At 56.8% G+C, this 57,102-nt stretch carries 57 protein-coding genes, 1 tRNA gene and 2 pseudogenes (1 of these 60 only partly in view); 53 read left to right on the top strand and 7 right to left on the bottom strand.

The features are described 5' to 3' along the window. The 11 genes and pseudogenes from FC75_RS07455 to FC75_RS13230 form a co-directional block, all read left to right on the top strand. Positions 1–509: pseudogene (locus FC75_RS07455) on the top strand (TerC family protein) (it extends 248 nt beyond the left edge of the window). Between the two features lies 1 nt (position 510). Then, positions 511–1,419, top strand: coding sequence for a tRNA pseudouridine(55) synthase TruB (gene truB, locus FC75_RS07450; protein ID WP_056989535.1), 909 nt, complete (start codon positions 511–513; stop codon positions 1,417–1,419). A 19-nt stretch (positions 1,420–1,438) separates the two neighbouring features. Next, complete coding sequence (gene ribF / locus FC75_RS07445; RefSeq protein WP_056989534.1) at positions 1,439–2,386, top strand: riboflavin biosynthesis protein RibF; 948 nt, start codon at positions 1,439–1,441, stop codon at positions 2,384–2,386. Beyond that, positions 2,386–3,531 carry a radical SAM family heme chaperone HemW gene (gene hemW / locus FC75_RS07440; protein WP_056989533.1) on the top strand — a complete coding sequence of 382 codons (1,146 nt, stop codon included), beginning with the start codon at positions 2,386–2,388 and terminating at the stop codon, positions 3,529–3,531. Before ribF ends, hemW begins: the two co-directional genes overlap by 1 nt. 177 nt (positions 3,532–3,708) lie before the next feature. Next, the gene (gene hrcA, locus FC75_RS07435) at positions 3,709–4,764 is read left to right on the top strand and encodes a heat-inducible transcriptional repressor HrcA (RefSeq protein WP_056989532.1); all 1,056 of its coding nucleotides are present in this window, start codon (positions 3,709–3,711) and stop codon (positions 4,762–4,764) included. Between the two features lie 8 nt (positions 4,765–4,772). Further along, a complete protein-coding gene (gene grpE, locus FC75_RS07430) occupies positions 4,773–5,381 on the top strand; it encodes a nucleotide exchange factor GrpE (protein ID WP_056989531.1) in 609 nt (202 codons plus the stop codon). Positions 5,382–5,415: 34 nt separating this feature from the next. Continuing rightward, on the top strand, positions 5,416–7,278 hold the full coding sequence (gene dnaK / locus FC75_RS07425) for a molecular chaperone DnaK (RefSeq protein WP_056989530.1): 1,863 nt from the start codon (positions 5,416–5,418) through the stop codon (positions 7,276–7,278). A 137-nt stretch (positions 7,279–7,415) separates the two neighbouring features. Then, complete coding sequence (gene dnaJ, locus FC75_RS07420) at positions 7,416–8,588, top strand: molecular chaperone DnaJ (RefSeq protein ID WP_056989529.1); 1,173 nt, start codon at positions 7,416–7,418, stop codon at positions 8,586–8,588. A 120-nt stretch (positions 8,589–8,708) separates the two neighbouring features. Continuing rightward, positions 8,709–10,556, top strand: a complete 1,848-nt coding sequence (lepA, locus tag FC75_RS07415; protein WP_420843313.1) for a translation elongation factor 4 — start codon at positions 8,709–8,711, stop codon at positions 10,554–10,556. 131 nt (positions 10,557–10,687) lie between these two features. Next, positions 10,688–11,158 (top strand): hypothetical protein, encoded by a 471-nt coding sequence (locus tag FC75_RS07410; RefSeq protein ID WP_054661436.1) that lies wholly within the window; start codon positions 10,688–10,690, stop codon positions 11,156–11,158. A gap of 455 nt (positions 11,159–11,613) precedes the next feature. Then, positions 11,614–11,679, top strand: coding sequence for a hypothetical protein (locus FC75_RS13230; RefSeq protein WP_156314267.1), 66 nt, complete (start codon positions 11,614–11,616; stop codon positions 11,677–11,679). A gap of 92 nt (positions 11,680–11,771) precedes the next feature. On the opposite strand, the gene FC75_RS07400 is transcribed toward FC75_RS13230, so the two are convergent. Then, complete coding sequence (locus FC75_RS07400; protein WP_056989526.1) at positions 11,772–12,248, bottom strand: ASCH domain-containing protein; 477 nt, start codon at positions 12,246–12,248, stop codon at positions 11,772–11,774. Between the two features lie 56 nt (positions 12,249–12,304). Continuing rightward, entirely contained in the window at positions 12,305–12,670 is a 366-nt protein-coding gene (locus tag FC75_RS07395) for a hypothetical protein (RefSeq protein WP_054661439.1), read from the bottom strand. A 158-nt stretch (positions 12,671–12,828) separates the two neighbouring features. On the opposite strand from FC75_RS07395, the gene recJ reads away from it, so the two are divergent. From recJ to FC75_RS07375, 4 genes are all read left to right on the top strand, one after another. Continuing rightward, a complete protein-coding gene (recJ, locus tag FC75_RS07390; protein ID WP_056989525.1) occupies positions 12,829–15,105 on the top strand; it encodes a single-stranded-DNA-specific exonuclease RecJ in 2,277 nt (758 codons plus the stop codon). Between the two features lie 12 nt (positions 15,106–15,117). Continuing rightward, positions 15,118–15,645 (top strand): adenine phosphoribosyltransferase, encoded by a 528-nt coding sequence (locus FC75_RS07385; RefSeq protein ID WP_054661442.1) that lies wholly within the window; start codon positions 15,118–15,120, stop codon positions 15,643–15,645. Positions 15,646–15,740: 95 nt separating this feature from the next. Further along, the gene (ybaK, locus tag FC75_RS07380) at positions 15,741–16,253 is read left to right on the top strand and encodes a Cys-tRNA(Pro) deacylase (RefSeq protein ID WP_056989524.1); all 513 of its coding nucleotides are present in this window, start codon (positions 15,741–15,743) and stop codon (positions 16,251–16,253) included. Position 16,254: 1 nt separating this feature from the next. Next, positions 16,255–16,569 (top strand): DUF960 domain-containing protein, encoded by a 315-nt coding sequence (locus FC75_RS07375; protein WP_054661448.1) that lies wholly within the window; start codon positions 16,255–16,257, stop codon positions 16,567–16,569. An 80-nt stretch (positions 16,570–16,649) separates the two neighbouring features. On the opposite strand, the gene FC75_RS07370 is transcribed toward FC75_RS07375, so the two are convergent. Continuing rightward, complete coding sequence (locus FC75_RS07370) at positions 16,650–17,060, bottom strand: hypothetical protein (RefSeq protein WP_054661451.1); 411 nt, start codon at positions 17,058–17,060, stop codon at positions 16,650–16,652. A gap of 212 nt (positions 17,061–17,272) precedes the next feature. Here FC75_RS07370 and FC75_RS07365 point away from each other — a divergent pair, with 212 nt between their 5' ends. Next, positions 17,273–17,500, top strand: coding sequence for a hypothetical protein (locus tag FC75_RS07365; RefSeq protein WP_054661454.1), 228 nt, complete (start codon positions 17,273–17,275; stop codon positions 17,498–17,500). A gap of 80 nt (positions 17,501–17,580) precedes the next feature. Here the strand turns inward: FC75_RS07365 and FC75_RS07360 are convergent. Continuing rightward, a tRNA-Ser gene (locus tag FC75_RS07360) sits at positions 17,581–17,668 on the bottom strand. 131 nt (positions 17,669–17,799) lie between these two features. Between FC75_RS07360 and FC75_RS07355 the strand changes: the two genes are divergently transcribed. From FC75_RS07355 to FC75_RS07310, 11 genes and pseudogenes are all read left to right on the top strand, one after another. After that, the gene (locus FC75_RS07355) at positions 17,800–18,171 is read left to right on the top strand and encodes a hypothetical protein (RefSeq protein WP_054661457.1); all 372 of its coding nucleotides are present in this window, start codon (positions 17,800–17,802) and stop codon (positions 18,169–18,171) included. 5 nt (positions 18,172–18,176) lie between these two features. Continuing rightward, positions 18,177–18,350 carry a hypothetical protein gene (locus FC75_RS12665; RefSeq protein ID WP_156403592.1) on the top strand — a complete coding sequence of 58 codons (174 nt, stop codon included), beginning with the start codon at positions 18,177–18,179 and terminating at the stop codon, positions 18,348–18,350. After that, positions 18,347–18,733, top strand: a complete 387-nt coding sequence (locus FC75_RS07350) for a DUF1093 domain-containing protein (protein ID WP_056989523.1) — start codon at positions 18,347–18,349, stop codon at positions 18,731–18,733. Before FC75_RS12665 ends, FC75_RS07350 begins: the two co-directional genes overlap by 4 nt. A gap of 100 nt (positions 18,734–18,833) precedes the next feature. Then, the gene (locus FC75_RS07345; RefSeq protein ID WP_056989522.1) at positions 18,834–19,442 is read left to right on the top strand and encodes a DNA-3-methyladenine glycosylase; all 609 of its coding nucleotides are present in this window, start codon (positions 18,834–18,836) and stop codon (positions 19,440–19,442) included. Further along, a complete protein-coding gene (locus FC75_RS07340) occupies positions 19,433–19,936 on the top strand; it encodes a DUF3013 family protein (protein WP_156314263.1) in 504 nt (167 codons plus the stop codon). The genes FC75_RS07345 and FC75_RS07340 overlap by 10 nt, the downstream gene beginning before the upstream one ends. Positions 19,937–19,945: 9 nt before the next feature. Then, a complete protein-coding gene (prmA, locus tag FC75_RS07335) occupies positions 19,946–20,902 on the top strand; it encodes a 50S ribosomal protein L11 methyltransferase (RefSeq protein ID WP_056989521.1) in 957 nt (318 codons plus the stop codon). After that, positions 20,899–21,633 (top strand): RsmE family RNA methyltransferase, encoded by a 735-nt coding sequence (locus tag FC75_RS07330; RefSeq protein ID WP_054661463.1) that lies wholly within the window; start codon positions 20,899–20,901, stop codon positions 21,631–21,633. Before prmA ends, FC75_RS07330 begins: the two co-directional genes overlap by 4 nt. 1 nt (position 21,634) lies before the next feature. Next, a complete protein-coding gene (locus FC75_RS07325; RefSeq protein ID WP_225350608.1) occupies positions 21,635–21,958 on the top strand; it encodes a hypothetical protein in 324 nt (107 codons plus the stop codon). A gap of 127 nt (positions 21,959–22,085) precedes the next feature. Then, a pseudogene (locus FC75_RS07320) lies at positions 22,086–24,311 on the top strand (RelA/SpoT family protein). Positions 24,312–24,358: 47 nt separating this feature from the next. Then, positions 24,359–24,814, top strand: coding sequence for a D-aminoacyl-tRNA deacylase (gene dtd / locus FC75_RS07315; RefSeq protein ID WP_056989520.1), 456 nt, complete (start codon positions 24,359–24,361; stop codon positions 24,812–24,814). Beyond that, on the top strand, positions 24,804–25,442 hold the full coding sequence (locus FC75_RS07310) for an HAD family hydrolase (RefSeq protein ID WP_054661466.1): 639 nt from the start codon (positions 24,804–24,806) through the stop codon (positions 25,440–25,442). Before dtd ends, FC75_RS07310 begins: the two co-directional genes overlap by 11 nt. A 77-nt stretch (positions 25,443–25,519) precedes the next feature. Here the strand turns inward: FC75_RS07310 and FC75_RS07305 are convergent, their stop codons facing one another. Next, positions 25,520–26,845, bottom strand: coding sequence for an N-acetylmuramoyl-L-alanine amidase family protein (locus FC75_RS07305; protein WP_056989519.1), 1,326 nt, complete (start codon positions 26,843–26,845; stop codon positions 25,520–25,522). Positions 26,846–27,184: 339 nt separating this feature from the next. Between FC75_RS07305 and hisS the strand changes: the two genes are divergently transcribed. From hisS to FC75_RS07275, 6 genes are all read left to right on the top strand, one after another. Further along, positions 27,185–28,471 carry a histidine--tRNA ligase gene (gene hisS, locus FC75_RS07300; RefSeq protein ID WP_056989518.1) on the top strand — a complete coding sequence of 429 codons (1,287 nt, stop codon included), beginning with the start codon at positions 27,185–27,187 and terminating at the stop codon, positions 28,469–28,471. Continuing rightward, the gene (aspS, locus tag FC75_RS07295; protein WP_056989517.1) at positions 28,464–30,269 is read left to right on the top strand and encodes an aspartate--tRNA ligase; all 1,806 of its coding nucleotides are present in this window, start codon (positions 28,464–28,466) and stop codon (positions 30,267–30,269) included. Before hisS ends, aspS begins: the two co-directional genes overlap by 8 nt. Before the next feature lie 123 nt (positions 30,270–30,392). Next, the gene (gene msrB, locus FC75_RS07290; RefSeq protein WP_056989516.1) at positions 30,393–30,830 is read left to right on the top strand and encodes a peptide-methionine (R)-S-oxide reductase MsrB; all 438 of its coding nucleotides are present in this window, start codon (positions 30,393–30,395) and stop codon (positions 30,828–30,830) included. Then, a complete protein-coding gene (gene msrA / locus FC75_RS07285) occupies positions 30,831–31,352 on the top strand; it encodes a peptide-methionine (S)-S-oxide reductase MsrA (RefSeq protein ID WP_054661469.1) in 522 nt (173 codons plus the stop codon). Between the two features lie 120 nt (positions 31,353–31,472). Further along, positions 31,473–32,393 (top strand): YitT family protein, encoded by a 921-nt coding sequence (locus tag FC75_RS07280; protein ID WP_054661472.1) that lies wholly within the window; start codon positions 31,473–31,475, stop codon positions 32,391–32,393. A gap of 41 nt (positions 32,394–32,434) precedes the next feature. Continuing rightward, entirely contained in the window at positions 32,435–33,337 is a 903-nt protein-coding gene (locus FC75_RS07275) for a deoxyribonuclease IV (RefSeq protein ID WP_054661475.1), read from the top strand. Positions 33,338–33,404: 67 nt separating this feature from the next. Here FC75_RS07275 and FC75_RS07270 read toward each other — a convergent pair whose 3' ends face one another. Further along, a complete protein-coding gene (locus FC75_RS07270) occupies positions 33,405–34,238 on the bottom strand; it encodes a pyruvate, water dikinase regulatory protein (protein WP_056989515.1) in 834 nt (277 codons plus the stop codon). A 210-nt stretch (positions 34,239–34,448) separates the two neighbouring features. Between FC75_RS07270 and rpsU the strand changes: the two genes are divergently transcribed. From rpsU to FC75_RS07210, 12 genes are all read left to right on the top strand, one after another. Beyond that, a complete protein-coding gene (gene rpsU / locus FC75_RS07265) occupies positions 34,449–34,625 on the top strand; it encodes a 30S ribosomal protein S21 (RefSeq protein ID WP_054661478.1) in 177 nt (58 codons plus the stop codon). A 64-nt stretch (positions 34,626–34,689) separates the two neighbouring features. Further along, complete coding sequence (locus FC75_RS07260) at positions 34,690–35,133, top strand: GatB/YqeY domain-containing protein (protein ID WP_054661481.1); 444 nt, start codon at positions 34,690–34,692, stop codon at positions 35,131–35,133. 88 nt (positions 35,134–35,221) lie between these two features. Continuing rightward, a complete protein-coding gene (locus tag FC75_RS07255) occupies positions 35,222–36,190 on the top strand; it encodes a PhoH family protein (RefSeq protein ID WP_056989514.1) in 969 nt (322 codons plus the stop codon). A gap of 12 nt (positions 36,191–36,202) precedes the next feature. Further along, positions 36,203–38,353, top strand: a complete 2,151-nt coding sequence (locus FC75_RS07250; protein WP_056989513.1) for an HD family phosphohydrolase — start codon at positions 36,203–36,205, stop codon at positions 38,351–38,353. Next, complete coding sequence (ybeY, locus tag FC75_RS07245; RefSeq protein ID WP_054661490.1) at positions 38,353–38,814, top strand: rRNA maturation RNase YbeY; 462 nt, start codon at positions 38,353–38,355, stop codon at positions 38,812–38,814. The genes FC75_RS07250 and ybeY overlap by 1 nt, the downstream gene beginning before the upstream one ends. A 46-nt stretch (positions 38,815–38,860) precedes the next feature. After that, complete coding sequence (locus FC75_RS07240; RefSeq protein ID WP_235808711.1) at positions 38,861–39,199, top strand: diacylglycerol kinase family protein; 339 nt, start codon at positions 38,861–38,863, stop codon at positions 39,197–39,199. Between the two features lie 13 nt (positions 39,200–39,212). Beyond that, positions 39,213–39,602, top strand: coding sequence for a cytidine deaminase (locus FC75_RS07235; protein ID WP_056989512.1), 390 nt, complete (start codon positions 39,213–39,215; stop codon positions 39,600–39,602). Further along, a complete protein-coding gene (era, locus tag FC75_RS07230; protein ID WP_056989511.1) occupies positions 39,599–40,498 on the top strand; it encodes a GTPase Era in 900 nt (299 codons plus the stop codon). Before FC75_RS07235 ends, era begins: the two co-directional genes overlap by 4 nt. Further along, a complete protein-coding gene (recO, locus tag FC75_RS07225; protein WP_054661496.1) occupies positions 40,498–41,292 on the top strand; it encodes a DNA repair protein RecO in 795 nt (264 codons plus the stop codon). Before era ends, recO begins: the two co-directional genes overlap by 1 nt. An 87-nt stretch (positions 41,293–41,379) precedes the next feature. After that, the gene (locus FC75_RS07220; RefSeq protein ID WP_054661499.1) at positions 41,380–42,384 is read left to right on the top strand and encodes a glycosyltransferase family 2 protein; all 1,005 of its coding nucleotides are present in this window, start codon (positions 41,380–41,382) and stop codon (positions 42,382–42,384) included. Next, positions 42,384–43,193, top strand: coding sequence for an HAD-IIB family hydrolase (locus FC75_RS07215; RefSeq protein WP_054661502.1), 810 nt, complete (start codon positions 42,384–42,386; stop codon positions 43,191–43,193). Before FC75_RS07220 ends, FC75_RS07215 begins: the two co-directional genes overlap by 1 nt. A gap of 2 nt (positions 43,194–43,195) precedes the next feature. Continuing rightward, positions 43,196–44,017, top strand: a complete 822-nt coding sequence (locus FC75_RS07210; RefSeq protein ID WP_056989510.1) for an HAD-IIB family hydrolase — start codon at positions 43,196–43,198, stop codon at positions 44,015–44,017. A 43-nt stretch (positions 44,018–44,060) separates the two neighbouring features. Here the strand turns inward: FC75_RS07210 and FC75_RS07205 are convergent, their stop codons facing one another. Further along, the gene (locus tag FC75_RS07205; protein ID WP_082397646.1) at positions 44,061–44,681 is read right to left on the bottom strand and encodes a TetR/AcrR family transcriptional regulator; all 621 of its coding nucleotides are present in this window, start codon (positions 44,679–44,681) and stop codon (positions 44,061–44,063) included. Positions 44,682–44,810: 129 nt separating this feature from the next. Between FC75_RS07205 and FC75_RS07200 the strand changes: the two genes are divergently transcribed. The 8 genes from FC75_RS07200 (at position 44,811) to FC75_RS07165 (ending at position 56,887) form a co-directional block, all read left to right on the top strand. Continuing rightward, a complete protein-coding gene (locus FC75_RS07200) occupies positions 44,811–48,143 on the top strand; it encodes an MMPL family transporter (protein ID WP_082623124.1) in 3,333 nt (1,110 codons plus the stop codon). A gap of 66 nt (positions 48,144–48,209) precedes the next feature. After that, the gene (locus FC75_RS07195) at positions 48,210–48,788 is read left to right on the top strand and encodes an LOG family protein (protein WP_056989509.1); all 579 of its coding nucleotides are present in this window, start codon (positions 48,210–48,212) and stop codon (positions 48,786–48,788) included. A gap of 249 nt (positions 48,789–49,037) precedes the next feature. Continuing rightward, complete coding sequence (glyQ, locus tag FC75_RS07190) at positions 49,038–49,937, top strand: glycine--tRNA ligase subunit alpha (protein ID WP_056989508.1); 900 nt, start codon at positions 49,038–49,040, stop codon at positions 49,935–49,937. Then, positions 49,937–52,003, top strand: coding sequence for a glycine--tRNA ligase subunit beta (gene glyS / locus FC75_RS07185; RefSeq protein ID WP_056989507.1), 2,067 nt, complete (start codon positions 49,937–49,939; stop codon positions 52,001–52,003). The genes glyQ and glyS overlap by 1 nt, the downstream gene beginning before the upstream one ends. Before the next feature lie 129 nt (positions 52,004–52,132). Further along, on the top strand, positions 52,133–53,950 hold the full coding sequence (dnaG, locus tag FC75_RS07180; RefSeq protein ID WP_054665902.1) for a DNA primase: 1,818 nt from the start codon (positions 52,133–52,135) through the stop codon (positions 53,948–53,950). A 19-nt stretch (positions 53,951–53,969) separates the two neighbouring features. After that, positions 53,970–55,274 (top strand): RNA polymerase sigma factor RpoD, encoded by a 1,305-nt coding sequence (gene rpoD / locus FC75_RS07175; RefSeq protein WP_082623123.1) that lies wholly within the window; start codon positions 53,970–53,972, stop codon positions 55,272–55,274. A gap of 127 nt (positions 55,275–55,401) precedes the next feature. Further along, positions 55,402–56,109, top strand: a complete 708-nt coding sequence (locus tag FC75_RS07170; RefSeq protein ID WP_054665896.1) for a tRNA (adenine(22)-N(1))-methyltransferase — start codon at positions 55,402–55,404, stop codon at positions 56,107–56,109. Then, complete coding sequence (locus tag FC75_RS07165) at positions 56,093–56,887, top strand: Nif3-like dinuclear metal center hexameric protein (protein ID WP_054665900.1); 795 nt, start codon at positions 56,093–56,095, stop codon at positions 56,885–56,887. The genes FC75_RS07170 and FC75_RS07165 overlap by 17 nt, the downstream gene beginning before the upstream one ends. The last annotated feature ends 215 nt before the right edge of the window (positions 56,888–57,102 follow it).

Raw genomic sequence — 57,102 nt, 5'->3', positions numbered from 1 at the left:
GGACGTACCTCATGAACTTTTGGGGCATTAAAGCCTTAGGCGCGGCCTACCTCGTCTGGATGTCGCTGCATTTCTTTTACGAGCAGCGTCACCCCAAGGATGGGCCCAAACCGCAAACCGTCGCCAAGCCTAAACAAACCCATTTCTGGCGCACCGTGGCCTCAATTGAAGCGCTCGACATCGTGTTTTCCGTTGATTCGATCCTGGCGGCGCTCGCGGTTGATAATAACCCTGTGATCGTGCTGATTGGCGGCTGTCTCGGCATTCTGGCGATGCGCTTTGTCGCCCAGGTCATTACTGATTTCATCACGAAGGTCCCAGAGCTGGAGGTCATGGCCTACGCCTTGATCTTCATCATTGCGGTCAAGCTGGCGCTCAGCCTGCCGCAGATTGGCATTGAGGTGCCGAACTGGGCCTTCTCGGTGATTGTGGCGCTGGCTTTCCTGATCACGTGGCTGATCCACCAGCGGCGTGCCACCCGCAACCAACAGCAGAAGCGAGGAATTTGACATGGATGGAATTTTACCAGTTTATAAGCCGACCGGCATGACGTCGGCGGATGTGGTCAGTAAGCTCCGCTACCTGTTGCAAATGAAAAAAGTCGGCCACTCGGGCACGCTTGATCCCAGTGTTGATGGGGTCTTACCGATTGCCCTGGGCGCGGCCACCAAGGCGGTGCCGGCGCTGATGGCGCTCGGCAAAACGTACATTGGTAAAGCCACGCTGGGGTTTGCGACGGAAACCGAGGACCTCGATGGGGCAGAGGTGGCGCGCGTGAAGCTGACGGCGCCATTTACTGATGAGCAGATCGATCAGGCATTGGTGACACTGACTGGGGACATTACCCAAACGCCGCCGATGTACTCGGCGGTGAAGGTCAACGGCCGCAAGCTTTACCAATACGCGCGCAACGGCCAGACCGTCGAGCGCCCGACGCGCCAGGTGCACGTTTACGCCTTCAAGCGGACCGGGCCGAGCAGGTTCGACGCCGTCACCGGGACGCAAGACTTTCCCTTTGAGGCACAGGTTTCAAAAGGCACATACATTCGGACGCTTGCCGTGGACGTAGGGCGCGCATTGGGCGTCCCAGCGGTCATGGCGCAGTTGACTCGGATCCAAAGCGGGGGGTTCAAACTTGAAGACACGCTGGACTTGCGTGAGCTGACGCGGGAGACCGCACCGGCAGCCGCGCAGGCCCACCTGCGACCAATCGAGTTTGCCTTTCCGCACTTGCCGCTGGTGGCCCTTTCTGCTAGCCAGTGGGACGGGGTCAGAAACGGGCGGGGACTGCCGCTCAGTGTGGCCGTGGCTGATGAGATCGGTCTGACCTACGAAGGCGTCTTCAAGGCCCTTTACCAGAAGGAGGCCGCCGAGTATCGGCCGGCCCTGATGTTCTTAGCCAATGAAGGTATTGGCTGATGTTGATGAGGAGATAATTATGCAAGTGATCGATATTCACCCGCCGCTTGCGGCGGACCAGGTGCCCAGCCAGCCAATCGTGCTGGCTTTGGGCTTTTTTGACGGCGTGCATCGCGGCCATCAGGCGGTGATTGTCGCGGCGCGTGCGGAAGCCGACAAGCGGGGGCTCCCGCTGGCAGTGATGACATTTGACGTTCACCCGGCCATTATTTACCGTGGGGTTCCGGCCAGCTCAGTGAAGTATCTGTCGCCGCGGCCGCGCAAAATCGAACTGATGGCCCACTTTGGCGTTGACCTGCTTTACTTCATTCACTTCACGCCGGCATTTTCCAAACTGCCTCCGCAGGCGTTTGTCGACCAGTATCTGGTCGGCATGAATGCAGTCGTGGTGGTTGCGGGATTTGACTACACGTATGGCAAACGCGACGTCGCGAACATGGTGACACTGCCCGAGTACGCCAAGGGGCGGTTTGAGATGATCACCGTCCCCAAGACAGTTGACGCCGGCCAAAAAGTCTCTTCCACGCGAATTCGCAAGGCTTTGGACGAAGGGGATGTTGATCTGGCCAATCACCTGCTGGGTTATCCCTACCAAACCAGCGGGACGGTGGTGCACGGCGAAGCGCGCGGCCGCACCATCGGCTACCCGACGGCCAACGTCCAGGCACCAGCAGGAGAGCGCATCCCCGGCATTGCGGTGTACACAGTGCGGCTGAAGGTGGATGGTCAGTGGTATCCGGGCATGGCGTCAGTCGGCCGTAACATCACGTTTGGCCCAGGGCGGCCGGTGACGGTGGAGGTCAACTTGTTTGATTTTCACCAAGATATTTACGACGCTCCGGTGCGGGTGTCGTGGCTTCACCGCCTGCGTGGCGACATGATGTTTGATTCCGCGGCGGGTCTGGTGGCTCAGCTTGCGCAAGATGAAAAGGATTCAAAAGTGTTCTTGAAAGGGTTGACGGATTGATGGCTGGGGCGTATGTCCACATTCCCTTCTGCTCTCATATTTGTTACTACTGCAACTTTAACAAGGTGTTTATCGAGGGCCAACCGGTCGATGATTACGTCGACATGCTTATTCGCGAGATGCACCTGGTGATGGCCAGCCACCCCGAGGAAAAAATCGAGACGGTGTATGTAGGCGGCGGTACGCCGACCACACTGACGCCTGACCAGCTTGACCGCCTCATTGGCGGCATTCGCCGTGAGCTGCACTTTGAGCAGGGCGAGTTCACTTTTGAGGCCAACCCCAACGATCTGCTCGAAAAGGACAAGCTGCTGGCGCTGTACGAAAACGGCGTGAACCGCCTATCAATCGGCGTACAGTCCTTTAATGACGAGATTCTCAAGGCCATTGGTCGGACCCATCGAGTCGCCGATGTGTATCAGGCGATTGCCAATGCGCGTGCAGTGGGTTTTGATAACATTTCCATCGACCTGATTTTCCGCCTCCCGAAACAGACGCGTGAGGACTTTTTGGCCAGCCTGCACAAGGCGCTGGCGCTGGACCTGCCGCATTACTCGACCTACTCGCTGATTCTGGAAAAGAAAACGATCTTTTACAACCTGATGCGGTCCGGTCGGCTGCAGCTGCCAAACCAAGACGCCGAAGCCGATATGTACCAGGATGCGATTGATTTAATGGAAAGCACCGGCCGGCATCAGTACGAGATCTCGAATTTTGCCAAACCTGGGTATCAGTGCCAGCACAACCTGCTGTACTGGCGCAACGACCATTACTTCGGCTTTGGGGCCGGGGCCTTTGGTTACATCGGGCGCGATCGCTACCACAATTTTGGCCCGATCAAGCAGTACCTAGATCCGCTCCATGACCATAAGGTGCCGGTGATCGAGCATCATCTGGTGCCGCTGGAGGAGCAGATCGAAGAGGAGATGTTCCTGGGGCTGCGCACCCGCGAAGGTGTGTCCCAAAAGCGCTTTGCCGAACGCTACCACATGACGATCAGTGACGTGTACGGCGATTTGCTGACCAAACTAAGCGACCAACAGCTGGTCACCGTGGCCGGCGATGCGGTGCGCCTGACGAACCAAGGGCAATTTTTGGGCAACGAGGTCTTCCAGCAGTTTTTGCTTGACGATCCGCTGGTTTGAACCGGCCCATCTGGTTCGCATTTTCAGAAAAACGCTTGTCGGCTTCAGTCTTGAGGCCGATTTTTTCGTGAAAACAGCAAAATTAGCAGACCGAGGTTGACTTTGCTAACCGCCATTGGTATATTAAGTATTGTACTTAGCACTCAAATGGTTTTAGTGCTAAAAGAAGGTGGGATTATGTTGACGAAACGCCAACTACTCGTCTTGAAACAGATCATTCGCTCCTATACGGAAACCGGCCAGCCGGTTGGTTCTAAAGCCTTAATGGCGCAGCTGCCGGTTCATGTCAGTTCAGCCACGATTCGCAATGACATGGCGGCACTGGAAGACGAAGGTCTGATCAGAAAGACGCACAGTAGTTCTGGCCGCGTCCCATCGACTAAGGGTTACCGTTACTACTTGGACAACCTCGTCGAGCCGGCCGCGGTCACGCCCAACGAGATTGCTGCGATTCAGCAAGGCTTCGGGGGGCATTTTTACAAGATCGATGAAATTGTCGCCCAAAGCGCGCGCATTTTGTCGAACCTCACAAACTACACCGCGATCACACTGGGGCCTGAGGTCACCAACCTGAAACTCACGGGATTTCGGTTGGTGCCGTTGGGTAATCACCAAGTGATGGCGATCCTGGTCACGAGCAATGGCAACGTTGAAAGTCAGTTGTTTACGCTGCCTCCGGAAGTCGGCTCTGACGAGGTGGAAAAGGCCATTCGCATCATCAATGATGAGTTGGTCGGGTTATCGCTGGGTGAGGTTGCGCAGAAGCTGCAGTCGGAAGTGCCAGGTTTGTTGTTCAAGTACATGACTAGTCCGGACGGGTTTCTCGACCTCTTCGGTAATGTCTTACGCAAGGCCGCTGAGGAGCGCTTCTACGTTGGCGGGCGGCTCAATCTCATGGATTACCTTGGTGATTCCGATGTGGATCAGCTCAAACGTCTGCTGGCGATGATGGATGATGATCAGGGCACCGAGCGTCAGGCGTTCAACACCTTGCTCGGGCCGCTTCATGATTCCCATATCAAGGTCAAGCTCGGCTCGGAGCTTACGCCAGATGTGCTTGAAAATCTGAGCTTGTTGACCGCGAACTACTCAGTCGGTGAGCACGGAACTGGGATGATTGCCCTGATTGGGCCGACCCAGATGCCGTACTCGAAGATGATCGGTTTGCTCGATGCCTTCCGCGAAGAACTCGCAAAACGGCTGACCGATTACTACAATCATTTTGATCAGTGACAGGAGGCATGAATTTGACAGAAAAGCAAACCAAGAAAGAGCAGAAAGCAGCCAAGGCTGAAGCAAAGCCCGAGGCAAAGGCAAAAGCGGCCAAGAAGGAACCCAGCCTGCGCGACGAAATCGCGGCGGAGATGCAAGACGACCTCAAGGAAGAGGTCGAAGATTCCGGCGTGGACGTCGAGGCCCTGAAGAAAGAGCGCGACGAGCTGGAGGACAAATACCTGCGCGCCGCGGCCGAAATCAATAACATGAACAAGCGCTTCAATAAGGAGCGCGAGGACATGGCCAAGTACGATGGGCAGAAGCTGGCGACAGCCGTGCTGCCGGTCTTGGATAATCTTGAGCGGGCCTTGGCGACTGAGGTCAAGGATGACGGTGCGCAATCGCTGAAGAAGGGGGTCGAGATGGTTTACAGCCACCTTGACAATGCCCTCAAGGAGAATGGGGTCACCGAAATTGAGGCGACCGGGAAGTTCGATCCGAACTTGCAGCAAGCGGTGCAAACCGTTCCCGCAGACAAGGACCACGCGAAGGATACGGTGGTCCAGGTTCTGCAAAAGGGTTACAAGCTCAAGGATCGGGTCCTTCGGCCAGCGATGGTCGTCGTTGCAAATTAGCTAAATAAAAACTGTTAAAAGAAGGGATTTTACAATGAGTAAAGTTATTGGGATTGACTTAGGGACCACGAACTCTGCGGTCGCTGTGCTTGAAGGTGGCCAGCCGAAGATCATCACCAACCCAGAAGGCAACCGCACCACGCCTTCTGTCGTGGCGTTTAAAGACGGCGAAATTCAGGTCGGCGAAGTCGCCAAGCGGCAAGCCATCACGAACCCGGACACCATCACTTCAATCAAGCGTCACATGGGTGAGGCCGGCTACAAGGTCAAGGTCGGCGACAAGGAGTACACGCCTCAGGAAATTTCTGCGATGATCCTGCAATACATCAAGAAGTTCTCTGAAGACTACTTGGGTGAAGAGGTTACTGACGCGGTCATCACCGTGCCTGCTTACTTTAACGACTCACAGCGTCAAGCGACCAAGGATGCCGGCAAGATCGCCGGCCTGAATGTTTCCCGAATCGTCAATGAACCAACCGCTTCTGCCTTGGCTTATGGCTTGGACAAAGGTGACAAGGACGAAAAGGTGCTGGTTTACGACCTTGGCGGTGGGACCTTTGATGTTTCTATCCTGCAACTCGGCGATGGCGTCTTTGAAGTGCTTTCCACCAATGGTGATACCCACTTGGGCGGCGATGACTTTGATAACAAGATCATCGACTGGCTGGTCAGTGAGTTCAAGAAGGACAACAACATCGACTTGTCTAAGGACAAGATGGCGATGCAGCGCCTGAAGGATGCCGCTGAAAAGGCCAAGAAGGATCTCTCGGGCGTTTCTCAGACCCAGATTTCCTTGCCATTTATTTCCGCTGGCGCCAACGGCCCGCTGCACTTGGAACGGACACTGACTCGCGCGCAGTTTGACCAAATGACTGCTGACCTGGTTGCCAAGACTAAGGTCCCAGTCGATAATGCGATGAAGGATGCCGGTCTGTCCAACTCGGACATCGACAAGGTCATCCTCAACGGTGGGTCCACGCGGATCCCGGCCGTTCAGGAAGCGGTTAAGGAGTGGACCGGCAAGGAACCGGACCACAGCATTAACCCTGACGAAGCCGTTGCGCTTGGCGCTGCCATTCAGGGTGGGGTCATTTCCGGCGATGTCAAAGACGTTGTGCTGCTCGATGTTACGCCACTTTCTCTGGGCATTGAAACCATGGGCGGCGTGTTCACTAAGCTGATTGACCGCAACACGACGATCCCGACTTCCAAGAGCCAGGTCTTCTCAACGGCTGCTGATAACCAGCCAGCTGTTGACATTCATGTCCTTCAAGGCGAGCGGCCAATGGCTGCGGACAACAAGACGCTGGGTCGCTTCCAGCTGACTGACATTCCGGCGGCGCCGCGTGGTGTTCCTCAGATCGAAGTTAAGTTTGACATTGATAAGAACGGCATTGTGCAAGTCTCCGCTAAGGATCTTGGCACTGGCAAGTCCCAGAACATCACGATCAAGAGTTCGTCAGGTCTGTCCGACGAAGAAATCGATCGCATGATGAAGGAAGCCAAGGAAAACGAGGAAGCCGACAAGAAGCGCAAGGAAGAAGTCGACCTCAAGAACGACGTTGACCAGCTGATTTTCCAGACCGACAAGACCTTAAAGGATCTCAAGGGCAAGGTCTCCGATGACGAAATCAAGAAGGCGCAAGACGCCGAGGATGCCTTGAAGAAGGCTCAGCAAGAAAACAATATCGAAGACATGAAGACCAAGCGCGATGACCTCAACAAGATCGTGCAGGATCTGACGGTCAAGCTCTACGAACAAGCCCAGAAGGAACAGCAGGCAAAGGGCGCCGCACAAGGTAGCGCGGCCTCTGGTAGTACTGGCGCTGCCGACAAGGGCGACGACGGTAAGACCTTCGATGGCGAATACAAGGACGTCAACGACGACAAGAAGTAACCGTCTGTCCGTGAGAAAAGCCAAGGCCAGCTGGCTTTGGCTTTTTGTTTGGTGAGGCAGTTTTGCGTGCTTCACTGATAATATGGTATCCTGAATAAGCTTTTTTGGGCGCAAGTACCCAATTCAAGGAGGCAACAATGGCAGACAAGGATTATTACGAAACACTCGGTGTCGCCCGGGATGCCAGCGATGACGAGATCAGGAAGGCCTTTCGACAGCTTTCTAAAAAATATCACCCGGACATCAACCATGCCCCGGGGGCCGAGCAAAAATTTAAGGAAATCAATGAAGCCTATCAGGTCCTTTCCGACCCGCAAAAGCGTGCGGCTTATGATCAGTACGGTTCGGCCGATGGCGCTCAAGGCGGCTTTGGTGGCCAAGGCGGGTTCGGCGGTCAGGGCTTCTCCAACTTTGGCGGTGGCAGTGCCCAAGGTTTCGGCGGGTTCGATGACATTTTCAGTCAGTTCTTCGGCGGCGGCCAAGGGGGCGGCGCTCGCAGCGCGACTTCACCGCAGCAAGGCGCCGACCTGCAGTATCGCATGGATCTGACGTTTGAAGAAGCGGTGTTCGGGAAGGACACCAAGATCTCGTATGACCGCGAAGCCGTGTGCCACACCTGCAATGGTTCGGGCGCCAAGCCTGGGACTAGTCCAGTCACTTGCTCCAAGTGCCACGGCTCGGGCTACATTCAGGTGCAGCGCAACACGCCGCTTGGCGCGATGATGACGCGCGAAGTCTGCGACGTGTGCCACGGCACTGGCAAGGAGATCAAGGAGAAGTGCCCGACTTGCCACGGCACTGGTCACGAGAAGCAGCGTCACACCATTGATGTGACAGTTCCCGGCGGTGTTGAAGACGGCCAGCAGATTCGGCTGCATGGCGCCGGCGAAGCTGGTCAAAACAACGGCCCTTACGGGGACTTGTTCATCGTTTTCCGGGTGGCGTCAAGCAGCAAGTACGACCGCGACGGCACGACCATTTACTACAAACTGCCGATCAGCTTTGCGCAGGCCGCCCTTGGTGACAACATTAAGGTCGACACGGTGCACGGTCCGGTCGAGTTGAAGATCCCAGCCGGTACGCAAACCGAAAGCAAGTTCCGGTTGCGCGGCAAGGGGGCTCCGAACCCGAACAGGCCAAATGCGGGTTACGGTGATCAAATTGTCACCGTGACAGTTAAGACGCCGAAGAGCCTGAATTCGAAGCAAAAGGATGCCCTGATGGCCTTTGCGGCTGCGAGCGGCGAGGATGTGACGCCGCACGAAGGCTCGCTTTTCGACCGCGTCAAGGACGCATTCAAAAACAAGTAGCCACTTTGAAACCGCTCGTGATGGGCGGTTTCTTTTTGGCTTGGGGCGGCAGCTGGTTTGAGTCGAACGTTGCCGCTTGCTATAATAGATTGACAAGCAATTTACAGAAAGTGGGCACTTATGGCTGACATCGATATTCAGGCGTTGCGTGAACGCCAGAAGCACATTCGCAATTTTTCTATCGTGGCGCACATTGACCACGGCAAGTCGACCCTGGCCGATCGTATCTTGGAGCTGACGGATACGATCGCTAAGCGCGACATGCAGGCGCAAGTCCTCGATGACATGCCGCTGGAGCGGGAACGCGGCATCACCATCAAGCTGAACGCCGTCGAATTGCACTACAAGGCCAAGGACGGCGAGACCTACATCTTCCATCTGATCGATACGCCGGGCCACGTGGACTTTTCATACGAGGTCAGCCGCAGTTTGGCCGCCTGCGAAGGGGCACTGCTGCTGGTGGATGCCGCCCAAGGCGTTGAGGCCCAGACGCTGGCCAACGTTTACCTGGCGCTCGATGACGACCTGGAGATCGTGCCAATCATCAATAAGGTCGACTTGCCTAGTGCGCAGCCAGAAGTGGTCAAGGAAGAAATTGAGGAAATGATCGGCCTTGACGCTTCGGACGCAATTTTGACCTCGGCCAAAACCGGGCTTGGCGTACCTGAGGTCCTCGAGCGGATCGTGTCTGACATCCCGGCCCCGAGTGGCGACCTTGACAAGCCGCTGAAGGCGCTGATTTTTGACTCGGTCTACGATTCGTACCGCGGCGTGGTGCTGGCAGTCCGAATCGAGGATGGCATTGTGCAGGTCGGCGATACCATCGAACTGATGAGCAACAAGAAGCGCTACGAGGTCACCGAGGTCGGCGTGATGTCGCCCAAGGCCGTGCAAAAGGACTACCTGATGGTCGGCGACGTGGGTTACATTACGGCGGCCATCAAGACCATCCAAGACACGCGCGTCGGGGATACCGTCACGCTTGCGGATAATCCGGCAGATAAGCCGCTCGATGGGTTCCGGCAGATCACCCCAATGGTTTATTCGGGGCTGTTCCCGGTTGACAATGCCAAGTTCAACGACTTGCGCGAGGCCCTGGAAAAGCTGCAACTAAATGATGCGGCGCTGGAGTTTGAGCCTGAAACGTCGCAGGCGCTCGGATTTGGGTTCCGCGTTGGGTTCCTGGGACTGCTGCACATGGACGTGGTGCAGGAGCGGCTGGAACGCGACTTTGACTTGGATCTGATCATGACGGCGCCGAGTGTGGACTATCAGGTCGACAAAACGGATGGGACGACGATCACCATTGATAACCCGGCGGAATTGCCGGATTCCAGTGAGGTCAAGGAAATCCGCGAGCCATACGTCAAGGCCAGCATCATGGTGCCGAACGATTACGTTGGCCCCGTCATGGAAATTGCCCAGCGCAAGCGTGGCGAGTTTGTCACGATGGATTACCTTGATAAGTACCGCGTCAACGTGATTTACAACCTGCCGCTGTCGGAAATCATCTACGACTTTTTCGACCAGCTGAAGTCCTCGACTAAGGGGTACGCGAGTCTGGATTACGAGGTCACCGGCTACCGGGCGTCGGACCTGGTCAAAATGGACATCCTGCTCAACGGCGATCCGGTCGACGCGCTTTCCAGCATCGTGCACAAGGACTTTGCCTACGACCGCGGCCGGGCCATCGTGGCTAAGCTGAAGGAGACCATTCCGCGGCAGCAATTCGAGGTGCCGATTCAGGCGGCAATCGGGACCAAAATCATCGCGCGCAGCACGGTCAAGGCATACCGCAAGAACGTTCTGGCAAAGTGCTACGGCGGCGACATCACCCGTAAGCGTAAGCTGCTGGAAAAGCAGAAGGCTGGCAAGAAGCGCATGAAGGCGGTAGGCTCGGTCGAAGTCCCGCAGAAAGCGTTCATGAGCATTCTCAAAATGAACGAGGACGACAGCAAGGGCAAGTAGCCTTGTGGCCGCATCAAGTATCCAGGTCCCGGTGGCTTGGGTGCTTTTTTTGGTGGTCCAAGATTTTGAGCCGGCCCTGCTCGGCCAGCAGTTCAGGGTAAACGGGACTAAAGCGAAATGCGGCGATAGAGATGAACAGTAACGTACGCGTCGCAGATATGTTGGTGCGGTTAATGGCAGGTGAACCGCTCGGCCTTTCCGTCGATGATGGCGTCTTTGTACGCACCTTTCAACGGGATCTGGCGACGATACGCCCGGCACTGGCGGCGCGGTCGGCCGGGAAACTGGTCGAAACCAAAGCGCATCATTGGCGCCTTGTGCTGCAAGGAGAAAGGGAAAACCTTCCTTTGATCAGTGGCATTTCCTCAATTTTGCTGGGTTCGCGGTCTTTGACTACCGCGGAAATGACCGAGGCCTTGACGTTTGTTCAGGCGCGGCTGAGCCCTGATGAATCTCATACTGTCAACACTTGGCTCACGCAGGAAAAAGAGGACTATCGGCCGATTGCGCAGGCTCAACCGTTGATTGCCAAGCTGGATGAAGCAATCGCGAGTCGCCAGCGGTTGACGTTCACCTACCAAAGTCCGGGTCAATCTGATTAAACGGTGTTCGCCGGTCGGCTTGTGACCATGTATTTTGAACGTTTCTACTTTTATGTGGCCATGTTTGTACGGGAGCAGAATCGTGATCAGTTGTTTCGACTGGATCGAATCCATTAGATTTTGACCGAAGAGAATGGGGAAAGTTGGTTCATGCGCGGCAATTTTCACTGCAGGAACACGACGACGCGGGCTGCAATTCAGCATCCTGAGGCTGGTGTCAGCACGGCCAGCCACCGCTCAGGCAGGACTATGATACGCTGAGTCAGGCTCAGAAGGCGGCTACTGAGACCCAGGAGGCGCAGGTCACCGCTGCCAAACTCGTTCGGGATGAGAGCTATAATGCCGCGCTCGCTCAAGTCGGCCGGCCTCAGTACCACCGCAGCTGCCAAGCGATCCGCTGGCCAGGCCAGCCTGCCAAAGACCGGTGAGGCGCCTCGACCACTGGGTTACTTGTAATGCTCGGTGCGACCATCATCGCGTTGCTTGGCACGATCACGATGCGCAAGCGGCGTCGGGCGTAGCTGATTCTCGGCTGCTTCGCGTTTTCGCAGAATAAAAAAGGGACCTGGTTCAGCAAAGGCAGATTTGCTGGACCGGGTCCTATTTGATTGGGCTAAGCCTTGCCGCGTAACGGCGGGAAGATCACATGAAATGACTCGAGCACGACCATTGCTGTGGCCGGATCAAACACTAACCCTGAAGCATGGTAGTCTTTTGCAAAGAAAGTCTCGTGAACCCGGCGCCAGTAGCGCAAAGTCCGATCGCCTTCGCCCTCACGATAGGCGTGGGCGTCGTCCACCGCCGAAAATGAGCGAATCTCGACGCGATCCGTGTAAGTCAACGCCACCGGCTCACCATGACCATTAAGTACGATGTCAAAGCTGCCCTGTTGGGGCAGCGGGTCGCCCGCCTTGGCGTAGAGTTCAAAGCCGCTGCTGGTGGCCGTTTTTTTGCCCGCCAGCACCAATGCGGCCAGTTCGTCTTGTTCCTGCGGGGTACTGCCCATTGCGTAGGCGCTGTTTAGCTGCGTGTCGGCCGGAATGGCGCCGGCTTCAAGGGCTTGCTGAAAAAAGTGGGCAATTTTATCCATCATCGACTCCTAAAAAAAGCGCCTGCCAAGGCTGGCAAGCGCGAATCAGTTTTGCGTTAGAACGTTTCCTTGTCGGCTTTCGACAGCGTTTCGGTTGGCATGGTCAAACCCATGTGATCGGCCAGGGTGCGCTTGGCATCGTCCCGGGTCTTGATCTTGTCCATGTTCCAGACGATGTTTCCAATTTCACCGCCAGCAAAATCGAACTCTTCACTGTAGATGTAGCCTTCCTCAGACTTGCCTTCGCGGGCTTTCGTCAGAGCAGCAGCCAGGGAACGCGAGTAGTCGATGTTCGTCAACTTTGGGAGTTCCTTCGGGGTGACAAACCCCTGATCGTTCATCGCTTTTTCGGCGGTTGCAACATCCTCGTCTGGGATGTCGACAACGATCTTGGTTGCCTTTTTAACTGTGTTTTCTGCCATAATATTTCTCTCCATTTCGTTTCAGTCGCTGATCGAAGTTGGGCTGAGATTCTTATAACACTTTGATTATACCACGCTTTCATGACTGGCTTCCATAATCCTCAGGGCAGGGACCGCGAAAGTCTGATATACTATTGCGGTTAGAAAGGAAGACGACGATGGCACATTACCTTTGGCAAGAGGCCGCACAACCAAGCGCAGAAGAGACCAAGCAGGTGGCGGAGACACTATCAGTGCCGCCATTTTTGGCGCGGCTGCTGATTCAGCGCGGGATCACCGATCAGGCAGCCTACGATGCGTTCTGCACGCCGGACCTGAGTCGGTTGAACGATCCGTTTGCGTTGCATGACATGCAAAAGGCGGTCGACCGCATCAAGCAGGCCATCACCCAGCAGGAAAAAATTACGATTTACGGTGATTATGACGTCGACGGGTTGACTGCCACGTCAATTATGAAGGACACGCTGGTGAATTCGCTTGGTGCCGACAACGTTGAGACGTTCATCCCGGATCGATTCACGGACGGCTACGGCCCCAACGCCGAGGTCTACGACTATTTGCGGAAAAACGGGACCCAGCTGGTGATCACCGTCGACAATGGGGTGGGTGGCGCAAGCGTCATCGATCAGGCCATGGCGGCGGGGATGGACGTGGTCGTCACCGATCACCACGAGCTACCGCAGGTCCTGCCAAAAGCTGTCGCGGTGGTCCATCCGCGGCATCCTGACGGCCATTATCCATTCAACGATTTGTCCGGCGCCGGGGTTGCCTTCAAGGTGGCCAGCGCGTTGTTGGGCGAGCCGGCGACGGATTGCTTGGATCTGGCCGCCTTGGGGACGGTTGCCGACATTGTCAGCATGACCGGAGAAAATCGACTGATCGTCCAGATGGGCCTGCAGATGATCCATCAGCAGCAGCGCCCAGGGATCAACGCGCTGATCAAGGTCGCGGATCTTGACCCGGAGAAGGTGGATGAAACCTCGATTGGATTCGGAATCGGTCCGCGGCTGAACGCACTGGGCCGACTGGGTGATGCAAATCCTGGGGTCACCCTGCTGACGACGTTTGACGACGACGAGGCCGATAAACTGGCCGCTAACGTCAATGAACTGAATCAGAAGCGGCAAGCCCTGGTGGCCAAAATCTCGCAAGAGGCGCTGACCATTGCGCAAAGTCCTGAGAACCAGGCGAAGAAGACCCTGATTGTCGCCCATGCCGGCTGGCATGAAGGGGTGCTGGGCATTGTGGCCTCACACCTGGTCGAAGCAACCGGCAAGCCGACCCTGGTCCTCAACATTGCGAAGGACGGGCAAACCGCGAAAGGGTCAGGGCGGTCAGTCCCGGCATACAACCTGTTCAAGGCACTGGATGCCGCGCGCGACCAGATGACCCATTTTGGCGGGCACGCGATGGCGGCCGGCCTGACCGTTCCAGTGGCCAACATTCCGGCGCTGCACGCGGCGATGGAGCAGGCCGCAGCAGTGGCCCTCAAGGATGCGCCGAAGCCGACCCTGGCCATCAGCGGCCGGCTGGAAGCCAGCGACATCAGCCTGGACAACTATCACCTGATGCGTAAGCTCGCGCCGTTTGGCCCAGGCAATGAGGAGCCGACGTTCGTTTACGTGCCTAAGCAGGTGACGGACGTCCAGCAAATGGGCAAAACCAAAGCGCACCTGCGTTTTTCGGCTGACGGGCAAAAGGTCGTCGCGTTCAACCGCGGCGGGGATGCCCCGTCACTGACGGCGGCCAGCCAAGTCAAGCTGGCACTGCGCATGGATGAGAACACCTGGCAGAACCGGACCAGCCTGCAGCTGCGCCTCGTGGACTGGGAGCTGAAACAACCCAGCGTGATCGACATGCGGCTGCCAGTGGCCAGTGCCGAGCAGTTTCGCGGCGCGTATAATTACGTGTTCTTTGACCCCAAGCGCAAGCAGGCCATGACTGCGACCTTTATGTTTGGGGGCCCGGTGATGATGGCGCAGGCCGTGACGACGCCGCTCGCCAATGCGGTGTTGGTTGATCTGCCGCCTGATGAGGCCACCTTAAACACGTTGATGACGCACGTTCAGCTGCCGGTGCGAGTCGTCTTTACGGCTCAGGCTGCAGAGCTGGTCGCCGTGCCGAATCGGCAAGAGTGTGGCAGTGTGCTGCATTTTCTGGCGGCCAACCCCGGGTTTGACAAGCATCACCTGCCAGCGGCGGCCAAACAGGTGCATTTGACGATTCGTCAAGTGATTTTAGCCGTACAGGTGTTTTTTGAGTTGGGATTTGTTAAAATAGACGGGTCCCAAATTACCGTCACTGCGCATCCAGCTAAGAGAGCCTTGCAGGAAAGTGTCGCCTACCAGCGGCAGACGGCGTTTTTGAAGCTGGCACACTGGTTGCAAACCGCGAGTCGCCCCGCACTTGAGGCATGGCTGACGGCAAAGAAATGAGGAATTGGATCAATGACGATCAATTATAAAGATTACATCGCAAGTGTCCCGGACTTCCCTGAGCCTGGGATCATCTATCGCGACATTTCGCCTCTAATGGCAGACGGCAAGGCATACGCCGCAGCAACGGACGAACTGGTCGCTTACGCCAAAGATAAGCAGGTTGAAATGGTCGTTGGCCCCGAGGCCCGCGGCTTCATCGTCGGGTGCCCGGTGGCCTACAAGCTCGGGGTCGGTTTCGCACCGGCTCGGAAAAAGGGCAAACTGCCGCGACCGACTGTGAGCGCCTCTTACAACTTGGAGTACGGCAGTGAAACGCTGTACCTGCATAAGGATGCCGTCAAACCTGGCCAGCGCGTGCTGGTAGTCGATGACCTTCTGGCCACTGGGGGTACCATCTCGGCGACAATTTCACTGGTTGAAAAACTGGGTGGCATTGTCGTGGGAACGGCTTTCATCGTCGAGCTGGAGGACCTGCACGGCCGCGATAAGCTGAAGGGTTACGATATGATGACCCTGACGACTTATAAAGGGGCTTAACAAGCGGGAGGGTGCGAGCAGTCGCGCTCTTTTTTTGCAGCCGGTTTGCTTTTATTGCTCGGTCGGAATCGTTACAATGAAACCGGAGGCACGCCATGAGTAAGAAGAAAAAAGAGGACAAGACGCTGGTCGAGAAAATGCTCGACAAGCAAAATGTCGCCTATAAACAATACGAATTTCCCACGCATGAGGCCGGGGACGTGGCGCAGTTGAGTGTGGACCATCTGGCAGTGCCGGAGCATCTGATCTACAAGACCCTGGCGCTGACCGGCAATAAAACTGGCCCGCTGATTGCGGTCGTGCCGCTGGATATGCACGTCGACTACAAGAAACTGGCCAAGGCTTCAGGCAACAAGAAGGTCGGCATGGTGCCACTGAAAGACCTGGTCAAAACGACAGGCTACGAGCACGGCGCCAACACCCCGATCGGCATCCACGCGCGGCACCGCTACCCGATCTTCATTGGGGAAGAAGCCCTGAAGCAGCCGGAGATCATTGTCAGTTCAGGAAAAATCGGCCGCTCTGTGGGCATCGCCCCTAAGGCCCTAGCCAAAGTGGTCTCAGCGACGTTTGCCGCGATCACCAGCCCCGAGGAACAGGAGGAATAACATGTTTTCAGCCAATCACAGTCGCTTCGCCACTTATGGTGTTATTGCCAAGCTGCCAGGTGAGATCATTGATTCAATTTGGATGATCATCGATCAGGACCTCACCGGCGTGGTCCCACTAGGTAATATACTGCGGTTTGATCTGCTCAACACGAAAGGGAAGCTGACCGTGGCCTTTTCGGAAAAGGGCGGCGACACGCAACTGGCCATTGACCTGCCGTTTGATTATGATGCGAGTTTTCTCGACACGGTCATGGCGTACGACGACGGTGAGAATCAAACGATCCTCCTGCCCGAGGAAGGGCATCAGCAGTAGTCGGCGAAGACCGAAAAAGCGTCCAGAAGCCTCTGGACGCTTTTTGTCACTCGCGGGTGCCGCTGGGCCACACCTGCGAGTTAGAATGCTGGCACGTTGATCTGCTCAAATGCAGTATTGATTTGCTCACGGGCGGATTGCTGCTGCTGCAGTGCCGTCGCAAACTGATGGTGATCCACGTGATCCGGCTGTATCGCTTCCAGCATGTCGATCACGGCTTCACGAATGCCTTTCAGCCCGTTGACCAACAGCTGGTTGAAGCGTTCATACCCTGAAGGGGCAGGCACCGCGGCGCACTGATCCACGAAACGATCGAACCGAATAATGTTTTTAGTGAAGTACAAGTGAATGCGCTCGAAGTTCTCGCTGGCGAGGCAGTTGCCTTTTTCGATGTTACTGCAGGTGTGCGCGTATTCCTTGAATACGGTTTCAAAAACCAATAAACGTTCGAGTTCTTGATTGACGCACTGAACATAATCCTGTGTTTGCATAGTGATGCCCCCTTAGCTTGTTAATTAACCTACAATCCGATGGTATCACTCAAAAAACTAATAATCAACATAATTGTGTACCTATAATTAAAAAATCAACGTTATTAATTGAATTAGTCAACTATCTGTTTCGAAAATTGGTAAACTAACAGCAGCACGCCGGCGATGGGGCTTTGAAACAGCCAGTCAGCGTGATCCTAGGAGGTAGCTTGATGGAAGAGAAACAATTGCGTGCCTTGATCGCAGATGCGGCTGATTCGGTGGTCGCGAATGAGTTCACCGAAACTCAGATTCAGTCTCGGGCGGCAGAGTGGCAAAAGGCGGTACCGAACGCGACCTTAGCTGAAGCGACGACCTATGTGCTGGCGGAAAACCGGGCGTTCACGGAAGCACTGTTGGCGCAGGTGCTGGCCAAGATGACCAAGTCCGCACAGGATTGATGCGCCCATCACGTTGAATCGTGTTTGGGCAAAAAAAACGCCACAACCCCAGAAAAGGCGTTGCGACGGACTTTTGATTAAGGAGAGTACAGGATTTGAACCTGCGCGCCGGTGTGAACCGGTTCGCCGGATTTCGAGTCCGGTGCATTACCACTCTGCCAACTCTCCATGTGGTAAACTATTTGCAGAACGTTATTTAGTATAGCAAATGTTTAGTTTTTTGCAAATAGCCTGAGCAAGTTTTGTGATTAAAGTTGAAGCTCGTATACTGAATGTATTCTTACTAAGGATTGGTCAAGATGAAACCTTCTGTCATTAAACTGATTGGCTTGTACAGCTTGCTGTATGCCGTTTTTACCGTCGTGGTGCTGCTGTGGGCGAGTTTGACCGCCCTGCGCTCCGGCTTTAGCTTTCCGGCAGTGGGGCGCCTGATGATGCTGTGGGAGCCGCGGTGGTGGCTGAGTGTGATCGGGATCGCCTTGCATGTGCTGGCCTACCTGAAGGCTCTGAGGCGGCCCCGGCTTCTGCTCGGCAACCTTCTTTGCATCTGGGCGTTTGTCGCCTACGCGCTGGTGCCAAATTACAGCTTGTACCTGGCAATCATGCAGCTGGCTGGCGTGTTTATCATCATGACCTATCACCGGCCAGAACCGGCTGCAGTCGAGGAGTGAACAGTATGAGTTTATTTAAGAAAAAACAGCCCGACACGCCGCAGCTGCCGCAGTCATACGACTTTGCTAAAATGGTCAAGAACGCTCGGGAACAAGATCCGAGCCGCTTCGCCAAGCTTCAGGCCACGTTTGGACACCTGAAAAAAACGCCACATCATCATCAGGAGGGAGAACGATGAAAAAAGTTTTCGGCGGGATCGCCGCAGTCCTTGTCGTGATTATCGGCTTTTGGGGCTACAATTACTGGCGCACGACCTATCAAACCACGACCGCATACGCCAAAGTGACCACGGTCACCAAGAAAAAAGCGGTCGAAAACGGTAAGGACTACAAGGTCAACGGTCAGCAGTATTATTATTACGACTACGACCTGACCTGGGTCACGGCCAGTGGGGACACTCGCGATTTGGGCTACGAGACCAAGCAGGCCCCTGATGGGCCAATGCCGTATGCCCAGGGCCAATACCTGACCGCCAAGATCTCGCAAAAGCGCGTCGTGGCAGGGCCAAGTTTGATCGATGCCGCCAAGCTGCCTGCCAGCGTGAAGGCCAAACTGAATTAGTCAAAATGCCGATCCGGCCATCGGCATTTTTCTTTGACTTCGACGTCTTCTGGCCGGGACACTTTTCCTTGTCGCGGTAGTAGTTTAAGATATACGAGTAATGAAAGATAAACTAATTAATTGGCTCACGCAGAGCACTACGGTTATGGCTGCCCGGGGGCTGCTGGGCGCGGTGCTGAAAGTTGGCGACTGTGCGGGGCTGGTGGTTGAAACCGAGGCTTACTTAGGCGTATCTGACCGTGCCGCGCACGCGTTTGGCGGGCGGCGCACGAAAACCAACGAGGCGTTGTACGGGCCGGCCGGGACGGTTTACGTCTACCAGATGCGGCAGTACTGCCTACTCAATGTGGTCACGCAACCAGCGACGATTCCGCAGTGTGTGTTGATTCGGGCGGTTGAACCCATTGCCGGTGTGGCCGCAATGGCGATGCGGCGAGGGCGCAGCGGACCGGCAATGACGTCCGGCCCTGGCAAGCTGTGTCAAGCGTTTGGCATCACCCTGGCGGACAACAATCGGGCCGTGAATCAGGGGCGGGTCCAGCTCATCTGGCCGGGGCGCACGCCGGCCTTGATCAGGGCGACGCCGCGGATTGGGGTTCCGAACAAGGGAACAGCGACAACGGCCGCGTTGCGCTTTTTCGTTGCTGGCAACGCGAATGTCTCAGATATGAAGAAAAGGGCAATTGACCCTAACGGAGGATGGCAATGAAGCAGACCGAGAACATGCTGGACTATATCGGCGATAAGATCGACGCGATGGATTTCGATGGGGACCTGGACCTGAACTGGGACAAGGAAGCACGCGTTTTTGAAGTGGAGCTGACCATGACGGTCGAAGCGGCAAAGGGTTATGAGGTCGAGGACCAGGACGGCCAAACCATCGACGACGGTGAGATCGACTATTCCGATGCCATTTTGTTTTACGATGCAACGCGCCTAAATGGTGACGACTACAAGGACAACTATCTGGCCGTGTTTGGGTTCCAAGGTAAGCAAGGCATCGCGAAGGCCACCGTCGATGCTGTGTTTGCTTACCTGCAGGACCTGCTTGATGATGGCCAATCCGACCTCATGGACTTTGTTGACGGCACTTCGGACGCGGACACTTTTGAGCTTCACTTTGATGACGCGAAGTATCAAACCGCCTATGCGAAGCAGCCGGAAGCGGCGCGGCACCAATTACTGCCGTACCCCCAGTATTAGGAGGTCTGCATGGATCAGTGGGTTGAATTCGCGATCGAAACCAGCAGTGAGGCAGTGGATGCCGTTGCCAATTTTTTAATGGCCGAAGGGGCTGACGGCGTTCAAATTGAGGACGCGGCAGACTTTCAAGGCGGCCAAACGACCAATGCGCGCGGGGGGTGGTTTGATCCCGTCAGCATCCCTCATCGGCAAAGCGGCGCGAAGGTCAGTGGTTATTTTGATGGGCGCCGCCACCCGGCGGAGTTGGTCGCCACGCTCCAGGCGCGGGTGGCTCAGCTGCCTAGTTTTGGGCTGGCGGAGGGCCCGGGCACGGTCACGGCGCACGCGCTGGCACAAGAAAGCTGGGCGAACGAGTGGAAAAAGTACTACCACCCGCTGCGCATCACCCGCTTTTTGACCATCGTGCCCGCCTGGCTGGATTATCAACCGCAGCAGTCTGGGGAACTGGTGATGCGGCTAGACCCGGACATGGCCTTTGGGACTGGCAGTCACCCGACGACCGCACTGATGCTGCGGCTGCTTGAAAGTCAGATTCGCGGCGGCGAAACCATGATCGATGTGGGTACTGGCTCCGGCATCCTGGCTTTGGGCGCGCGCATGCTGGGTGCCAAGCACGTGTTAGCGACAGATGTTGACGAGGCGGCAGTTGCCAATGCCAAGGCGAACTTGGCCCTTAACGACATTGATGGCATTGAGGTCGTGGCCAATGATTTACTCAAGGGAATCGAGACGCGCGTTGACATGGTCGCCGCTAACATTCTGGCCGACGTGCTGACGCCTTTGATCCCGCAAGTGCCGTCTGTCCTCAAGCCTCATGGCCGGTTGCTGTTATCTGGGGTTTATCACGACAAGGTGGCGGCGATTGACCAGACGCTTAACGAGAACGGCCTGCGCGTGTTGGCGCAGGCCCGGCTGGGCGACTGGGTCGCGCTTGTGGCCGGCCTGGCAGCGGAGGCGGACGAATGAACCGGTTTTTCACCGCGCGCGCGTTGCACGCAGACACTGTGATCGACCTTGAGCCAGCCATTCAAAAGCACGCGATCCAGGTCCTACGGCTGAGTGAGGGCGACCAGCTTGAGTTGGTCGGGCCCGAAGCCCTGCCGCACCTGGCCACGATTCTTACCGCTGCACCGCTGCGAGTGCAAGTGGGCGCAGCGCTGACTCGGCGCACTGAGCTGCCGGTCGCTGTGCACCTGATCTGCGGCATTCCCAAGGGCGAAAAAGCTGAGCTGATTGTTCAAAAAGCGACGGAGCTGGGGGCCGCAGCAATTAGTTTTTTCAATAGTCAATGGGCCACGGCCAAGTGGGCGCCAAACCGCGTGGTGAAAAAGCTTGAACGCTTTCAAGCCATCGCGCAGGGTGCCGCCGAGCAGTCACACCGGAGTGTTGTCCCAAGCATTGATGTGGTAACATTGAACGAAATGACAAAGCTTCACGCCGATGCGAGACTGATCGCGTACGAGGAAAGTGCCAAAGCGGGGGAAACCGCCGCACTGGTTGCGGCGATGGCCCGGCGGCCGCAGTCGCTGATCGCCGTGTTTGGCCCGGAAGGCGGCCTGAGTCCGGTGGAGGTCAGCACGTTGCAAAGCGCTGGCTACGTTCCGGTCGGCCTGGGTCCGCGGATCCTGCGAACCGAAACTGCGCCATTATATCTGCTCAGCGCGGTATCTGTGCTCAGCGAATTGCAGGGAGATTAGAATGAGTAAAGTCAAAGCCTGGTTGAAGACGCCTTCAGCCATGATTATTTTGCTAAGTGTGATCGCGACAATGGTCCTGCCATGGGGCTTCACTTTGCTGCACGTTCATGTGGCCGTGCGCGTCCTGATCCTGTGGATCATCATTAACATGGGGCTGTGCCTCTGGTTTGGCCGCCTTATGAGCAAGCACCACCTGCAGTGGTGGCTGACGTTGGTCCTGCCGGCGCTGTTTGCGCTGATGGTGTTTATTCGCTTTGCCAACTATGGCTACTGGTTTGTGCCGGTATACTGGCTGTTGACCATGCTGGCTTGGACGCGCGACTAGTTTTTTTCTGCAAAGTCGGTATAATCAATCATAAGAAACTCTGCAAAAGCACGTTTCAGACGTGCTTTTTTGGTCACTACGGGCGGCTGCTGACACGCTCCGGCTGCGCGCGAGAAAGGGGACTATCATGGCAGAAGAACCAGAACTGACGCAAGAGCAAGTGATGGCGCTGTGCGCGAAGTACATGAATGACGAGCACCTGGCCTTTGTGAAGAAGGCTTACGATTTTGCCGCGTATGTGCATAAGGACCAAAAGCGAAAGTCGGGTGAGCCGTACATCATTCACCCCATTCAGGTGGCAGGCATTCTCGCCAACCTGAAGATGGATCCGATTACGGTCGCGTCCGGCTACCTGCACGATGTTGTGGAGGATACCAACATCACCCTCGGCGACATTCAGGAGATGTTTGGCAAGGAAACGGCTGTCATTGTCGACGGGCTGACCAAGCTAAGCAAGGTCACCTACGTCGCCCACAAGGACGAACTGGCGGAAAATCACCGCAAAATGCTACTGGCGATGGCCAAGGACATGCGGGTCATTCTCGTCAAGCTCGCCGACCGCCTGCACAACATGCGGACCCTGATGCACCTGCGGCCGGACAAGCAGCGCCGCATCGCCAACGAAACGCTGGAAATTTACGCGCCGCTGGCCGACCGGCTGGGCATTAGCACTATCAAGTGGGAGCTTGAGGACCTGTCTTTGCGCTACCTCAACCCGCAGCAGTACTACCGGATCGCCCAACTGATGAAGTCCAAACGCACCGAGCGCGAGGAGTACATTGCCAAGGCCATTGTCGACATCAAAAAGGCCCTGGCCGACCTCAACATCCATTACGAGATCTACGGCCGGCCGAAGCACATCTACTCCATTTACAAAAAGATGCGTGACAAGCACAAGCAGTTCGACGAGTTGTACGATTTGCTGGCCGTGCGCGTGATCACGCAAAACATCAAGGATTGCTACGCGGTGCTCGGCGTCATTCACACGCAGTGGAAGCCGATGCCAGGACGGTTCAAGGACTACATCGCAATGCCCAAGGCCAACGGTTACCAAAGTCTGCACACGACTGTGATCGGGCCGATGGGCAAGCCGCTGGAGGTCCAGATCCGCACCGAGGAAATGCACCACGTCGCAGAATTCGGGGTCGCCGCCCACTGGGCGTACAAGGAAGGGCAGACTAGCGAGGTCCAGTACGACAAGGCCGGCAAGCAGATCGACATGTTCCGCGAGATCCTGGAGATCCAGGACGAGACCAACGATGCGCACGACTTCATGGACAGCGTCAAAGGCGACATTTTCACCGACCGCGTTTACGTGTTCACGCCGCAAGGGGATGTTTACGAACTACCCAAGGGTTCCGTACCGCTTGATTTTGCCTACATGGTCCACACCGAAGTCGGCAATCACAGTGTCGGCGCCAAGGTCAACGGCAAAATCGTGCCGCTGAATTATCAGCTCAAAAACGGGGATATTGTCGAGATGCTGACCAACAGCAGCTCGAAGCCGAGCCGCGACTGGGTCAACATCGCCTTCACTTCGCGGGCCCGCAACAAGATCCGGCGCTACTTCAAGCAGGCCGACAAAGGCTAAAACTCCGAAAAAGGCCGCGAGGAACTTGAGCGGACCCTGACCGAAATGGGTTATGCCCCGAAGGACTTCATGGGCCAAAAGCGGGACATGGGCGACTTGCTCAAGCGGCTGAACTTTGCGACCGAAGCGGAGCTACTCTCTGCGATCGGTTATGGTGAATACTCCGCCAAGGTCATCGCCAATCGCTTAACTGAGCGGGTCCGCCGCGAGAAGGCCGACGCCGACAAGAAGGCCAAGGAAGACGCGATCCTGGCGAATAACCAGAAGGTCACGACCATGTCCAAGGAGAAAAAGCCGGTTTCCCGCACCGAGGAAGGCGTCGTCATCGAAGGCGTCGACAACCTGCTGGTGCACCTGGCTAAGTGCTGCAGTCCGGTCCCAGGCGATCCAATCATCGGGTACGTCACCAAGGGCCGCGGGGTCACCATTCACCGCGCCGACTGCCCTAACGTTGACAGCTCGCCGGCCATGGCCGGGCGCCTGATCGATGTCCGCTGGCAGAACCTGAACGACCAAAGTCAATTGTTTGACACAGAGCTGGAGATTTACGGCTATAACCGCAACGGCCTGCTGAACGAGGTCCTGCAAACGCTGAATTCGCAGACGAAGAACCTGACCAACGTCAACGGCCGGGTCGATCATGACAAAATGGCGGACATTCACGTGACCGTCGGCATTCCGAACCTGGGTGCCCTGGAGCACATGATGGATTCCATCAAGAACATTCCAGATATTTACGAAGTCAAGCGCGCTCAAGGCTGAGCGCGGTGGCAGGCGGCAAACGCCTGCTTTTTTTCAGGAGGAAATCAATGAGAGCAGTGGTCCAGCGCGTGAGCCGCGCGAGTGTCAGCATTGAGGGTCAGGTGACCGGGGAGGTTGGCCAAGGCTTTTTGATCTTACTCGGCGTCGGGCCCAACGACTCGGCAGCGGATGTCGACTATCTGGTTAATAAGATCAGTAAGTTGCGCGTATTCAGCGACGATCAGGGTAAAATGAACCGCGCGCTGGCTGCGGTGGGCGGTTCGGTGTTAGTCGTTTCGCAGTTCACGCTGTATGCCGACACGCGCAAGGGCAACCGGCCCAGCTTTACCGGGGCGGCCGCGCCGGAACTTGGGGAGCGCCTCTATGAGGCCTTTCTGACCAAGTTTGCGCAGACCGGCGCCCGGGTCGCCCACGGCGAGTTTGGCGCAGATATGCAGGTGAGCCTGACCAATGACGGTCCGGTCACCATTATTTTTGATACGGAGGAACAACATGCTGGTTAATGCGATTTGGGATCTTGATGGAACACTGTTTGACACGTACCCGGAAATGCTTGCGGCGCTGGTCAAGACGTTGCACTACTACGGCCAAGTGACCGTTGATGAGGGGGCGCTGCTTAAAACGGTTAAACGGGGCTCCATCACCGCTACCCTGACGCAATTGGCGCCGCAGCTTGACACGACGCCCGAGCGGATACTCAGTCATTTTCATACGCTGGAGCGGCAGCAGGTGATGATCGCGCAACCTTACCCTGAGGTGCCCGGCGTGCTTCACGCCATTCACGACGCCGGCGGGTTGAACTTGCTGATGACGCACCGAGACCATTCCGCCTGGGCGCTGCTGCGTCAGGCGGGGTTGAAGGACCTGTTTTTGGATGGGGTGACCTCGGATCTGGGTCTGCCACGTAAACCCGCGCCAGATGCAGTGCTGCATCTCGTGGCCGCACACCAGTTGAATCCCGAACGGACGGCGATGATCGGTGATCGCAAGCTCGACGTGATCGCCGGGCAAAATGCCGGGGTCAAAGGGGTGTACTTCAACGTCGACGGGCTCAATGATGCGCCAATGGCCGATGTTCAAGTCGATCACTTGACCGAGTTGCTGCCGCTGTTCAACGCTCACGAAGGCTGACTCTGCCAAGCAAACTAAATGAGCGTGTGGCTTAACTCAAAGCCGCACGCTCATTTAGTTTTACTCTAATCGTTTATTTATTGATGATTACCGGCCTTGAAGTAGGCGGTCAATCCTTTGACGACATCGCCTGCGACTTGTTGCTGGTAAGCGCCAGACGCGATGTGGGCGAAGTCTTTGTCGTTGTTGATGTAGCCCATTTCCAGCAGGACCGCCGGCTGGGTGTTGTTGCGAATGACCTCGAAGTTGCCGAACTGGACGCCGCGATTGGTCATTTTCAGATTTGAATCAAACGCGCTGTTCAGCGACTTGGCCAGTTGCATGTCTTTCTTGGCGTTGTAGTAGTAGGTGGTGAATCCGGAGGCCTCGTTGGCATTGGCGCTGGAATCAAAGTGGACGGAGATGAAGGCATCGGCGTGCGCTTTTTCCCCGACGACCGGCCGGGGGGCAAGGTCGACGAACTTATCGCTGGAGCGGGTATAGATCACGTTGGCGCCTTGCGCCTTCAGCGCAGCGCCAATGGCTTCGGCGGTTTGCAGCGTGTACGTTTTTTCAAACCGCCCGCTGGTCGATTCGGCGCCTGAGTCACTGCCGCCGTGCCCAGGATCAAGGACGATGGTGGCCTCGGCGAGGTTGGTCGCCGCCTTGGCGGACTTGGTACCCGGTGTCGTTACCGTCCAAGAGGCCAGGTAGCCGGTTTTGCCGCTGGCCGTTTGCACTTTGTACCACTCGCTGGATTGGTCCAGGACCGTCAGCGTCGTGTTCTTGGGCAGTTGCGTCATGACCGGCGCGTTGAGGCCGGCGGCGGAGCGCAGATTCACGGCGAGGTTGGTCGTCACCTTGATGGCGCTGACCGTCTGGGCGGGCTGCTTACTTTGCGGCTGCGTCTGCTCAGGCGAGGCAAGGGTGACGGTTTTGCCGGTCAAGTCAACGGTGCTGGTGCTGACCCAGGCCGCGGTGTTCTTGTACGCGATTTGGGTCCAGCTGCCCTCCTGGTAAATCACGTCCAGGGTGTCGCCGGCCGCGGCCGTGCCCAGCACCTTGGCACTGGTGGAAGCGTATTGGCGAATATTGGCGCCAGTTTTGACCGTCGCGGTTCGCGCGCTGGTGGTCGTGGCTTCGTCTTGGTCGACGAGCCACGAGGCGACCCAGCCGATCTTATTGCCAGCCAGGCGCACCTGATCCCAGGAATTTTCCTGTTTGATGATCGTCAGCTTGGTGCCGCGCTGCACTTGGCCCATGAGGCCATATGACAGGCCCGGGCCGAGTCGCACGTTCAGCACGCTGGCCCGCACCGTGAGCGAGTTACTTTCGGCCAGGACGGTGGTGGTCGCGACCGACACGCCGGTCAGGAGCACAAACGCAATGATCAGCGGCCATCGTTTTAGCTGTTTGATTTTCACATCTTCATCCCCTACGCAAATTGCTGCTAGGGTGATTATACCAAATCTAATCGGTTAAAACCCGACCCTGGTGTTTTTCCGCCTGAACCGTTGACAATTTACTGAAAACAACGTACGCTAAACTCAAATACAAGCGCCGATGAGGAAGCAGGATAGGTCAATTTCACGCAGCGACCCGGAGATGGTGAAAGCCGGGACCGACCGAAAAGACACTTCTGAGGCTGACGAGCTCCGGTTGCCACCGTTATGGCTGAGTAAAACACAAGGTGGTACCGTGTCCGCACCCTTCGTCTATGACGAGGGGTGTTTTTTGTTGGCTAAGCGTTTAAGGAGGAAAATATGAGTTATCAACGACCAAAAGGAACGGCAGATATTCTGCCGGGCCAAAGTGAGCTGTGGCAGCGTGTCGAAACGATCGCCAAAACCGTGATGGAAAATTACCGTTACCGCGAGATCCGCACGCCGCTGTTTGAAAGCTACGACGTGTTCGCCCGTTCCAGTGGTGAAACCTCTGATGTCGTGTCCAAGGAAATGTACACTTTTGAAGACAAGGGCGGCCGGCAAATGGCGCTGCGGCCAGAAGGCACTGCCGGCGTTGTCCGCGCCTATGTGGAAAACAAGCTGTATGGGCCTGATCACCAAAAGCCGTACAAGGTCTACTACATGGGCCCAATGTACCGTTACGAGCGGCCGCAAAGTGGGCGGCAGCGCGAGTTCCATCAAATCGGGGTGGAGGCGTTTGGCGTTGATAGTCCGGCCCTTGACGCCGAGGTGATCGCTTTGGCGAAGGACCTGCTAGAAGCGCTGGGGGCCAAGCAGCTCAAGTTCGCCATCAACACGCTGGGCGATCCCGAGTCGCGCGCGGCCTATCATCAGGCACTGGTCGCCTTCCTGACTCCGTTCAAGGATCAGCTGTCAGAGGATTCCAAGATTCGGCTGGAAAAGAACCCGCTGCGCATCCTCGACAGCAAGGACAAGGGCGATCAGGCCATCGTGGCAGACGCGCCGAAGATCCTGGATTACCTGACGCCGGCGGCCACCGCTCACTTCGAGGCCGTGCAAGGCTTTTTGAAAGACTTGGGGATCGATTTTGAAATCGACGCCGATATGGTGCGCGGGCTGGATTACTATAACCACACCATTTTTGAGGTTATGAGCAACGACGCGGTATTCGGTGGCGGCTACACGACCGTGCTCGCCGGCGGCCGCTACAACGGCCTGGTCGAGGAACTGGGCGGCCCGGAGACTCCAGGCGTCGGCTTTGCCATGGGCGTTGAGCGCGCGATGCTACTCCTGTCAGGCCAGAAAGTTCAGGAAAGCCTGCCGGTTTACATCGTTGCCATCGATTCGGCTGCGCAAGGGCCGGCCCTGCGGCTGGCGCACGCGCTGCGGCTGCAAGGCGTTGAGGTCGACATGGACTTCCAAGGCCGCAAACCCAAGGCGCAGTTCAAGTCGGCAAACAAGGACAACGCGCAGCTGGTCATGACGTTAGGGGAAAGTGAGCTTCAGGCCGGCACGATTCAGGTCAAAAATATGCAAAGCGGTGTGCAAAAAGAATTTAAGCAGGCCGAGGTCGAAGCAGACCTCAGCAAGCTCGCCGCACAATTGGAGGCAGATCATGAGTAAACGCACAATGTATGCCGGGGACGTCACCAAGGCGAACCTGGGCGAAACCGTCACCCTTAAGGGCTGGGTGCAAAAACGCCGCAGCCTGGGCAACCTGATTTTTATCGATTTGCGCGACCGCGCAGGCATCGTTCAGTTGGTGTTCTCACAAGAATTCAGTGAAGACGCACTGGCCGTGGCCAATGAGGCCCGTTCCGAGTACGTGCTTGAAGTCACTGGCAAAGTGGCCGCGCGCAAACCGGAAGCCATTAACAAGGACATGAAAACCGGCGAGATCGAAGTTGAGATTGCCAAGGCGATTGTTCTGAACAAGGCTAAGACCCCACCGTTTGACATTGCCGATGGGGTCAACGCGACCGAGGAAACCAAGCTGAAGTATCGCTACCTCGACCTGCGCCGGCCGGAGATGCAAGAAGCCATCATCACCCGCAGCAAGGTGATGTCAGCCGTGCACCACTACTTCGATGAAAACGGGTTTCTCGACATTGAGACCCCGACACTGACGGCTTCCACGCCTGAAGGGGCCCGCGACTACTTGGTGCCATCCCGGGTTTACCCAGGCAGCTTTTACGCGCTGCCGCAGTCCCCGCAGCTGTTCAAGCAGCTGCTGATGGGGGCGGGCTTTGACCGCTACTACCAGATTGCCCGCTGCTACCGCGACGAGGACCTGCGCGGCGACCGCCAGCCCGAGTTTACCCAGATCGACATGGAAACCAGCTTCTTGAACCAGCAGGAGATCCAGGACCTGACCGAGGGCCTGATCGCCCGAGTGATGAAGGAAGTGAAGGGCGTGGACGTTAAGCGCCCGTTTCCGCGGATCCAGTGGCAGGACGCCATGGACCTTTACGGTTCCGACCGGCCGGACCTGCGCTTCGACATGAAGATTCAGGACGTTTCTGACCTGGTCAAGGACTCCGACTTCAAAGTTTTCAGCGGCGCCGTGGCCAATGGTGGTCAAGTCCGGGCAATCGTTTTGCCAGGGGGCGCAGCCAAGTACTCGCGCAAGAAAATCGACGAGCAGCAGGACTACATTAAGCGCTTTGGGGCGAAGGGTCTGGCCTGGCTTAAGGTCACCGATGACGGCATTTCCGGCCCGATCAGCAAGTTCTTCGGGGACGGCCAAGCGTTGACCCAGCCGCTGGGCGCCAAAGCCGGCGACCTCGTTCTGTTTGTTGCCGATGAAGCCAGTGTGGTGGCAGCCAGTCTCGGTTACCTGCGCACGCACTTCGGCCATGACCTGGGTCTGGTCGACGAATCCCAGTACAATTTCTGCTGGGTCGTCAACTGGCCGCTGTTTGAATTCGATGAAGGCATTCAGCGCTGGGTCCCAGCGCACCACCCGTTCACCATGCCGAACGAGGAAGACGTGCACCTGCTGGACACCGATCCGCACAGCGCCCACGCGCAGTCTTACGACATCATTATGAACGGGGACGAACTGGGCGGCGGCTCGATTCGTATCCACAGCCGCGAGATCCAAGAGAAAATGCTCAAGGCGCTGGGCTTTACGCCGGAACGCGCCCAGAAGTCGTTCGGCTTCCTGCTTGACGCGCTGACTTACGGCTTCCCGCCGCATGGTGGGCTGGCCATTGGGCTCGACCGTTTCGTGATGCTGTTGCTGAACCGCGACAACATCCGCGACGTGATCGCCTTCCCGAAGAACTCGAAGGCCTCCGAACCGATGACGAACGCCCCGACCCCGGTTGCCGATGTGCAGCTTGAGGATCTCGGCATTCAGGTGCGCGCAAACGTTGATCCGAACGCGGCGCACCAAGGCGACGAGAATTTAACTGAATAATGAGCACTGAGTCGTCGCCTGATCGCGGCGACTTTTTTTGCAGACGAAAAAGTTAGAACATCTGCAACTAGATTGCTGGCAATCTATCGGCAAAACTCGTATACTGAGCGCGAGGTGATAAGCATGGAAAAAGACTTAAATGAACTGCGCAAGAAGCTGACGCCGGAGCAGTTCGACGTGACGCAGAAGGCGGGGACAGAGCGGCCGTTCAGCAGTGCGTACGACGACTTTTACGAGCCCGGGATATACGTCGACGTGGTGTCGGGCGAGCCGCTGTTTTCCTCACAGGACAAGTACGACGCCGGGTGCGGCTGGCCGTCCTTCACCAAGCCACTCGCCAAGCTGACGGAAAAGCGGGACAGTCGCTTTTTCATGGAACGCGTGGAAGTGCGCAGCAAGGATGCCGATTCGCACTTAGGCCATGTCTTCAATGACGGCCCGCAGGACAAGGGTGGGCTGCGCTACTGCATCAACGGGGCGGCACTGCGCTTTGTGCCACTAGCCGACCTTGATGCCCAGGGTTACGGGCAGTACAAGCAAATGTTTGAGGAGGGAAAGTAAATGGCAGAAGAAACGGCAATTTTTGCCGGTGGGTGTTTCTGGTGCATGGTCCAGCCGTTTGATACTCAGCCTGGGATCAACGCGGTGATTTCCGGTTACACTGGCGGCCATGTCGCCAATCCCACTTACGAGCAGGTCGCCAGTCACACGACGGGCCACACGGAGGCCGTGGAGATCAAGTTTGATCCGGCCGTGATTTCCTACGCCCAGCTGGTTGAAATCTACTGGCAGCAAACCGATCCGACTGACGCGATGGGCCAGTTCCAGGACCGCGGCGATTCCTATCGCCCGGTGATCTTCTACAACTCACCAGAGCAAAAGGCGATTGCCGAAGCGTCAAAGGCCAAGCTGGCGGCCAGCGGCAAGTTTAAGGACCCCATTGTGACCAGCATCGAGCCGGCCAAGCCGTTTTACCCGGCCGAGGACTACCATCAGGACTTCTACAAGAAGAATCCGCTGCGCTTTGAGATGGAAGAGCGCGGCGGCCGTGAGCAGTTTAAATCCAAGCACTGGCAGCACTAAAATGACCGACTCTAGGCAATTTCTGGAGTCGGTTAATTTTTTCTGAAAGCCGTTAGGGCGCGAAGCAGTGCGGTTTGCTGTGGTATACTGGCAATACCAAGCTTTCAGAAAGGGATCGTTATGCAGGAAATTGACCGATTGATCCGCCGTCATCAAAATTGGAGCCGGCTGACCGCCGCGTTTTTCTATAGTATTTGCGTGGCGCTGGCGTTAAACATGTTCTGGGAACCAGGGGGCGTGTTTGCCAGTGGCGTCACCGGGGCCGCCCAGCTGCTGGCCACCGTCGTCCGCAAGTGGTTCAATGTCTCCTTTGGCACCCCGTTTGGCCCGATGGCGACCACTGACCTGTTTTCCACTGGGACGCTGCTGTTCCTGCTGAACGTGCCGCTGTTTGTGGTGGCGTGGAAGCAGATCGGCCACCGCTTCACTTTCTTTACGTTTCTGGCAGTTATTTTCTCGACCATCATGATCCGGCTGCTGGGCGTTGTGAAGCCCTTGACCTCTGATCCAATCGTGTGCGCGATTTTCGGGGCCGTGATCAACGGCCTCGGCACGGGCTTCGCGCTGCGCAATAACATCTCCACCGGGGGCCTCGACATTGTCGGGATCGTCTGGCGGAAAAAGACTGGGGCCACAATTGGCTCGGTCAACATCGCCATCAACATCGTGATCATCTTCTTGGCGGGGTTTGTCAACGACTGGCCGCATGCGTTGTATTCCGCCTTGGCAATTTTCATTAACGGTCGCGTGATGGACGCGATGTACACGAGGCAGCAGCGCCTGCAGGTTATGATCGTCACCGACCAGCAAAAGGCGGTGGTCAACGAGATCCAAAACACCCTGCGGCGGGGAATCACTATCGTGCACGATGCGGAAGGCGCGTTTCATCACGAGGAGAAAACGATCCTGTTCACGATCATCACGCGGGCGGAGATTTACGACCTCGAGGACGCGATGCGGCGAAGCGACCCGTATGCTTTTGTCTCGATCACCCAATCGGTGAAAATCATGGGGCACTTTTACGAACCGAAAACTGACTAAACTGGGGCCGCGGTGACGCGGCCTTTTGAGGAGGAAAAACGATGCTGATCGGAGCCAATGTGTCGATGAAGGGTAAAGGGATGTTCGTGGGTGCGGTGGCGGAGGCTGCCAGCTACGGTGCCACCACACTGCAATTTTACACCGGCGCGCCGCAGAATACGCGGCGCAAGGACGTGTCGCAAATGCGCATTCCGGAGGGCCTTGCTGACATGAAAAGTGCGGGACTGTCCCATTTGGTCATTCACGCGCCGTACATTGTCAATTTGGGTAACACCATCAAGCCGGAAAATTATCCGTTCGCGGTTCAGTTCATGAAGGAAGAGGTTGCCCGCGCCGACGCACTGCACGCCTACGCGATGCCGTTTCACCCAGGGGCTCATGTCGGCGCTGGCGCAGGCGCCGCCATTGCGCAGATTGCCAAGGGCCTTAACCAAATCATTTCACCAGACCAACACGTGCTGATTGCCTTGGAAACTATGGCGGGCAAGGGCACGGAGGTCGGGCGCACCTTTGAGCAGCTCGCGGCGATCATCGATCGAGTCGAGCAGCCGGACAAAATTGCGGTCACCATGGATACCTGCCATATGAGTGATGCCGGCTACGCCGTCAAGAACGATTTTGATGGCGTGCTGAATGAATTTGATCACGTGATCGGCCTGAACAAGCTGGCGGTCATCCACGTCAACGATTCTAAAAACCCCCAGGGGGCGCACAAGGACCGCCATCAGAACATTGGGTTTGGCACTTTAGGGTTTGACTGCTTGAATGCCATTGTCCACCATCCGCAGCTCACGGCCATTCCCAAGATCCTCGAAACCCCATACGTCGGCCCGGACAAGGCGCACATGGTCCCACCATACGGCATTGAGATCAGCTGGCTGAAAAGTCAGCAGTTCCTGCCCGAACAGCTGGTGGCGCTGGGGGCAACGCCGCTTGCTGATTAGTCAAACGCAGGCGTGCAAATTAAAGCGGCCGCTCGTTTGAGAAGACGGGCGGCCGCTGCCGGTTGATTTACTGTTTGGTGGGATCGTCGACCTCGTCAAGGCCCATGTGCTCGAGGATCAGCATCGCGGTTTCCTCGATGGAGCGGTGGGCGGTGTTGATGACCATGCAGCCGATTTTTTTGTACAGGTCATCGGCGTACTGAAGCTCCTCGTTCACCTGATCGCGTGCAGAGTAGGCAGTGTCCGGATCCAGTCCGTAGGCGATCATGCGCTGGCGCCGAAACTCCATCAGTACCGAAGCATCAGTGGTCAGACCGACAATTTTCTTCGGATCGACCTTCCAGATTTCTTCGGGAATGTGCGCGTTCGGGACTAGCGGCAGATTAGCGACTTTCAGGTTGCGGTTGGCCAAGAATAGGGACAGCGGCGTTTTGCTGGTTCGCGAGACGCCGAGCAGCACAATGTCGGCCTCTAGGAAACCTTTCGGGTCCTTGCCGTCGTCGTACATGACCGCAAATTCCATGGCGGAGATGCGATCGAAGTACTTTTCGTCTAGGTTGTGCACAGCACCGGCCACGCCGCTTGGCTGATCGCCGGTTTCAGTGACCACGGCCTTCAGGATCGGCGTCATCACGTCAATGAAGGGCAGGGCGATCTGCTTGGCATACGTGCGCCCGGCCTGCGCGAGCCCCGGCGTGACCAGCGTGGCGATTACGACGGCGCGCGAATCGGCCTTGGCAGCATCTAGCGTTTCCAGCAGCTTCTTTTGCTCGTGAACGAAAGGAAACCGCAGATAGTGCGCACTTTGACCGCTAAATTGGGCCGCGACCGCTTGGGCCAGTTTTAAGCCAGTTTCCCCGATTGAATCCGAAATAATGTAATAATTCGTCTCTTCACCCATAATGCTCCCATCCTTCACTTGGTTGATACCGTTATCATAGCATAATCGGGGTGCGCGCACGCGCCGGCGTCTAATCATGATTTTTTTGCCAAATATCTTGCAGAATTCGCGATTGCCGTATTGACGCGTTTTTTGATGTCCGCTATAATAGTTGAGAACTAGTGATGCAACAATCAATGGTTACGTAAGTGTCGGAGGGAGGGATATCATATGGCAAAGACAGTCGTTAAGAAAAACGAATCTCTCGATGATGCTCTTCGGCGCTTCAAGCGCACCGTATCCAAGTCAGGTACATTAGCCGAATACCGCAAGCGGGAATTCTACGAAAAGCCAAGCGTTAAGCGGAAGTTAAAGTCCGAAGCTGCACGCAAGCGCAAGAAGTTCTAACGATTTACGGACGCGCGCCGATTGGTGCGCGTTTTTTGTTGCAAGTGAAGAAAGGGAGTTCACCATGGCAGTATTGGATCAATTGAACGAACAGATGAAAACGGCAATGAAGGCGAAGGACAAGGCCACACTGAGCACCGTCCGGATGCTGAAGGCCGCCTTGCAAAACAAACAAATCGAAGCCGGTCATGACTTGACCGATGCTGAGGAACAGGCGGTCCTGTCGACCGAGCTGAAACAGCGCAAGGAAAGCATGGCCGAGTTTGAAAAAGCCGGCCGTGAGGACTTGGTGACGCCGCTGAAGGCGGAGATCAAGATTGTTGAATCATATCTGCCGGCCCAGCTGGACGAGGCGCAAGTGACTAAGTTGGTCGATGAGACCATCAAGGAAACGGGTGCGACCGGCAAGGCTGATTTTGGCAAGGTGATGAAGACCCTGATGCCGAAGGTCAAAGGCCAGGCTGACGGTGCACTGGTCAACAAACTGGTCAAGGCCAAGCTCCAATAAGCCACGCATGTGTTTCATGCCGCGTCACGTCGCTGTGACGCGGCTTTTTTATGGTAAAATGAAGGAAACTCAATGAGGAGGCGGCTTCTTGGCAGAAGAATCCGTAGAAAAGTCCCTGTCTCTGGCCAGCACTGATCAGGCCATTGCGCTTGCTGGCATTAATGATGAGAATTTTACCCTGATCGAAGAGGCACTCGATGTGCTGATCGCCCCGTTTGGCGATACGCTTAAAATCAGTGGCACGCCCAAGGCGACCAGCTTGGCTTACCAGCTGATCCAGCAGCTGCTGACGCTGCTGAGCCGCGGCATTGCCATTGCGCCGCAGGACGTCGTGTCAGGCATCAACATGGCCCAGCGCGGCACCCTGGAGTACTTTGCCGACATGTACTCGGAAACGCTGATTCGCGATGCCAAGGGCGCACCGATCCGCGTCAAGAACTTCGGCCAGCGCCAGTACGTGCAGTCCATCAAGCACAACGACATCACCTTCGGCATCGGTCCAGCCGGGACTGGTAAGACTTATTTAGCGGTCGTCATGGCCGTCGCCGCGCTGAAAGCCGGCGAGGTCGAAAAGCTGATTTTGACCCGGCCAGCGGTCGAAGCGGGTGAAAACCTTGGCTTCCTGCCTGGCGATTTAAAGGAAAAAGTCGATCCGTACCTGCGGCCGATTTACGATGCCTTGTACGCCGTGCTGGGGACAGAACACACGAACCGGCTGATGGACCGCGGCGTGATCGAGATCGCGCCGCTGGCTTACATGCGCGGCCGAACGCTTGATAACGCCTTTGCCATTTTGGATGAGGCGCAAAACACGACGCAGGCGCAAATGAAAATGTTCCTGACCCGGCTGGGCTTCTCGTCCAAAATGATCGTCAATGGCGACATCACTCAAATCGACCTGCCGAATCACCAAAGCAGCGGGCTGATCCAGGCGCAGCATATCTTGAAGGAGATTGATCACATCGGGTTTGCCAGTTTTTCGGCCAGTGACGTCGTGCGGCACCCGGTCGTGGCGAAAATTATTGAGGCGTACGCGCAAGCTGACCAACCACAGTAGTCAGGAGGGCCCATGCAAAACTCAGTCAAGTGGCGCAAAAGTGCAGTGCTCGTTGTGATCCTTTTTACGGCGGTGCTGATCGCCGCGGTGGCGTGGATCACGTTGCCCAATCCCGTGGCGGTGAAAGTCAACACGCCGGCGGCAGAGACCATCATCGCCACCCAAACGGTTCAGGATCAGCCGGCCACCGCACAGGCACGCAAGGCTGCGGCCAATGCCGTCACCCCGGTTTACAGCTATGACGCGTCCATCAGTTCGAAACAGCAGGACCAGCTGGTTCGGCTGCAAAAGGCCCTGACGACCACAGAGAATCAGGAGACTTCAGCGGCGCAGAAGAAGTACCAGGCCGCGTCGGCCAAGGACGCCAACGCCGTGTACGTCAAGCCCACGCCGGCGAAAATGACGACCGCTTTCCGCAGTGCCTACGCCAAGGGTGACTACCCGTACTTCTATCAATTTAGCGACAGCTTCTACAAGTCCGCCTTTGCCGTGACGGCCAAGGACCGCGACGCCGTGTTTGCCACGGTAGCGCCCGCGGTCGAGAGGCAGTTGCAGGAGCGCCTGACCAATTCTAATTTGGCGGCAGCGAAAAAAACGGCCACCGCGGAGCTGTCGACGAGTGATCTGACCACTGCCCAGCGGCGGCTGGGCACGACCCTGATCGCGCAAACCATCATCCCCAATCAGCTCATCAACGAGACCAAGACCCAAGCCAAGCAGGCCCAAGCCCGCCTTCAGGTCGACCCAGTTGAGATCGTGCAGGGTCAGGTGATTGTGCAGCAAGGGCAAATCGTGGACAACACGGTGATCCATCAGTTAGGGGTCCTGGGGCTGACGAAACGGCGTGCGCCTTGGGCGTTGTTTGGCCTGCTGGTGCTCGTCGTGGTGCAGGCGATTGCGCTGCTGGCGCTGCTGAGGCAGTATCCGGCGGCCAGCCAGCGCAAAAATGCGCTGCTATACAGCGGCCTGATGGGACTTGCAGTGCTCGTGATGCTGGGCCTGCGGTTTCTGGCCAAAACCGGCGGCGGCAACTTGGCGATGCTGCTTCCTGCGGCGTTTGTGCCGCTGCTCCTGCGGACCTTTATCGGCCGTCGGTTCGCGCTGCTCGCGGCGCTCATGCAGACGTTCTTGGCGTTTTTTGTTTTCTACTCGACGACCGGGACGCTGTTCACCGCCGCAACGGCCATCAGCTATCTGACCTCCGGGGTGCTGGCCGTGATGGTCCAGCGTAAGCGGCTGAACGACGAGGCCAAACTGGTGGCCTTCTGGGTCCTCGGCATCAACCTGTTTTTGACTTTGAGCACACTGCTACTGCAAGGCGCCCGGTTCACCGCGCTGACCACCTGGCAGTCACTGGGGTTTGTGGTGGTCGGCCAGGTGCTGGGCTATGTCCTGGCGCTGGGCGCCACGCCGTACCTCGAGATGATCTGGCAGGACGATTCGGTGTTCAAGCTCAACAAGCTGAGTGACCCGAATGATCCGCTGCTGCGGGAGCTGATGGAAAAAGCCCCAGGGACTTATCACCACAGCATGATGGTTGCCAGCCTCGCGTCCAACGCAGTGGCGGCAATCGGTGGGCGCACGATGCTCACCCGCGTGGCCTGTTACTACCACGACGTCGGCAAGCTGAAGAAGCCGCTATACTTTACCGAGAACCAGCCGGCCGGGTTCGACTCGCCGCACAATCATTTGACGGCTTCGGAATCGGTGCAAATCATTTTCGCTCATGTCACAGACGGGGTGGCGATGCTCAAGGCGCGGCACATGCCGCAATTCATCATTGACATCTGTCAGCAGCACCACGGCACTACCTTGATGAAGTATTTTTACCACGAGGCCAAAGAAGCCGACCCGAGCACTAAAGAAAGCGATTACCGGTATGACGGGCCGAAGCCGCAGACCATTGAGGCCGCGGTCGTCAACATCGCAGACACCTGCGAGGCGGCGGTGCGCTCGATGAAACACCCGACGCAGGCCTCGATTCAGACATTTGTTCACAATATTACCAACGAACGGCTGCTGGATGGCCAGTTTGACGAGGCGCCGATTACCGTCGAGCAGCTGCGACAAGTGGAAGCGTCCCTGGTCGGCGGTTTGACCAGCACGTTCTACACTAGGATTGAATACCCCAAAGACGATGCACCAGCTAAAGGAGAAGCATAATGGATCTGGAATTTTATGATGACGACCACCGCTTGGATGACGCACACACAAAACTGGCCAAGGAACTGGTCGAGTTTGCCGGCAAGGAATTGAACAAGGCCGAAGACACCGAAATGTCGATCACAATTGTGTCCGATGAGGAAATTCACCGCATCAATAAAAAGTATCGGGATACGGATCGCGTCACTGACGTCATTTCCTTTGCAATCGAGGACGGCGATGATGAACAGCTGATCGGGTTTCCTGACATGCCGGAAAACATCGGTGATCTCTTCATCGACCCCGATCAGGTGGCGCGCCAGGCGAAGGATTACGGCCACTCGTTCGAGCGTGAGTTAGGCTACACGGTCGTGCACGGCTTTTTGCACCTGAACGGCTACGATCACATTAAACCGGAAGACGAAGCGGTCATGATCCCGCTGCAGGAAAAGATCCTAGATGCCTATGGCCTCCCCAGATAAGCAAATTAGCAAAAATCACCACTTCGGCCAGTCGCTGAAGCACGCCATGGCCGGCTTATTTGGCGTTTACTTGCGAGAGGGCAACTTCCGGCGGGAAAGTCTGATGGCGCTCTTCGTGTTCTTCTGTGCCTGGTGGTTCAAGGTGGGCCGGTTTCAGTGGTTTATCCTGCTGCTGGCCGTGATGTTGGTGTTTTTGATGGAGCTGTGGAACACCATCATTGAAAATGTGGTCGACCTGGTCGTCGGGCAGCACTTCGACGTGCGAGCCAAACGCATCAAGGACATGAGTGCCGGGGCGGTGCTGGTGGCCAGCGCGATTGCGGTGGTGTGCGGCCTTTATGTGTTCTTCCCGCCGCTGTGGCAGCTGGTGACGAAATGGATTTAGGAGGACGAAAGCGATGAACGAATTGATCGAGGCGGCAAAGCAGGCGCGCGAGAAGGCGTACGTGCCGTATTCTCACTTCAAAGTTGGCGCGGCCGTGCGCGCCGGTGACGTGATTTTCACCGGTTGCAACATCGAAAATGCCAGTTACGGGTTAGCGATGTGTGCCGAGCGGACGGCCATTTTCAAGGCGGTGTCGGCGGGCCACTTACGCTTGGACGCGATTGCGATCATCGGTGACACGACCGGGCCCATTTCGCCGTGCGGGGCGTGTCGGCAAGTGATGGCTGAGTTTTTTGCCCCGGAGGCGCCGGTGACTTTGACTAACCTGACCGGCGCGCAGACTGACACCACCGTGGCGGCACTGCTGCCAGGGGCGTTTACTAAAGGAGATATGCAGAAATGACTCATCATTCAGGTTTTGTTGCCATTATTGGTCGGCCCAACGTCGGCAAATCCACGTTCATGAACCGCATCCTTGGCGAAAAAATCGCCATTATGTCGCCCAAGGCACAGACCACCCGCAACAAAATCAACGGGATCTACACCACGGATGACGTGCAGATCGTGTTTGTCGACACACCGGGGATCCACAAGCCGAAGAACCAGCTTGATGACTACATGGACACGGCGGCACTGTCGACGCTCAACCAGGTCGATGCCGTTTTGTTCATGGTGGCTGCCGACGAGAAAATGGGGCCCGGGGATCAGTACATCATCAACCAGCTCAAGCCGGTGAAGACGCCTGTCTACCTTGTGATCAACAAAATCGACCTGGTTCACCCCGATGATTTGCTGCCGCGCATCAAGCAGTACCAAACCGCGCGTGACTTCACCGGCGTCTTTCCGATTTCCGCGACAATGGGCAATAATGTGGATGAACTGCTGGCAGAGCTGACTAAGGCGCTGCCTGAAGGGCCGCAGTACTACCCGGCAGACCAGCTGAGCGACCACCCCGAGTACTTTGTGGTCGGCGAGCTGATCCGCGAGAAGATCCTCGAGTTGACGCGCGACGAGGTGCCGCACTCCGTCGCCGTTGAAGTTGAGCGCATGAAGGACCGTATCAACGGCAAGCTGCAGATCGAGGCCTACATCATCGTGGAGCGCGATTCGCAAAAAGGCATCATCATTGGTCGCGGCGGCGCCATGCTGAAGCAGATCGGCATTCGCTCACGGCGTGACATCGAGGCGCTGCTGGGTGAGTCGGTCAACTTGAAGCTGTGGGTCCGCGTGCAGAAGAACTGGCGGGACAACAACCAGTACCTGCGCAGCCTTGGCTACAACATCAAGGATCTGCACTGATGGCTCGCCGCGATGTGACCTTCGCCGGCCTGGTGCTGTCGCGGCAGAGTTACCGCGAGTCGGACATGCTGGTCAAATTCGCGACGGATCAGTTCGGCAAGCGGATGTTTTTGCTGCACCGCGCCAGAAAACCCGGTTTTCCATTGGCGGCCGGGATTCTCCCCTTCACGCAGGGCGAGTATGTTGGCACAATCAACGAAAAGGGGCTGTCGTACCTCAGCGCCGTCAAGCAAGCCACGCAGTTTCAGCGGATCGCCGCAGACATTTCACTCAATGCCTATGCGACTTACGTTCTCGGCTTGATCGACCTGGCGTTTCCCGATGGTGAGGCGCTGGGCGGGTGGTATGATTTTGCCACCACGAGTCTGAACCTGATTGATGCCGGGTTTGACCCGGCGATCGTGGCGAACATCGCCGAGGTCCAGCTGCTGGGGGCCTTCGGTGTGGCCCCAAATTGGCGGGCCTGTGTCCTAGACGGGCGAACGGACCTGCCGCTTGACTTCTCCGAAAAATACGGGGGCTTGCTGTGTCAGGACCACTGGGCGCTTGATGACTACCGGTTCCACGTGCAGCCCAAGGCGCTATACCTGCTTCGGCGGTTCTCCGCGATCAATTTACACCAGCTGCACTCGATCACCGTCAGCCCCGCGACCAAACGGGAGCTGCGCCGGGTGCTGGATCGGATCTATCAGGATATGGTCGGGACGGTGCCAAAAGCCAAACGGTTCTTAGATCAGATGCAGAATTGGCAAGATAAATTGCCGCCCCTTAAGCCTTCGGACTCAGCTGAGTAAGCTGGGCCTTTTTTACGCGTGCGACCAGTCGCAAATTATATTATGATTGAACAAGCGTTTACTTGAGTTGGAAAGTGGGTTTGGCAGTTGAAGACACTCAGCATTATTGTTCCTTGTTACAACGCCGCCGATTATATGGATCGCTGCGTGGATTCACTGCTGCCCGGCGGGGCGGCGGTGGAAATTATTTTGGTTGACGACGGGTCGACCGACGCCACGCCTCGTGTCATTGACGATTACGCCCGCCGCTATCCGCGCCAGGTCGTTGCCTTGCACCAGGCAAACGCCGGCCATGGTGGGGCCATCAATGCCGGCCTGAAAGTGGCGACTGGCAGGTATCTCAAGGTGGTGGACTCGGATGACTGGCTGGACGAAGGCGCCTTTCACCAAGTGCTTGCCAAGTTGACCAGCTTTGACGTCCCGGTCGACCTGTTCATCAGCAATTACATCTACGATAAAGTGGGCGTTCGCCATAAAAAGGTGACGCGCTACCGCCATGGCCTGCCGCAGCAGCGCGTTTTCGGCTGGCCGCAAGTACGCTTACCCGTCGGTCAGTACCTGCTGATGCACGCGCTGATCTACCGGACGGCGGTGCTGCGCGACTTGCCGCTGCACCTGCCCACGCACACGTTTTATGTGGACAACTTGTTTGCGCTGGAACCGCTGCCGAGCACGCGGCGGTTGTACTACCTGGATGTTGATTTATATCACTACTACATTGGCCGGCCGGACCAATCCGTTCATGAGTCCGTGATGATCAAGCGCATCGATCAGCAACTGGCGGTCAATCGGCGCATGATCAAGGTGCTTGCTGGTGAGCGTCACCTCGATCCGCACTTATACCGGTACATGGCACGCTACACGGAAATCGTGACTGGTATCTCCTCGATTCTGTTGCTGCGGCAGGGGACTCGGGAAGCTCGGGAGAAAAAGGGCAACCTGTGGCGGTACATGCGGATGACGGCACCACGATTCTACCGCCAGGCGCGCACCAGCGTGGTCGGAATCGGCGTGAACCTGCCCGGCTGGCTGGGCCGGCACACGAGCGTTGATTTTTACCGCCTGTTGCAGCAGATTTACCACTTCAACTGATGGCAGCGGAGATCAAACTGGTTGCCAGCGACCTGGATCACACCCTGCTGACTCCAACCGGGGAGCTGACTGCCGGGACCGCGGCGTTGATTGATCGACTGGCGGCATTGAACATTATTTTTGTCCCGGTCAGTGGCCGTGATCTGCCAACACTTTCGGCGATGTTTCCGCAGGCCAAGTGGCTGATTGCGCACAACGGCGCCATCACCGCCAGCCACCGCCGAATCGTGCAGGCGCGCCTGCTTCCTGCAGCCGTGGTGCATGCGGTGATCACGACCGCTGAGCAACTAGGCGCAATTCCAGTACTGTGCCGGCTGAACGGGACGGAGCTGCTGGAAGGTCATGCGGACCAGACCCGCCAGTTGCGCCGATTTTTCACGCGGGTGACCGAGGTGTCAGCCTTCAGGCAGGTCGGGGATGTGGCAAAGATCACCCTGCTGGTCGCGCCAGCGCGGCTTTTGCAGGTTCAGGCGACGGTGAAGACCCGATTCGGGTCTCGCCTGCAAGTGACTGCCGGCGAGGCCGATGCGCTGGGCATCACTGCGGCCGGTGTCAACAAAGGCCAAGCACTTACAGAACTGGCGCAGGCCCTGAATGTCCCACTGGCGAATGTACTGGCGTTCGGCGATGCGCAAAACGACGCGGCCATGCTGCAGGCCGCCGGGGTGGGGATGCGCATGGCCGATGGGGATGCTGCACTTGCTGCGGTGACGAGCTTGGTCGCACCGCCCAATCGGTTAGGTGGCGTTGATCAAGTGCTGAAACGACTCATCGCAGGTCGAGGCACGTCAACTTGGAAAGGAATTTGAACATGACTTCAGTAAAGTTAATCGCAAGTGATTTGGACCGGACGCTGCTGCTTGCAGATAGCAGCTTGCCAGCAGGCATTTTTGACCGCATCTCGGCGCTGCACAAAGCCGGGATCGAGTTTGTCGCCGCCAGCGGGCGCGGCGTATACACACTTGAGGACTTGTTTGCGCCAGTTCACGACCAAATGAGCTTTTTGGCGGAAAACGGCGGGGTGCTCAAGCACGCCGGGCAAGTGGTCGGGGCCACTTACCTAACGCCCGCGCAGGTGGCAGACATCGTGAATTTTGTCCGGACCCAGCCCAATGTGATTGCGCTTGGCAACGGGCTGGACGCGACATACCTCGACCAAAGCGAGCGGCAGTACCAGCCGGAACTCAGCCATTTCATCACGCGGTTTAGAATTGCCCCGGATTTGGCCAGGCTTGACGCACCGCTAGCGAAGTTGTCACTGTATTTTCCTAAAGGCGGGGCCTATGACGCGATAAAGCCGGTTTACGTCCCGCGATTTGGGGCTGAGCTTGCGCTGACAGTCGGCGGCCCGACCTTTATCGATGTCATGCCCAAAACCACGAACAAGGGTAATGGTCTGAAGCAACTGGGCGCAGTCCTGCACATTGCACCCGAGTCGATGATGGCGCTGGGCGATACCAACAATGACATTGAGATGATGCAGACGGTAGGGTATCCAGTCCTCGTTGATAACGCCACGCCGAACATGTGGCAGTACGGCAAGTATCACACGAAAACAAACGAAGAGCGCGGGGTCCTTGAGGCCATCGACCGTGTCCTGGCGGGGCGTTTACCCGATAAAATCGCACAATAAAAACCGTTCCTTGTGAGAGACACTAATCACAAAGAACGGTTTTTTACGCCAGCGCCTTGAGCGTGGTCGGGGCCAGCAGTTCCTGCGCGTAGGTTTCGGCGGTTTCAAGCGTCACCTTGTGCCCGGCAAGAAAAATCCATTCGAGGATCAACAATACGGTGGCGCTGTAATGTTGAGCGACCAGCTCGACAGGTGTTTTCAAGTGCTTGGGCTGGTCGCTTGCGGCCATCAGATCAGAAAAGACGCCGGTGAAATAGTTGGTAAAATTGAATACCAACGGCGAGTCCAGCGGGTTGTGGGCGACGACCTTGACCAGCAACTCGCGGTGGGCGTCAAAGACGTTGTAAATTTGAGCAAAGGCCTGCAGGAACGTCTCGGAGCTCCTGGCCTCTGAGAGCGAGTCAAGTTTCACTTCCTGGCGCAGTCGATACCAACAATAGGTCAGCAGGTCGTATTTGTCGTCAAAGTAATTGTAGAAAGTGGCACGTGGGTAATCGGCCTGCTGGCAAAGCTCGTTGACACTGATCTTGTCGAAGGGTTTTTCACCCAGCAAATTAAACATGGTTTCCGAAAACGCATACAGCGTGCGCTTCGCACCACGCGTGAGTTTCCGGCTCGGATCGTACTTCATTTTCATTAACTCCTCGGGGACTTTTCTGGACATTTTTCATAAACTGTCCAGATAGAGACATTTGCCCAATCATTGTCTCTTGTATGACTTTCGCCTGTACTTTATCATAGCCTTGAATGTTTGACAAGTGTCTAATCGTATACAGGTGAGTGAGGGGTTTACATGAAGAAATTTTTTGAACGTCACGGCATGGCTGCTGTCACGTGGCTCATTGTCGTCATTTTGGCCGTTGTGTTTATGCCCGACGTGAACGCGTTGGTCCGGGACAACGGGGCAGTTAAGCTGCCCAGCGACGTCCAGAGTCAAGTCGCGACGCGCATTCAAAAGAAAGCCAACGGCAAGCCCGTGCGGACGTACACGGCGGTGTTCTCCAATGGAAAACAGGCGCTGACCAAGGCGCAAACCAAGCGCATTGATCGCACGCTGCACAGCCTAAAAAGTGAATCCGGGCTGCGTGTCAAAGATGTCATGCGTCCAAACGACAACGCGGAAACGCGCAAGCAGCTGATTGCCAAAGACCACACGACGCAGCTGGCCCAGATCACCGTGAAGGACGGTCCGCTAGTCAAGACGCAGGTGGCGAAGCTTCGCGCTCAGCTCAAGGTAGGTGGGGTCAAAACCTACGTCACAGGGGCCGATGCCTTGAACGATGACTTTACCAACGTCACCGAAAAGGGCATTCAGAAGACGGAAATCATCGCCATCATTTTCATTTTCATTGTTCTGATCATTGTGTTCCGCTCACCGATCGTGCCGGTGCTGTCCTTGGTCAACGTCGGGGTCGCGTTTATCACCAGCCTGAGCGTGGTCATGAATCTGGCGAAATACGTGAACTTCCCGATTTCCAACTTCACCCAGGTTTTCATGGTCATTGTGCTTTTCGGGATCGGGACGGACTACAACATTTTGCTCTACGATTACTTCAAAGGGCAGCTGGCTAAGGGCAAGTCGGCGCTTGAAGCCACGCGAGAAACGCGCAGGCACGGCGGCCGGACCGTCCTGTACTCCGGCGTGTCCGTGCTGATCGGGTTTTCGGTGCTGTGGCTTGCGAAGTTCTCCTTCTATCAAAGTGCTTCCGCCGTCGCTATTGGCGTGCTGGTCCTGCTGCCGGTGCTGCTGACACTCAACATGTTCTTTATGGCGACCTTAGGGGCCAAGATGTTCTGGCCGAGCAAGATCACCGGCGCTGAGAGCTCAAGCAAACTGTGGTATGGGTTGTCCCGGGCTTCCATGAGTAAGCCTGCACTGTGGCTTGCTGCGGTCGCCGTCCTAGCGGTGCCTTTCACTGCCGCCATGATGAACGCCAAAGAAAGCTTCAATAACGCTGAAGAAGTGCCAAGCACCTATCAATCCAAGCAGGGCTACTTGGTGATCGAGGACCATTTCTCGAAGGGGATGACAGAGCCGGCGACGGTTTACATTCAAAGCAAGACGCCGCTGGATACGCCTAGCAAGTTAGCGGCAGTCGATGAACTGACGCAGTACCTGCAAAAAGAGCCCGGCGTTAAAACCGTGGCCTCAGTCACCGAGCCTGGTGGCAGCAAGCTGAATCAGATGTACCTGCGCTCGCAGCTGAATACGATCACGAAAGGCCTGAAAACCTCTGAAAAGGGGCTGGCCGCGATCAAGTCCGGCCTGAACGGCGCCAACACCCAGATGAAGGCGGCCAACGTGAGCGGCAGTATGAGCCAGGTGCAAACACTAGCTGATGGCACCAATCAGCTGCAAAGCAAGATGCAGGAAATGCAGTCGGGACTGGCCACTTACACGGCTGGCGTCGCCGCTGCAAACTCGGGGGCGCAAAGCCTCAGCAGTGGTGTGAGTGCCGTGAACAATGGGACCCAGAAACTAAATTCCAGCGCCAGCCAGCTGGCTAGTGGCGCCGATCAGTTGACCCAAGGCGCGCAGGCTTTGAAGAGCGGCACGGATCAAGTCAGTGCCAATACCGCAAAGCTGAGTGACTACGCGAGTCAAGTCAGCGGTGGCACCGATCAGCTCAATCGCAGCATTCAGACGCTGCAGGCAAGCCAGACCGCAATGGCGCCGGAAATGGCCAAACTGCAAAGTCAGCTGGCCAGTTACCAAGCCACGGCCCGGCTGCTCGTCAGTTACCTGAACAGTCAGCCTGGGCTCGGACCGGTTTATGCCAAGGGCGCGCAAAGTGCCGTGACCGGGCTGACCACTGGCTTAGGCCAAATCACTAGCGGCGCGCAGGCGTTGCAAACCGGCATGGGCGCCGCAGGGGAAAATATCCCGAAGCTCAATGCTGGCGCCGCCCAGCTGGCTGGCGGGGCTGCCCAGTTGAGCGCTGGCACAAAGACGCTTGACCAAGGTACTGCCCGTCTGGCCGCCAACTTAAGCGCGCTGGACTTGGGCACGCACCAGGCGGTCTCAGCCATCGGGACGCTGGCCGCAGGGACTAGTCAAGCCGCGACTGGCGCGAACAGCTTGGCTAGCGGTACGGCAAAACTAGCGGCCAATAGCGGGACATTAAACAGCGGCGCCGGGGCGTTGACGAGTGGTTCTCAGCAAGTCAATGCCGGCGTCCAGGAACTGAACACTAAGCTCCAGCAAATGAGCGGGCAGCTGACTAAGCTCGAAGACGGGCTTGGTTCTGCCACTGATGGGTTGACGGCGCTGGAAAAAGGTTCAAATTCAATGGACCAGTACCTCACCGAGCTGCAAGGGTCCTACATGGGCAATCAGTTCTACCTGCCCAAGGCAACGATTCATTCCAAAGCCTTCAAGCCGGCGCTGGATGCGTACATGTTCGACAACAACAAGATCACCACAATGACCATTGTGCTCAAGGGCGATCCAAACTCGGATCAAACGGATAAGCAGTTCGGGGTCCTGCAGCGGGATCTGGCTGCAAAGGTCAAGCACAGCAGCCTGGCCGGCACCACGGTGGCCATTGGCGGGCAAACGGCTCAAAACCATGACCTGCGTAGTTTAGCTAATGGGGATTTTCTGCGTACCGCCTCGATCATGGTGATTGGGATCTTCATCGCGTTGATTTTTGTCACTGAATCCGTACTGCAACCAATCACGATTCTCGGGACGCTCGTCACCGCCTACGTGACCTCGATGGGCATCACCCGGCTGCTCTCCAATGTTGTTTTGGGGCGGCCGCTGCTGAGCTGGAACACCCCGTTCTTCACGTTCATCATGCTGATGGCGCTTGGGGTGGACTACAGCATTTTCCTGATGGTCCGCTTTCGCGACGGCCGCAGTGAGCCCGACATTCGCATTCGGATGCTTAAGGCCGCCACGACAATCGGTGCGGTCGTGCTGTCCGCGGCTATTATCCTGGGTGGGACCTTTGCGGCGCTGATGCCAAGCGGTGTCACCACGCTGATCCAGGTCGCACTTGGCGTGATCATCGGCCTGATCCTGCTGGTCATTCTCTTGCCAATCACGCTCTCGGCGCTGGTCAGCTTGAATGAATGGCACATTGAGCGCGAGCACAAAGCGCCTGATCAAGACGAAAATTAGCCACGCTAAAACCCGCAGCATTCACTGCTGCGGGTTTTGTGGTATTCTGACTGCGGAGGTGCACGCATGAAGAAAATGGCGATTTATTGTGGGGCCTATTCCGGGCAACCCGTGTACGAGCAAGCGGCGCGAGACTTGGGGGCGTGGCTGGTCGCAAACCAATTTGAGCTGGTCTACGGCGGTGGCGGCGTTGGCCTGATGCGAACACTGGCGGAATCAGTATTGGCTGCCGGCGGTGTTGTTCATGGGGTGATGCCGGCGAATCTCTACGCGCGAGGGGCCGGTCTGGCCGGGCTCAAAGACCTCGAGGTCGTGCCGGACATGGCCGCGCGCAAGAAGCGCATGCTGGCGCTGGCCGACGCGTGCGTGGCGCTGCCAGGTGGGGCCGGCACGCTGGAGGAGATCAGTGAGGCGTTTTCGTGGGCCCGCGTCGGCGATAATGCCAGCCCGTGCGCGTTTTACAACGTCAATCATTATTACGATGGCTTGGCCGCCTTTTACGATCACATGGTGGCGGAAGGTTTTTTGACCGCCGCCGATCGCAGCAAGCTTCTGTTCACTGCGGACCTGACTGAGCTGGGACACTTTATTGATAGTTACACCCCACCGCGCTTGCGCACCTACCCCAAGCAAGGACGCGCTTGACCACATCAGCGCGCGTGCTATACTTGAATCAATTGAATCGGTGATGAGAAAAAGCGTTGCAGGTCATAGACCATTCAGCGAGCAAGGGGCAGTGCAAGCCTTGCGGGCCGGGCTGCGACGGGCGTTTTCGAGCCATGTTTAAGTAAGGGCAAGTCTCTGACTTGAAGTAGGGTGGAACCGCGTGACGAGCGTCCCTATGCTGATTTTGGCATAGAGGCGCTTTTTTTCATGACCAGAAAAGAGGAAGTTATGACACAAAAGATGAGTGTCCAGAAAATGATCCAGACGCTGCAGAACTTTTGGGCGGACAAGGGCTGCATGCTGATGCAGGCCTATGATACGGAAAAAGGGGCCGGCACCATGAGCCCTTACACCTTCCTGCGCGCAATTGGCCCGGAGACTTGGGCCGCGGCGTACGTGGAGCCTTCGCGCCGGCCGGCTGACGGCCGCTACGGGGAGAATCCCAACCGGCTGTACCAACACCACCAGTTTCAGGTGGTCATGAAGCCGTCACCGGAAAACATCCAGGAGTACTACCTGGACTCACTGCGCGCGCTGAACATTGATCCGCTCGAGCATGATATTCGTTTCGTCGAAGACAACTGGGAGAACCCGTCAATGGGCTGCGCCGGGGTTGGTTGGGAAGTCTGGCTCGACGGCATGGAAGTCAGCCAGTTTACCTACTTCCAAGTCGTCGGCGGCCTTGAAGTGTCGCCGGTCACCAGTGAGATCACCTATGGGGTGGAGCGCCTGGCTTCCTACATTCAGGACGTCAACTCGGTGTTCGACCTTGAATGGGGGGACGGCGTGCTTTACGGCGACATTTTCAAGGAGCCTGAGTACGAGCACTCCAAGTACTCGTTTGAAGAATCTGACCAGGACATGCTGCTGAAGTTCTTTGACGCGTATGAGAAAGAGGCATGGCGCTTGATGGACCTCGGGTTAGTGCACCCGGCCTATGACTACATTCTAAAGTGCAGCCACACCTTTAACCTGCTGGACGCGCGCGGCGTGGTTTCGGTCACCGAACGGGCCGGCTATCTGAGCCGGATCCGCAAGATGGCGCACAAAGTGGCCCGGGCGTTTGTTGCGGAGCGCAAGAAGCTGGGCTTTCCGCTTTTGAAGCACCAGGTTGAGGAGGCAAACTAATGGCGACATACTTACTAGAAATCGGGCTGGAAGACATGCCGGCTCATGTGGTGACCCCGAGCGTGAACCAGTTCGCGCAAAAAGCGGGCAAGTTTCTCAAGGACAATCATCTGGACTATGAGACTATCAACACTTATTCCACGCCGCGGCGGCTGACAATCGAAGTGCTGGGTCTGGCGGACAAGCAGGCCGACACGGAAGAAGACGTCAAGGGCCCGGCAAAAAAAATCGCGCAGGACGCTGACGGCAACTGGAGCAAGGCAGCCATCGGGTTCACGCGCGGCCAGGGTATGACCGTCGACGACATCGAGTTCCGCGAACTGAAGGGCGTTGAGTACGTCTACCTGCACAAGCAGACAGCTGGCAAGCCGGCAGCCGAGATTTTGCCTGGGCTGATCGATGTCGTGAAGGGGTTGACCTTCCCAACGCGCATGAAGTGGGGCAACTATGACTTCGAGTACATCCGGCCAATTCACTGGCTGGTGTCGCTGCTTGATGACCAGGTCGTGCCGATGCAGCTGCTGGACATCAAGGCTGGCCGCCGCACCGAAGGTCACCGCTTTTTGGGTCACGCCATCGACCTGAAGCAGGCTGGCGACTACGTTGAGGCCCTGCGCGGCGAAAAAGTACTCGTCGACGCCGCGGAACGCAAAGCACTCATTCGGCAGCAGATCGCCCAAATTGCGACCGACAATCACTGGAAGATCGATCTTGATGCTGATCTGCTGGAAGAGGTCAACAACCTGGTCGAGTGGCCGACCGCCTTTGCTGGGCGCTTCGACCAGAAGTACCTGGATATCCCAGAGCCGGTTTTGATCACCTCCATGAAGGACAACCAACGCTACTTCTATGCGCGTGATGCGGACGGTAAAATGGTCAACGCGTTTATCGGGGTCCGCAACGGGAACACTGAGCACCTGGATAACGTCATTCGCGGCAACGTCAAGGTTCTGACCGCACGGCTTGAAGACGCGGCGTTCTTCTACGCGGAAGACCAGAAGAAGACCATTGCGCAGTTTGTCGAGCGGCTGAAGACTGTCAGCTTCCACGACAAGATCGGGTCCATGACCGAAAAAATGGCGCGGGTCGGCACCATTGCCGGATTGCTTGCGGATCACGTGGGCCTGGCTGAGGCGGACAAGCAGAAGCTGCTGCGCGCCGCCGCCATTTACAAGTTTGACCTGGTCTCCGCCATGGTCGGCGAGTTTGCCGAACTGCAAGGCGTCATGGGTGAGGTCTATGCCAAGCTGGCAGGGGAAGACCCGGTCGTTGCTCAGGCTATTCGTGAGCATTACGAGCCGATCTCCGCCGACGGTGCACTGCCAGAGTCTGAGGTGGGGACACTGCTGGCCATTGCCGATAAGCTGGACTCGATCATGAGCTTCTTCGCCGTTGATCTGATTCCCACCGGTTCCAATGACCCGTACGCGCTGCGGCGCCAGGCTTACGGCATCGTCCGCATGGTCGCGGCCAATCACATTGGCTTTGACATCTCGGCACTGCAAAAGCAGGTGGTCGCGAAGCTCACGCAAAACGACCAGCTTGCCGGCCTTGACTGGGAGAAAAACCAAACCGCAGTGGCAGACTTCTTCCGCGACCGGGTTGGCCAGTTCCTAAGCACCGGCAAGATCCGTCATGACATCCTCGATGCCGTTCAGAACGCGCCAACGGTTGATGTTGAAGGGATGATTGCCGCGGCCAAAATTCTCACCGCCCATCAGGACGATGCGGACTTCAAGCCAACGATGGAAGCGCTCGGGCGCGTGCTGCGGATCGCCGACAAGTCGCCCCAAAACGTGGCTGTTGACGTGTCGCTGTTTGAAAACAGCACGGAAAAGTCGCTGCATGATGCCGTCAGCGCAGTCAAGGCCCACTTTGACGCGCAGCCGAGTGAAGCCAACTACCAGGCGCTGCGCGGCCTGACGGATGTCATCACCGATTACTTTACCGAGACGATGATCATGGCGGACGATGAGCGGGTGCGCACGAACCGGCTCGCCGAGTTGACTGGGCTGGCCAACCTGATCCACCAGTTCGGCGACATCACCGCGGTCATTGTTAAATAGATTGCTTTTTCAGACCGCAACCGCTATACTATAGCTTGTGTTAGTCTGTCGTAAATGGCAAAAACGAAGTCGCATTTCAAACTTGAAGTGCGACTTTTTACCGCTATGGAGGGAGGATTGCGAATGGCTCTGATCCCAAAAGAAATGATCGATAAGGTCCGCACCTCAGTGAACATTGCGGATTACATCGGCCAGTACGTGCAGTTGCGCAAGCAGGGGCAAAACCTGTTTGGTCTGTGCCCGTTCCAGGCAGAGCATACGCCGTCTTTTTCCGTCTCCGAGGGCAAGCAGATCTTTCAGTGCTTTTCCTGTGGGCGCGGTGGCAATGTCTTTCAATTTGTTCAAGACTACGACCACGTCAATTTCCCTGAGGCCGTGGTCAAGGTTGCGGCTTTTGCCAACATTTCACTTGGCGTGCAGGTCACGCCCACTAGGCGGCCTGAAGACCCGTCCAAGACCCGGCAAAAGCAGCTTCTGCGTGAAGTCACCGACATGATGCACCACCTGTTAGTCAACACCAAGGGCGGCGAGCCGGCTCTTGCGTACTTAACTAACCGAGGGCTCAGCCAGGCGACCATCGATCATTTTGAAGTGGGTTACGTGCCGGCTGACCGCAGTCTCATGAAGAAGTTTCTGGACAGCCGAAAGGCCACGTATGACGAAGAGCGTGCCAGCGGCCTGTTCGTGGAAGATGACCAAGGGCATCTTTTCGATCGCTTCAACGACCGCGTGATGTTCCCACTCAAGGACGCATACGGCGACGTGATCGGTTTTTCCGGACGGATCCTGACCAAAGAGGCCAGTTCCGCCAAGTACCTGAACAGTCCGGAAACGGAGCTGTTCAACAAGCGCGATGTGCTGTTTAATCTCGATCAGGCGAAGGCCACGTTCAAGGATAACGGGGCGCTGCTGTTTGAGGGCTTTATGGACGTGATTTCCGCGTTTCAGGCTGGCGTCCCTAACGGCATTGCGTCGATGGGGACCAGTCTGACCCAGGAACAGGTCACCATCATCAGCCGCCAGACCAAGCGCCTCACCATTTGCTACGATGGCGATGCACCGGGACAGCACGCGGCGGACCGCGCACTGGAATTGGTGCGTGATCATCCGCAGCTGCAAGTGGGCGTTGTGGTCCTGCCGGATGGGCAAGACCCGGACGAGTTCATCCAGGCTCACGGCGCTGAGGCCTTTAGCAAACAAGTACAGCACACGCTGACACCGATTGGATTTCGCCTCAACTACCTAGTGGCGGACCGCGACATGACCTCGGATCAAGACAAGCTCGCGTATATCGACGCGGCTTTGAAGGAAATCAGTCAAGAGCCTGAGCCGGTCGCGCAAAGCGTGTATCTGAAGCAGGTCAGCGACTTGACCGGCGTACCGGCCGAGACCTTGCGCCAGCAGCTGCCGGCAGTGCCAAAGCGCGCCCCGAGCGACGCAGAGTGGGGCACGCCACCGCCCCCACCGGAGGCCTACGATGAGCAGCCGGAGGCGAGCGCGCCAGTGGCGGCACCGCACTATGACCGGTACGAAAAGGCCGAACGGCAGCTGTTGCAGCTGAGTTTTCATGATTCGACCATTGCCACCAGGCTGCACCGGACGGGATTTATTTTTCCCGACGCCGACTATCAGAATTTGTTCGACGCCTGGCTGGCTTATGCCAAAGACGAGCCGGCGCCAACAGTGGCAGGGTTCATGGATAGCTTAGACCCCTCGCTGAGCCCAACGGTGGCCACCCTTGATTTTGAGGAGATACCGGACACGGATGACGACGGGGTGACCGCACTCATTCAGGCAGTAGGCCAGCGCGGGCTCAAGCAGGCGCTGCAACGGGTCAAGCAACAGATGACCCAGGCGCAGCAGCTTGGCGATGAGGCAACGGTCGATGCGATGTTAGATAAGTATATTCAGTTGCAGCGCCAATTGAAGGCGGCAGCTGGAGAATGAAGTTATAGGAGGCACTTTTATGGCTGAAAAAGATACGACAAAGAAACAAACTACCAAGAAGGCGACTGAGGCGAAGTCAGTTGTCAAAAGCGCGGCCAAGAAGGCGCCTGCTTCCAGCGCAAAGAAAACCACTGCGGCGGAGAAAAAATCGGTTACCGTAAAGAAGACAGCGACGAAAGCGACCGCCAAAAAAACGACGAACAAGAAGGCTAGTGCCAAGCCAACCGCCGCTGAGACGAAGAAATACGATGCTGCAGTCAAAAAGGTGATCAAGGATTACAAGAAAGACAAGCAGATCACCAATGAGGAACTCGTCAAGCAGATCGTGAAGCCGTTTGCGTTGAAGAGCGAGGCGGTTGACGACTTGATGCTCAAGCTCGAGGATAACGGCATCTCGATTGTGGATGAAAATGGCGATCCTGCTGAAGCCAGCCTGAAGAAAGAAAAGCCGGTCTCCAAGAAGGCCCTTTCCGACCTGTCTGCGCCAACCGGGGTCAAGATCAACGATCCTGTGCGTATGTACTTGAAGGAAATTGGGCGCGTGCCGCTGTTGACAGCCGATCAAGAAGTCGATTTGGCGCTGAAAATCGAACAAGGCGATCAGGAAGCTAAGCAGCGGCTAGCGGAAGCTAACCTGCGGCTGGTGGTTTCAATCGCCAAGCGTTACGTTGGGCGCGGCATGCAGTTCCTGGACCTGATTCAGGAAGGTAACATGGGCTTGATGAAAGCCGTTGAGAAGTTTGATTACCGCAAGGGCTTCAAATTCTCGACCTACGCGACCTGGTGGATCCGCCAGGCCATCACCCGTGCCATCGCCGACCAGGCCCGCACCATCCGGATCCCTGTTCACATGGTTGAAACCATCAACAAGCTGATCCGCATCCAGCGGCAGCTGCTCCAAGACCTTGGCCGCGAGCCTACGCCTGAGGAAATCGGGGCCGAAATGGACATGCCAACTGAAAAGGTCCGCGAGATCCTGAAAATTGCTCAAGAACCCGTGTCGCTTGAAACGCCAATCGGCGAAGAGGACGACTCACACTTGGGTGACTTCATCGAGGACGACAACGCGACCTCGCCTGAGGATCACGCCAGCTACGAACTGCTGAAAGAGCAGCTGGAAAACGTGCTCGACACGCTGACCGACCGTGAGGAAAACGTGCTGCGTCTGCGTTTTGGTTTGGACGATGGGCGCACCCGCACGCTCGAAGAAGTCGGCAAGGTCTTTGGCGTCACCCGTGAGCGGATCCGCCAGATCGAAGCCAAGGCACTGCGCAAGCTGCGTCACCCGAGCCGTTCCAAGCAGCTCAAGGACTTTTTGGAATAAGCATTAAAGTGCTGGCTGCGGCCGGCGCTTTTTTGATGCCAAGCGGGTGGAACTGCTCCCGCAACCAGCGTGCTGCCGCCAGCTTTCGTGTATACTAGAGGTATCATCACCCCAAAGGAGTTCAACTATGTCACCCATTCATCTCTCAAAACGGCTCGCGCATTTAGCAGCTTTCAACAATGACGGTCGGCGCATTGCCGATATCGGCACCGATCATGCATACATTCCCATTTACTTGGCGCAAACCGGGCAAATCGACTACGCAGTGGCCAGCGACATTGGTGCGGGGCCGGTGGCCATCGCGAAGGCCAACATCCATGCCGCCGGGCTCGACGACCAGATCGTGGTGCGCCAGGCCGATGGGCTTGCCGGGCTGACGGCCGAAGATGCTTTGGACACGATTTACATCGCCGGCATGGGCGGCCAACTGATCGAAGAAATCCTTGAGGCGGGCCGGAGCCGGCTTGATGGCACCGAGACCCTGATTCTGGGGCCCAACCGGGACGCCGAGGCGCTAAGGCGCTATCTGGCCGCGCACGAGTTCAGCATTCTGGATGAGGACCTGGTTGAAGACGCCGGTCATGTGTATCCGCTGATGAGTGTCGGCCAAACCCGGCCGCAGGTTCCCTACACCGAGGCCGACTTGATGCTGGGTCCGGTGCTGCGGCGTAAGCGCACCGCCTTATTCCTGAATCAACTCGAAATTGAGATCGACAAGACGGAGGCCGTTCTTCGCGGACTCGGCAATGCGACCCAAGTGCCTGAAGCAAAAATGGCTGACGAGCAAGCGCGGCTTGACTTGTTAAAGGAGGAATTCCATGCTGAGCGGAAATGACATTATTGCGCAATTCGAACAGTTCGCCCCTCAGACTTTGGCCGTGCCAGGCGATCCGGTTGGGATTCAAATCGGTGACGGCACCAAGGCCGTGCACACGGTGCTCGTGACGCTGGATGTGCGGCCGGAAGTGGTGGATGAAGCGATTGCTTTGAACGCCGACATGATTTTCGCGCATCATCCAGCGGTGTTCCATGCGCCGAAGAACTTAAACTACGCCGACCCTCAAAATGCGATGTACGGTGAGATCGCAAGGCACGACATTTTGGTTTACGCCGCCCATACAAACCTGGACCGAGCCACCGGCGGCATGAACGACTGGCTGGCGGCCGCCATGCACCTGAGCGATGTGCACCCGTTCATCGAGGCCGGCGACGAAGCCAACATGGGCCGCATCGGCACCTTGAACTCGCCGACGACGGTCGAGGCGTTTGCCCACGAACTGAAAACCATTTTTAACGTCGGTGGGCTGCGGGTGATTGCTGACGACCTGACCTTACCTGTGCAAACCGTGGCGGTGGTCGGCGGCGATGGGGGCCAATTCTACCCGGATGCCCAGAAGGCCGGCGCCGATGTCTACGTGACAGGGGACGTGTACTACCACACGGGGCACGACATGCTGGCGCATCACCTGCCAGTCATCGATCCGGGCCACCACATCGAATCGATCATGAAAGGCAAGGTACGCGAGCTGCTGATCGGATGGGCAGAACAGAACAACTGGCCGCTGCACGTGGTCGCATCGACGCTGAACACGGATCCGTTTACTTTTATTTGAATTCCCACAAACGAGAGGCTGAGACACAAAGCGGTTTTAGCCCAAAACGCAGGCGTCCCTGCATCGCGATTCGAAGTGCGAATCGTGATGCAGGGGCGTTTGCGTGTCTGGGCGTTGCTTTGTGGAACGCGACTAGGTCAATTATGTCTCAGCCTAGTCTCCTACGATTAGTCAAGGGCTTGGAACTAGGTTTTAGGTCTTGAATTTGTGATCAT

The sequence above is a fragment of the Lacticaseibacillus camelliae DSM 22697 = JCM 13995 genome, from assembly GCF_001436615.1.
In the GTDB taxonomy this organism is placed as follows: domain Bacteria; phylum Bacillota; class Bacilli; order Lactobacillales; family Lactobacillaceae; genus Lacticaseibacillus; species Lacticaseibacillus camelliae.
The sequence above is the reverse complement of the archived record's forward strand: the minus strand, read 5'-3'. Positions and strand labels throughout refer to the sequence as shown.

Coding starts and splice junctions, on each gene's coding strand:
- msrB (WP_056989516.1), top strand. CDS start 30,393: ATGGAAAAAGACTTAAATGAACTGCGCAAGAAGCTGACGCCGGAGCAG.
- aspS (WP_056989517.1), top strand. CDS start 28,464: ATGAGTAAACGCACAATGTATGCCGGGGACGTCACCAAGGCGAACCTG.
- FC75_RS07340 (WP_156314263.1), top strand. CDS start 19,433: ATGGCAATGAAGCAGACCGAGAACATGCTGGACTATATCGGCGATAAG.
- FC75_RS07210 (WP_056989510.1), top strand. CDS start 43,196: ATGACTTCAGTAAAGTTAATCGCAAGTGATTTGGACCGGACGCTGCTG.
- ybeY (WP_054661490.1), top strand. CDS start 38,353: ATGGATCTGGAATTTTATGATGACGACCACCGCTTGGATGACGCACAC.
- FC75_RS07400 (WP_056989526.1), bottom strand. CDS start 12,248: ATGGATAAAATTGCCCACTTTTTTCAGCAAGCCCTTGAAGCCGGCGCC.
- era (WP_056989511.1), top strand. CDS start 39,599: ATGACTCATCATTCAGGTTTTGTTGCCATTATTGGTCGGCCCAACGTC.
- FC75_RS07250 (WP_056989513.1), top strand. CDS start 36,203: ATGCAAAACTCAGTCAAGTGGCGCAAAAGTGCAGTGCTCGTTGTGATC.
- FC75_RS07165 (WP_054665900.1), top strand. CDS start 56,093: ATGCTGAGCGGAAATGACATTATTGCGCAATTCGAACAGTTCGCCCCT.
- FC75_RS07275 (WP_054661475.1), top strand. CDS start 32,435: ATGCTGATCGGAGCCAATGTGTCGATGAAGGGTAAAGGGATGTTCGTG.
- truB (WP_056989535.1), top strand. CDS start 511: ATGGATGGAATTTTACCAGTTTATAAGCCGACCGGCATGACGTCGGCG.
- dtd (WP_056989520.1), top strand. CDS start 24,359: ATGAGAGCAGTGGTCCAGCGCGTGAGCCGCGCGAGTGTCAGCATTGAG.
- FC75_RS07385 (WP_054661442.1), top strand. CDS start 15,118: ATGACGATCAATTATAAAGATTACATCGCAAGTGTCCCGGACTTCCCT.
- FC75_RS07375 (WP_054661448.1), top strand. CDS start 16,255: ATGTTTTCAGCCAATCACAGTCGCTTCGCCACTTATGGTGTTATTGCC.
- msrA (WP_054661469.1), top strand. CDS start 30,831: ATGGCAGAAGAAACGGCAATTTTTGCCGGTGGGTGTTTCTGGTGCATG.
- FC75_RS07240 (WP_235808711.1), top strand. CDS start 38,861: ATGGCCGGCTTATTTGGCGTTTACTTGCGAGAGGGCAACTTCCGGCGG.
- dnaJ (WP_056989529.1), top strand. CDS start 7,416: ATGGCAGACAAGGATTATTACGAAACACTCGGTGTCGCCCGGGATGCC.
- FC75_RS07395 (WP_054661439.1), bottom strand. CDS start 12,670: ATGGCAGAAAACACAGTTAAAAAGGCAACCAAGATCGTTGTCGACATC.
- FC75_RS07270 (WP_056989515.1), bottom strand. CDS start 34,238: ATGGGTGAAGAGACGAATTATTACATTATTTCGGATTCAATCGGGGAA.
- FC75_RS07330 (WP_054661463.1), top strand. CDS start 20,899: ATGAACCGGTTTTTCACCGCGCGCGCGTTGCACGCAGACACTGTGATC.
- FC75_RS07345 (WP_056989522.1), top strand. CDS start 18,834: ATGAAAGATAAACTAATTAATTGGCTCACGCAGAGCACTACGGTTATG.
- FC75_RS07215 (WP_054661502.1), top strand. CDS start 42,384: ATGGCAGCGGAGATCAAACTGGTTGCCAGCGACCTGGATCACACCCTG.
- dnaK (WP_056989530.1), top strand. CDS start 5,416: ATGAGTAAAGTTATTGGGATTGACTTAGGGACCACGAACTCTGCGGTC.
- FC75_RS07170 (WP_054665896.1), top strand. CDS start 55,402: ATGTCACCCATTCATCTCTCAAAACGGCTCGCGCATTTAGCAGCTTTC.
- FC75_RS07205 (WP_082397646.1), bottom strand. CDS start 44,681: ATGTCCAGAAAAGTCCCCGAGGAGTTAATGAAAATGAAGTACGATCCG.
- FC75_RS07310 (WP_054661466.1), top strand. CDS start 24,804: ATGCTGGTTAATGCGATTTGGGATCTTGATGGAACACTGTTTGACACG.
- ybaK (WP_056989524.1), top strand. CDS start 15,741: ATGAGTAAGAAGAAAAAAGAGGACAAGACGCTGGTCGAGAAAATGCTC.
- FC75_RS07350 (WP_056989523.1), top strand. CDS start 18,347: ATGAAAAAAGTTTTCGGCGGGATCGCCGCAGTCCTTGTCGTGATTATC.
- FC75_RS07410 (WP_054661436.1), top strand. CDS start 10,688: ATGAACAGTAACGTACGCGTCGCAGATATGTTGGTGCGGTTAATGGCA.
- FC75_RS07235 (WP_056989512.1), top strand. CDS start 39,213: ATGAACGAATTGATCGAGGCGGCAAAGCAGGCGCGCGAGAAGGCGTAC.
- prmA (WP_056989521.1), top strand. CDS start 19,946: ATGGATCAGTGGGTTGAATTCGCGATCGAAACCAGCAGTGAGGCAGTG.
- hrcA (WP_056989532.1), top strand. CDS start 3,709: ATGTTGACGAAACGCCAACTACTCGTCTTGAAACAGATCATTCGCTCC.
- glyQ (WP_056989508.1), top strand. CDS start 49,038: ATGACACAAAAGATGAGTGTCCAGAAAATGATCCAGACGCTGCAGAAC.
- hisS (WP_056989518.1), top strand. CDS start 27,185: ATGAGTTATCAACGACCAAAAGGAACGGCAGATATTCTGCCGGGCCAA.
- FC75_RS07355 (WP_054661457.1), top strand. CDS start 17,800: ATGAAACCTTCTGTCATTAAACTGATTGGCTTGTACAGCTTGCTGTAT.
- ribF (WP_056989534.1), top strand. CDS start 1,439: ATGCAAGTGATCGATATTCACCCGCCGCTTGCGGCGGACCAGGTGCCC.
- FC75_RS07370 (WP_054661451.1), bottom strand. CDS start 17,060: ATGCAAACACAGGATTATGTTCAGTGCGTCAATCAAGAACTCGAACGT.
- recO (WP_054661496.1), top strand. CDS start 40,498: ATGGCTCGCCGCGATGTGACCTTCGCCGGCCTGGTGCTGTCGCGGCAG.
- FC75_RS12665 (WP_156403592.1), top strand. CDS start 18,177: ATGAGTTTATTTAAGAAAAAACAGCCCGACACGCCGCAGCTGCCGCAG.
- hemW (WP_056989533.1), top strand. CDS start 2,386: ATGGCTGGGGCGTATGTCCACATTCCCTTCTGCTCTCATATTTGTTAC.
- FC75_RS07280 (WP_054661472.1), top strand. CDS start 31,473: ATGCAGGAAATTGACCGATTGATCCGCCGTCATCAAAATTGGAGCCGG.
- recJ (WP_056989525.1), top strand. CDS start 12,829: ATGGCACATTACCTTTGGCAAGAGGCCGCACAACCAAGCGCAGAAGAG.
- FC75_RS07260 (WP_054661481.1), top strand. CDS start 34,690: ATGGCAGTATTGGATCAATTGAACGAACAGATGAAAACGGCAATGAAG.
- FC75_RS07200 (WP_082623124.1), top strand. CDS start 44,811: ATGAAGAAATTTTTTGAACGTCACGGCATGGCTGCTGTCACGTGGCTC.
- grpE (WP_056989531.1), top strand. CDS start 4,773: ATGAATTTGACAGAAAAGCAAACCAAGAAAGAGCAGAAAGCAGCCAAG.
- FC75_RS07195 (WP_056989509.1), top strand. CDS start 48,210: ATGAAGAAAATGGCGATTTATTGTGGGGCCTATTCCGGGCAACCCGTG.
- FC75_RS07325 (WP_225350608.1), top strand. CDS start 21,635: ATGAGTAAAGTCAAAGCCTGGTTGAAGACGCCTTCAGCCATGATTATT.
- FC75_RS07365 (WP_054661454.1), top strand. CDS start 17,273: ATGGAAGAGAAACAATTGCGTGCCTTGATCGCAGATGCGGCTGATTCG.
- lepA (WP_420843313.1), top strand. CDS start 8,709: ATGGCTGACATCGATATTCAGGCGTTGCGTGAACGCCAGAAGCACATT.
- rpoD (WP_082623123.1), top strand. CDS start 53,970: ATGGCTGAAAAAGATACGACAAAGAAACAAACTACCAAGAAGGCGACT.
- rpsU (WP_054661478.1), top strand. CDS start 34,449: ATGGCAAAGACAGTCGTTAAGAAAAACGAATCTCTCGATGATGCTCTT.
- glyS (WP_056989507.1), top strand. CDS start 49,937: ATGGCGACATACTTACTAGAAATCGGGCTGGAAGACATGCCGGCTCAT.